At 55.7% G+C, this 57,671-nt stretch carries 53 protein-coding genes and 1 riboswitch (2 of these 54 cut by a window edge); of the genes, 12 read left to right on the top strand and 41 right to left on the bottom strand.

The window, feature by feature from the left end; all coding sequences use genetic code 11:
• Positions 1-192: the 3' end of a class I SAM-dependent methyltransferase gene (locus F1379_RS12470; RefSeq protein WP_162551141.1), read on the top strand. Its footprint begins 411 nt before the window's first position; the window shows 192 of its 603 coding nt (coding positions 412-603); its start codon lies off the left edge, out of view; its stop codon occupies positions 190-192.
• A 14-nt stretch (positions 193-206) separates the two neighbouring features.
• Here the strand turns inward: F1379_RS12470 and F1379_RS12465 are convergent, their stop codons facing one another.
• The 5 genes from F1379_RS12465 to F1379_RS12445 all read right to left on the bottom strand — a co-directional run bounded on the left by F1379_RS12465 (position 207) and on the right by F1379_RS12445 (position 5,560).
• The gene (locus F1379_RS12465) at positions 207-1,568 is read right to left on the bottom strand and encodes an extracellular solute-binding protein (protein WP_150270014.1); all 1,362 of its coding nucleotides are present in this window, start codon (positions 1,566-1,568) and stop codon (positions 207-209) included.
• A gap of 114 nt (positions 1,569-1,682) precedes the next feature.
• Complete coding sequence (locus F1379_RS12460; protein WP_150270012.1) at positions 1,683-2,483, bottom strand: response regulator transcription factor; 801 nt, start codon at positions 2,481-2,483, stop codon at positions 1,683-1,685.
• Complete coding sequence (locus tag F1379_RS12455; protein WP_150270297.1) at positions 2,467-4,245, bottom strand: sensor histidine kinase; 1,779 nt, start codon at positions 4,243-4,245, stop codon at positions 2,467-2,469. Before F1379_RS12455 ends, F1379_RS12460 begins: the two co-directional genes overlap by 17 nt.
• 255 nt (positions 4,246-4,500) lie before the next feature.
• Positions 4,501-4,779 (bottom strand): hypothetical protein, encoded by a 279-nt coding sequence (locus F1379_RS12450; protein ID WP_150270010.1) that lies wholly within the window; start codon positions 4,777-4,779, stop codon positions 4,501-4,503.
• 67 nt (positions 4,780-4,846) lie between these two features.
• Positions 4,847-5,560, bottom strand: coding sequence for an HAD family hydrolase (locus F1379_RS12445; RefSeq protein ID WP_150270008.1), 714 nt, complete (start codon positions 5,558-5,560; stop codon positions 4,847-4,849).
• A 202-nt stretch (positions 5,561-5,762) separates the two neighbouring features.
• Here F1379_RS12445 and F1379_RS12440 point away from each other — a divergent pair, with 202 nt between their 5' ends.
• Complete coding sequence (locus F1379_RS12440; protein WP_150270005.1) at positions 5,763-6,872, top strand: copper amine oxidase N-terminal domain-containing protein; 1,110 nt, start codon at positions 5,763-5,765, stop codon at positions 6,870-6,872.
• Between the two features lie 65 nt (positions 6,873-6,937).
• Here F1379_RS12440 and F1379_RS12435 read toward each other — a convergent pair whose 3' ends face one another.
• From F1379_RS12435 to F1379_RS12340, 20 genes are all read right to left on the bottom strand, one after another.
• Positions 6,938-7,381: a GNAT family N-acetyltransferase gene (locus F1379_RS12435; protein WP_150270003.1), complete on the bottom strand. Its 444-nt coding sequence runs from the start codon at positions 7,379-7,381 to the stop codon at positions 6,938-6,940.
• Between the two features lie 59 nt (positions 7,382-7,440).
• Positions 7,441-9,015 carry a histidine kinase N-terminal 7TM domain-containing diguanylate cyclase gene (locus F1379_RS12430; RefSeq protein ID WP_150270000.1) on the bottom strand — a complete coding sequence of 525 codons (1,575 nt, stop codon included), beginning with the start codon at positions 9,013-9,015 and terminating at the stop codon, positions 7,441-7,443.
• A 359-nt stretch (positions 9,016-9,374) separates the two neighbouring features.
• A complete protein-coding gene (locus tag F1379_RS12425; RefSeq protein WP_150269997.1) occupies positions 9,375-10,268 on the bottom strand; it encodes a GNAT family N-acetyltransferase in 894 nt (297 codons plus the stop codon).
• A gap of 22 nt (positions 10,269-10,290) precedes the next feature.
• Positions 10,291-10,509, bottom strand: a complete 219-nt coding sequence (locus tag F1379_RS12420; protein ID WP_150269995.1) for a hypothetical protein — start codon at positions 10,507-10,509, stop codon at positions 10,291-10,293.
• Complete coding sequence (locus F1379_RS12415; protein WP_203457088.1) at positions 10,499-11,350, bottom strand: diguanylate cyclase domain-containing protein; 852 nt, start codon at positions 11,348-11,350, stop codon at positions 10,499-10,501. The genes F1379_RS12420 and F1379_RS12415 overlap by 11 nt, the downstream gene beginning before the upstream one ends.
• The gene (locus F1379_RS12410) at positions 11,340-13,448 is read right to left on the bottom strand and encodes a cellulose biosynthesis cyclic di-GMP-binding regulatory protein BcsB (RefSeq protein WP_150269993.1); all 2,109 of its coding nucleotides are present in this window, start codon (positions 13,446-13,448) and stop codon (positions 11,340-11,342) included. The genes F1379_RS12415 and F1379_RS12410 overlap by 11 nt, the downstream gene beginning before the upstream one ends.
• A gap of 51 nt (positions 13,449-13,499) precedes the next feature.
• Complete coding sequence (locus F1379_RS12405; RefSeq protein ID WP_150269991.1) at positions 13,500-14,750, bottom strand: glycosyltransferase family 2 protein; 1,251 nt, start codon at positions 14,748-14,750, stop codon at positions 13,500-13,502.
• A gap of 26 nt (positions 14,751-14,776) precedes the next feature.
• Complete coding sequence (locus F1379_RS12400) at positions 14,777-16,312, bottom strand: hypothetical protein (RefSeq protein WP_150269988.1); 1,536 nt, start codon at positions 16,310-16,312, stop codon at positions 14,777-14,779.
• Positions 16,309-17,868 carry a glycan biosynthesis hexose transferase WsfD gene (wsfD, locus tag F1379_RS12395; RefSeq protein WP_203457087.1) on the bottom strand — a complete coding sequence of 520 codons (1,560 nt, stop codon included), beginning with the start codon at positions 17,866-17,868 and terminating at the stop codon, positions 16,309-16,311. Before wsfD ends, F1379_RS12400 begins: the two co-directional genes overlap by 4 nt.
• Before the next feature lie 21 nt (positions 17,869-17,889).
• Positions 17,890-18,867 (bottom strand): glycosyl hydrolase family 8, encoded by a 978-nt coding sequence (locus tag F1379_RS12390; protein ID WP_239004650.1) that lies wholly within the window; start codon positions 18,865-18,867, stop codon positions 17,890-17,892.
• A 456-nt stretch (positions 18,868-19,323) separates the two neighbouring features.
• The gene (locus tag F1379_RS12385) at positions 19,324-20,340 is read right to left on the bottom strand and encodes a potassium channel family protein (RefSeq protein WP_150269984.1); all 1,017 of its coding nucleotides are present in this window, start codon (positions 20,338-20,340) and stop codon (positions 19,324-19,326) included.
• 27 nt (positions 20,341-20,367) lie between these two features.
• On the bottom strand, positions 20,368-20,760 hold the full coding sequence (locus tag F1379_RS12380) for a DUF350 domain-containing protein (RefSeq protein ID WP_150269982.1): 393 nt from the start codon (positions 20,758-20,760) through the stop codon (positions 20,368-20,370).
• Positions 20,757-21,389: a hypothetical protein gene (locus F1379_RS12375; RefSeq protein WP_150270293.1), complete on the bottom strand. Its 633-nt coding sequence runs from the start codon at positions 21,387-21,389 to the stop codon at positions 20,757-20,759. Before F1379_RS12375 ends, F1379_RS12380 begins: the two co-directional genes overlap by 4 nt.
• 4 nt (positions 21,390-21,393) lie before the next feature.
• Complete coding sequence (locus F1379_RS12370) at positions 21,394-22,611, bottom strand: glutathionylspermidine synthase family protein (RefSeq protein ID WP_150269980.1); 1,218 nt, start codon at positions 22,609-22,611, stop codon at positions 21,394-21,396.
• Complete coding sequence (locus F1379_RS12365) at positions 22,608-23,312, bottom strand: hypothetical protein (protein WP_150269978.1); 705 nt, start codon at positions 23,310-23,312, stop codon at positions 22,608-22,610. Before F1379_RS12365 ends, F1379_RS12370 begins: the two co-directional genes overlap by 4 nt.
• Before the next feature lie 21 nt (positions 23,313-23,333).
• Positions 23,334-23,552: a hypothetical protein gene (locus F1379_RS12360; RefSeq protein ID WP_150269976.1), complete on the bottom strand. Its 219-nt coding sequence runs from the start codon at positions 23,550-23,552 to the stop codon at positions 23,334-23,336.
• Positions 23,553-23,758: 206 nt separating this feature from the next.
• A complete protein-coding gene (locus tag F1379_RS12355) occupies positions 23,759-24,883 on the bottom strand; it encodes a response regulator (RefSeq protein ID WP_150269974.1) in 1,125 nt (374 codons plus the stop codon).
• A gap of 21 nt (positions 24,884-24,904) precedes the next feature.
• Entirely contained in the window at positions 24,905-27,991 is a 3,087-nt protein-coding gene (locus F1379_RS12350; protein WP_150269972.1) for a hybrid sensor histidine kinase/response regulator, read from the bottom strand.
• Between the two features lie 155 nt (positions 27,992-28,146).
• Entirely contained in the window at positions 28,147-29,442 is a 1,296-nt protein-coding gene (locus F1379_RS12345; protein WP_150269970.1) for a nucleobase:cation symporter-2 family protein, read from the bottom strand.
• Positions 29,436-30,035 (bottom strand): xanthine phosphoribosyltransferase, encoded by a 600-nt coding sequence (locus F1379_RS12340; RefSeq protein WP_150269968.1) that lies wholly within the window; start codon positions 30,033-30,035, stop codon positions 29,436-29,438. The genes F1379_RS12345 and F1379_RS12340 overlap by 7 nt, the downstream gene beginning before the upstream one ends.
• Before the next feature lie 118 nt (positions 30,036-30,153).
• Positions 30,154-30,257: riboswitch (purine riboswitch) on the bottom strand.
• A gap of 153 nt (positions 30,258-30,410) precedes the next feature.
• Here F1379_RS12340 and F1379_RS12335 point away from each other — a divergent pair.
• The 3 genes from F1379_RS12335 (at position 30,411) to F1379_RS12325 (ending at position 36,086) form a co-directional block, all read left to right on the top strand.
• Positions 30,411-30,935, top strand: a complete 525-nt coding sequence (locus F1379_RS12335; protein WP_150269966.1) for a hypothetical protein — start codon at positions 30,411-30,413, stop codon at positions 30,933-30,935.
• Between the two features lie 143 nt (positions 30,936-31,078).
• A complete protein-coding gene (locus tag F1379_RS12330) occupies positions 31,079-34,858 on the top strand; it encodes a response regulator (RefSeq protein WP_150269964.1) in 3,780 nt (1,259 codons plus the stop codon).
• A gap of 52 nt (positions 34,859-34,910) precedes the next feature.
• Positions 34,911-36,086 carry an ATP-binding response regulator gene (locus F1379_RS12325; RefSeq protein WP_150269962.1) on the top strand — a complete coding sequence of 392 codons (1,176 nt, stop codon included), beginning with the start codon at positions 34,911-34,913 and terminating at the stop codon, positions 36,084-36,086.
• Positions 36,087-36,140: 54 nt separating this feature from the next.
• Here the strand turns inward: F1379_RS12325 and F1379_RS12320 are convergent, their stop codons facing one another.
• The 5 genes from F1379_RS12320 to rlmN all read right to left on the bottom strand — a co-directional run bounded on the left by F1379_RS12320 (position 36,141) and on the right by rlmN (position 40,054).
• Positions 36,141-36,821 carry an S-layer homology domain-containing protein gene (locus tag F1379_RS12320; RefSeq protein WP_150269960.1) on the bottom strand — a complete coding sequence of 227 codons (681 nt, stop codon included), beginning with the start codon at positions 36,819-36,821 and terminating at the stop codon, positions 36,141-36,143.
• Positions 36,822-36,934: 113 nt separating this feature from the next.
• The gene (locus F1379_RS12315) at positions 36,935-37,861 is read right to left on the bottom strand and encodes an AEC family transporter (protein WP_150269957.1); all 927 of its coding nucleotides are present in this window, start codon (positions 37,859-37,861) and stop codon (positions 36,935-36,937) included.
• Positions 37,862-38,025: 164 nt separating this feature from the next.
• Entirely contained in the window at positions 38,026-38,505 is a 480-nt protein-coding gene (greA, locus tag F1379_RS12310; RefSeq protein ID WP_150269955.1) for a transcription elongation factor GreA, read from the bottom strand.
• Between the two features lie 133 nt (positions 38,506-38,638).
• Positions 38,639-38,926 carry a DUF6509 family protein gene (locus tag F1379_RS12305; protein ID WP_150269953.1) on the bottom strand — a complete coding sequence of 96 codons (288 nt, stop codon included), beginning with the start codon at positions 38,924-38,926 and terminating at the stop codon, positions 38,639-38,641.
• A 30-nt stretch (positions 38,927-38,956) separates the two neighbouring features.
• A complete protein-coding gene (gene rlmN / locus F1379_RS12300) occupies positions 38,957-40,054 on the bottom strand; it encodes a dual-specificity RNA methyltransferase RlmN (protein WP_150269951.1) in 1,098 nt (365 codons plus the stop codon).
• A gap of 306 nt (positions 40,055-40,360) precedes the next feature.
• Between rlmN and F1379_RS29750 the strand changes: the two genes are divergently transcribed.
• Together F1379_RS29750 and F1379_RS12295 are read left to right on the top strand one after the other, a co-directional pair.
• The gene (locus F1379_RS29750) at positions 40,361-40,525 is read left to right on the top strand and encodes a hypothetical protein (RefSeq protein WP_162551140.1); all 165 of its coding nucleotides are present in this window, start codon (positions 40,361-40,363) and stop codon (positions 40,523-40,525) included.
• A 289-nt stretch (positions 40,526-40,814) separates the two neighbouring features.
• The gene (locus tag F1379_RS12295) at positions 40,815-41,501 is read left to right on the top strand and encodes a DsbA family protein (protein ID WP_150269949.1); all 687 of its coding nucleotides are present in this window, start codon (positions 40,815-40,817) and stop codon (positions 41,499-41,501) included.
• A 196-nt stretch (positions 41,502-41,697) separates the two neighbouring features.
• Here the strand turns inward: F1379_RS12295 and F1379_RS12290 are convergent, their stop codons facing one another.
• The 3 genes from F1379_RS12290 to F1379_RS12280 form a co-directional block, all read right to left on the bottom strand.
• Positions 41,698-42,660, bottom strand: a complete 963-nt coding sequence (locus F1379_RS12290) for an NAD-dependent epimerase/dehydratase family protein (protein WP_150269947.1) — start codon at positions 42,658-42,660, stop codon at positions 41,698-41,700.
• A 219-nt stretch (positions 42,661-42,879) separates the two neighbouring features.
• Positions 42,880-43,431, bottom strand: a complete 552-nt coding sequence (locus tag F1379_RS12285; RefSeq protein WP_150269945.1) for a TetR/AcrR family transcriptional regulator — start codon at positions 43,429-43,431, stop codon at positions 42,880-42,882.
• Between the two features lie 119 nt (positions 43,432-43,550).
• The gene (locus F1379_RS12280) at positions 43,551-44,348 is read right to left on the bottom strand and encodes a hypothetical protein (protein ID WP_203457086.1); all 798 of its coding nucleotides are present in this window, start codon (positions 44,346-44,348) and stop codon (positions 43,551-43,553) included.
• A gap of 206 nt (positions 44,349-44,554) precedes the next feature.
• Between F1379_RS12280 and F1379_RS12275 the strand changes: the two genes are divergently transcribed.
• Positions 44,555-44,857 (top strand): putative quinol monooxygenase, encoded by a 303-nt coding sequence (locus F1379_RS12275; RefSeq protein ID WP_150269943.1) that lies wholly within the window; start codon positions 44,555-44,557, stop codon positions 44,855-44,857.
• A gap of 66 nt (positions 44,858-44,923) precedes the next feature.
• On the opposite strand, the gene F1379_RS12270 is transcribed toward F1379_RS12275, so the two are convergent.
• From F1379_RS12270 to F1379_RS12260, 3 genes are all read right to left on the bottom strand, one after another.
• Complete coding sequence (locus tag F1379_RS12270) at positions 44,924-45,769, bottom strand: EcsC family protein (RefSeq protein ID WP_420850495.1); 846 nt, start codon at positions 45,767-45,769, stop codon at positions 44,924-44,926.
• A gap of 315 nt (positions 45,770-46,084) precedes the next feature.
• On the bottom strand, positions 46,085-46,366 hold the full coding sequence (locus F1379_RS12265; RefSeq protein ID WP_150269941.1) for a hypothetical protein: 282 nt from the start codon (positions 46,364-46,366) through the stop codon (positions 46,085-46,087).
• Positions 46,367-46,425: 59 nt separating this feature from the next.
• Complete coding sequence (locus tag F1379_RS12260) at positions 46,426-47,841, bottom strand: hypothetical protein (protein ID WP_150269939.1); 1,416 nt, start codon at positions 47,839-47,841, stop codon at positions 46,426-46,428.
• Positions 47,842-48,087: 246 nt separating this feature from the next.
• Between F1379_RS12260 and F1379_RS12255 the strand changes: the two genes are divergently transcribed.
• Positions 48,088-48,519, top strand: a complete 432-nt coding sequence (locus tag F1379_RS12255; protein ID WP_150269936.1) for a PH domain-containing protein — start codon at positions 48,088-48,090, stop codon at positions 48,517-48,519.
• 216 nt (positions 48,520-48,735) lie between these two features.
• On the opposite strand, the gene F1379_RS12250 is transcribed toward F1379_RS12255, so the two are convergent.
• Complete coding sequence (locus F1379_RS12250) at positions 48,736-50,727, bottom strand: FAD-dependent oxidoreductase (protein ID WP_239004649.1); 1,992 nt, start codon at positions 50,725-50,727, stop codon at positions 48,736-48,738.
• A 163-nt stretch (positions 50,728-50,890) separates the two neighbouring features.
• Positions 50,891-51,697, bottom strand: a complete 807-nt coding sequence (locus tag F1379_RS12245; RefSeq protein ID WP_150269934.1) for a MerR family transcriptional regulator — start codon at positions 51,695-51,697, stop codon at positions 50,891-50,893.
• A gap of 142 nt (positions 51,698-51,839) precedes the next feature.
• Between F1379_RS12245 and F1379_RS12240 the strand changes: the two genes are divergently transcribed.
• Positions 51,840-52,934 carry a UvrB/UvrC motif-containing protein gene (locus tag F1379_RS12240; protein WP_150269932.1) on the top strand — a complete coding sequence of 365 codons (1,095 nt, stop codon included), beginning with the start codon at positions 51,840-51,842 and terminating at the stop codon, positions 52,932-52,934.
• A 419-nt stretch (positions 52,935-53,353) separates the two neighbouring features.
• Here F1379_RS12240 and F1379_RS12235 read toward each other — a convergent pair whose 3' ends face one another.
• On the bottom strand, positions 53,354-54,214 hold the full coding sequence (locus F1379_RS12235) for an SDR family oxidoreductase (RefSeq protein WP_150269929.1): 861 nt from the start codon (positions 54,212-54,214) through the stop codon (positions 53,354-53,356).
• A gap of 241 nt (positions 54,215-54,455) precedes the next feature.
• Positions 54,456-55,040, bottom strand: coding sequence for an NAD(P)H-dependent oxidoreductase (locus F1379_RS12230; RefSeq protein ID WP_150269927.1), 585 nt, complete (start codon positions 55,038-55,040; stop codon positions 54,456-54,458).
• A 120-nt stretch (positions 55,041-55,160) separates the two neighbouring features.
• On the opposite strand from F1379_RS12230, the gene F1379_RS12225 reads away from it, so the two are divergent.
• Both F1379_RS12225 and F1379_RS12220 read left to right on the top strand, forming a co-directional pair.
• On the top strand, positions 55,161-55,592 hold the full coding sequence (locus tag F1379_RS12225; protein ID WP_150269924.1) for a MarR family winged helix-turn-helix transcriptional regulator: 432 nt from the start codon (positions 55,161-55,163) through the stop codon (positions 55,590-55,592).
• 115 nt (positions 55,593-55,707) lie between these two features.
• Entirely contained in the window at positions 55,708-56,754 is a 1,047-nt protein-coding gene (locus tag F1379_RS12220) for a C40 family peptidase (RefSeq protein ID WP_150269922.1), read from the top strand.
• Between the two features lie 77 nt (positions 56,755-56,831).
• Here the strand turns inward: F1379_RS12220 and F1379_RS12215 are convergent, their stop codons facing one another.
• Positions 56,832-57,671, bottom strand: the 3' portion of a protein-coding gene (locus F1379_RS12215; RefSeq protein WP_150269920.1) for a sensor domain-containing diguanylate cyclase. The gene runs 180 nt beyond the window's last position; 840 of the gene's 1,020 nt are visible here — the last part of the coding sequence; the start codon falls outside the window, past its right edge — the gene reads right to left on this strand; the stop codon is at positions 56,832-56,834.

Raw genomic sequence — 57,671 nt, 5'->3', positions numbered from 1 at the left:
GGCACCTTCATGATCGCCCATTCCCGGACGCGTGAGGGGCTGTCGGAGCATCACCGGCGCATTGGCCATATCCCCCGGCACACACCGATTCCGCCGGATGCGGAGCTGGCCCGGCTGGCGGCGAAATACCGGTTGATCCATGTCTTGTCCGCCGACGACGACTTCTTCTATTTCTCCTGCCAGCGCCCGTAACCGGGGAGCGCCTGTTACACGCCCTTCTCTACAGCTTCTTTAATCTTGGCCGCGAACTGCTCCGGCGTAACCGCTTTGCCGAACAGCGCCTGAATCATATCAAGATGGACCTGGGCGGCATTCGGCTTCATCTGCACATCGGCATACAGTGTAATACTGCTGGCGTTGTTCAGCTCGTTCAGAAGCTCCACGTACAGCGGTGGTAAGTCTCCGGCGGAGGTATCCACCTTGGTGGCCGGAATAACACCGGCCTTGGTTACGGAGGCTTCACCCCATTTGCCGACAAAATACTCCACGAACGCCTTGGCCTCCTCCTTCACCTTGGAGGCCTCGGCTACAAACAGCCCTACACCGGGACCGCCCACCCAGCTGTCGATATTGCCTTTTCCGCCCGCTACCGTCGGAAATTTGAAGAAGCCGACCTTGTCCTTGAACTCCTGCGGAATATCCGGATTCGTGGTGAAGTCCGGCAGCTCCCAGGTACCCGTCAGGTACATGGCCGCCTTTTCATTCGTAAACTCCAGCTTGCCCTCTTCGTTCGACAATCCGTTAAATCCGGTATTGAAGGCGTTCAGATCGACCAGCCTCTGCACTTCCGCCGCCGCCCGGATCAACCCGGATTCATCAAAAGGGGTAGCGGCGCCGGTGGCATTCCCCATCGTATAGCTGCCTGCGATCCGGTCAGCCAGGTACATATACCACAGCGAGCCGGTCCAGCGGTCTTTGTTGCCGAGGGCAATCGGCGCTACGCCGACACCGACCAGCTTCTGTACCACCTGCTGGAATTCCTCATAGGTGGTCGGAACCTCTAAATGATTCTTCGCAAAGATCTCTTTATTGTAATAAATTGGACAGATATTCAGCTCAATCGGCAGCGCATAGGTCACGCCATCCACCGCATAGGCTTCGGTGGTGCCGGGGACAAATTTATTCTTCAGCTGTTTACCGGCGAGAATATCATCCAGGGGAGCGTATAGTCCTGCTTTGACATAGGGCTCGATGAAGCCGGCTCCCCAGGTAATTCCGACATCGGGCAGGTCATTGGAAGCGGACAGCACCTTCAGCTTGTTCTTGTACTGCTCATTCTCCAGCACTCCCTGCTTGATGGTTACATTCGGATGCTCCTGCTCGTACTCGTCGACAATCTGCGCCACCAGTTTATACTGCTGGGCGGAACTGTCCGCCGGCCACAGGTGCATCAGACTGATCGTGACCTTTTCGGGGGAGGCCCCGGCCTTAATAGCGGTTGAACCACCGTTCTCTGCAGCCGTGCTGCCGCTTCCGGGGGCATGGTTACGGCTCCCGTCGCATCCGGCGAGCAGGGTCATGAACGCCGCAGTGAGCACCAGACCATGGGTCAACCTGTTCCTTGACATTGCCATAACCTCCATTAGTATCGGTTGCGCGGCCCACTGTAACCGCTATCATTCAAATTCTAGCACCGCCATAGGAGGTTTATAAGACCACAATTATTGGTTAAAACTCCACTTTTATTGGGTGTTGTCCGCGTTGCCGGTTATCTGCTGGCGATAGCGGCTGGGGCTGATGCCTTCGTGCTCCTTGAATACTCTGATGAAATACTTATCCGTACGGTAGCCAATGCTCTCCCCAATCTCGCCGATGGACAGCCGGGACTTTACCAGCAATTCCTTGGCCCGCTGGAGACGCAGCCGTGTTACGTACTCGCTAAACGGCACGCCTGTCTGCTCCTTGAACAATACGCTGAAATAGCTGGCGTTCAGATGCAGGCGCGCCGCCACTTCGGCCATGGTCAACGGCTCGCTCATATGGCCGGCCACATAGGCCAGCGCTTCCCGGACCGCCTCGCCCATCACGGGCTCGTCCGGATCAATCTCCAGCAGCTTGCGGTCCGCCAGCTTCACCATCTTCTCCCGCCGCTGCTCCTCTTCCTCATGCTTCAGCGCTTCCTCCGCCACCTGCAGCAGCTCCGCCTTGTCAAGCGGCTTCAGCAAATAATTGAATGCACCAAGCTGCAGTGCCTGCTGCACATAAGTGAATTCGGCGTACCCGGAGATGACGATTACCACCGGCTTGCGCTGGGCTCCCGCCAGGGAGCGGATCAGATCCAGACCGCTGACTACCGGCATCCGCACATCGGTAATGAGCAGATTCACCCGCTCCGTGAGCAGCCGTTCACGGGCCTCAACACCGTTCTCGGCCGTTTCCACCGTATAGCGTCCCGCTGCCCACTGCTCCAGCGTTTGCTTGATCCCCTGGCGGGTCCGCGGCTCATCGTCAACAACCAGGATCGTCTTATTGACCATACTCATCCCTGCTCCCCCCGTGATTCGGAATTTCAAAGGCTATGACGGTGCCTTGTCCCGGCTTGCTGACGATCTGCAGCCCCTCCATTTCACCTTCGACCCCGCTGTAATATAGCTTCAGCCGCCGCTGGACATTGAAGAGTCCCACACCGTTTCCCTTGACCGAGATGGACGGGCCGCCATCCAGTGTGCGGTATAAGGCGCGCAGCTTGTCCTCATCCATGCCCGGTCCGTTGTCGCTGACGCTGACCCGCGTCCATCCCGCACGTTCGGAAGGCTCGGCGGTAACGCTGACGCTGCCGTTGCCGATCCGGCTCTCCACTCCGTGCAGGATGGCATTCTCCACAATCGGCTGCACCAGCAGCTTCGGGACCGGCACAGCCGACTCCGGCGCTGCGAGCGCAAGGCTCCAGCTGAACCGCTCGCCGAGCCGCATCTCCATAATCTGCAAGTAACGCCGCACCTGCTCCATCTCTTCCTTCAGCGTCACCCATTCATCCTTATCAGAGTTGCCGATGATATACCGGAACAACCGTGACATCACGACCACCATCCCAGCCAACTCCTCTTCACCCTTCTCCTCCAGCGACCAGTTAAAGGCCTCCAGCGTGTTGAAGAGGAAATGCGGATTGATTTGTGCCTGAAGCGCTTTCAGCTCGGTACGGCTCTGCAGCACCTCCTTCTCATAGACGACACGGATCAGTTCGTTCATATTGGCAATCATCCCGTTATACGTATTATTCAGCTCCCTGATCTCCATGGTGGAGACCGCCTGGGGATGAGGACTGGGAGTCAGTACGCCCATCCGCGATTTGCGCATCGCCCGGATCAGCTGCATGATCGGCCGCGTTATCATCGTGGAGAGCAGAAACGACATGATGAGAAACAGCAAGGTGCCGATCCCGCCCGATATCAGCAGTACTGTCCGCAGCACAGAAAGGCCTGCGGTGACGTAGCTGACCGGCGTCAGCACAAGCAGCGTCCAGTTTGTCTTCTCCGACCTCTGCTTGACCTGCACATATTCCTTGCCCTGAAATTCCACAGTCTGCTCCGTGCTGCCAAGCAGCGGCAGCAGGCTCATGGCGGGGTCGTCACCGCTCCCCAGCAGCTGCCCCTTGTCATCGACCAGCAGGATGGATTCACCGCTGTCACTTTCCGCAAGCGGGTCATTCAGCTGGAAGTAGCTGCGCTGAATCCGGGCGATCAGATAGCCGCCCCGCGAGAACCAGCGGTCCATCAGGCTGACCTGGCGGATCGCCAGCAGACTCTGGTCGTCGTTCGGATCCATGCCGATCCAGACCAGCCTGCCCTTTTGCAGATTGGCCTCGCTGATATGACGGCTCTCGATCCGCGTACTCAGCATCCCATCCTTGATCGGAAACAGCAGATCGTAATCGGCCGTATACAGCTCAAGCGAGCCGACGCTCGGCAGGTAGGCCTGGTAGCTGGACACCACCTGCAGCAGCGATTGCCGCTGATTGAAGGAGACCTCCTTGCCGCCAAGCTCCTCGAGCAGCAGCTTTTGTACCGTCGGATGATTGGCGACCTGCTCCATGAGGCTGTCGATCTGGTCGATCTGCGCATCCAGTCGGCCGCTGGCCTGAACCGCCGTTTGCTGGATATGGCGTTCGGCGTTATTTTTCAGCAGAGAGGATACTCTTTCATACACAAACACTCCCGATACCAGCAGAATAATCAGCATGACCAGCAGAAAGCCGATGAATATTTGGTTGCGCAGCGTATTCAGTTCCTTAAACCGTTCATGCACCTTGGCATTCCCTCTTCCCTGACCATTCGCTGACCATGATTCCAACTTAATTCTCCAAAAGCAGCCGCACTTGTCAAGCAAATCTTGCCGCACCGCCCCACTTCAGGCGCTGTATACCGGCGGATAATCCGCTTCGTACACAGCAACAAGCCCCTGAACAAAGCTTCCTTCCGGAAGGGTTTGCTCAAGGGCCCGTTCCGCCGCCGGCGGGGCTTGTCGCTTCTGCTATCGAATGCCGGAACAGGGAGCGGAACGCTAGTCGATATACCCGGCCAATCCCTTATCCATCAAGTAATCCATTTCTGCTTCCAGGATCGTTTCGACGGTCAGCTCATCCAGCTTCACATCGCGTCTTCCGGTAATATAATCGAGCAGATCGTCCATGTCGATATCGACATCACCTTTGCTGTCCGCTTTGGCTTTATTAAGAAAATCCTGCTCATGCTTCAGCACCAGCCTGATCTGCTGCGGGTCCGCCTTACTCTCGGCGGCCAGGACCGCCAGCAGTTCCTGTTCATTGATTTGCTCGTTCATATACGTTAATTCACTCCTCTGCGTTCATGCACAGCCATTGTAGCATAAGGCAGGACAAGCTCCAAGCTTATCCGTTCCAGCCGGGAACCTGGCGCAAATCGCCGTCAAGGATCTGGTACGTGCTGCCGATGGGGACTCCTCTGGGAGAAGATGCCGTCTGAAGATAACAGGAGTCTATCCCGACTGTGTTGGCGCCGGCGATATCGGTACGCGGATCGTTGCCGATCATAATGGCCGAGCGTAAATCCGCTCCGTATGTATCCGCCAGGTAGCGGTAGAACAGCGGATCGGGCTTACTGATTCCGGCCTCCGACGAGATGGCGATCCCGTCGAACATATGAATGATGCCGAGCATGGTCAGCTCCGCTTCGATGAAGGTCTTCTGGCCGTTGGAGAGCAGAAACACCTTTTTGCCGCGCTTCTTAAGGGTCTGAAGAATTTCTGTCACGCCATCATACAGCGAGATGTGATTCATCGACAGCGTACGTACCCAGCGCACCGTTTCATGCAGCCAGGCATCCGCAGGTTGCCCGCCCAGCTCACCGGCTACGGTCCGGAACACCTCCTCCATCACGAAGTCGGGGTGCTCGCACTTCTTCGCGGCTGCAGCAAGCTGTTGGTCCCGCTCCTCCAGATACCGGGCCTTAAGCTCACTCGCGGTCACACGCATTCCCTGATAGCCAAAATGCAGCGCCAGGCGCTCCCACAATTCGGCATGTTCCTCATCCGTCTCGATATCAATCAGCGTGCCGTATAGATCAAAGATATAAGTATCATACATGTCTTTACCCTCTCTCTTCTATTACTGCCGGATGGCCTTTCGGATCTGACTTATCCATCGTAACAGACGGCGGTGTATTCTCTCAATGCGTTTGAGCTTAATTCAGGTTCTACAAAATGACTTAAAAATCACTGCAACAATATGTGACCTCCTTGCGTCAGGTAGATGAATGCATACAAATACAACACCAAAGGAGCCAATTATGAAACCAATTCTCAAAACCAGCGCAGTACTTCTGACTCTGTCCATGGCACTTACAACAGGTGCAGCATTAGCCGCCCCTGCAATTACTTCCATAAGCAAACCCCCTCAGGCTTCCACAACGGCAGCCGCAGGCGTCTTCACCATCAACGTTAACGGCTCCGCCCTGAATGAAACCGGCAATCAGCCGTCCGGCGTCAAAGAGCCTCTGATTCCGCTGCGTGCGGTTGCCGAAGCCCTGGGCTTCGAGCTGACCTGGAATAACACTACAAAGACCGTAGATGTGAGCAAAGACAATATCTTCACAACCGTGAAGAGCGGTGAAGACCGTTATGCCGTTAACAAGATGAGCACCACTCTGGGCACGGCTCCGGTGACCCAAGCGAACAAGCTGTACGTACCGGTATCCTTCATCAGCGAAGTACTCCGGCAGACCATCGCTGTAGAGGGCAATCAGGTTCTGATTTCCAGCCCTGTGGTCCATGCCCAGTCCACCGGCATTATTACTGCCATCCATAGCTCCGGTAAATATCAGTCCATCCAGATTAACGGTGTAGGAATCTCCGGAACGGTTCTGAATATCGGTGAAGACACTGCATTCCTGGCGGCCGACGGCAGCAAGATTAATCTGGAGGATCTGCACATCGGAACAACTGTCGCCGTTGAGCATGCCAACTTCCAGACCATGAGCCTGCCGCCGCAAACGCCGGCTTACATCATCACCGTACAGGATGAGAAGGTTCAGGAGGACCTGCTGGGCACGGACGGCCCCATTGGAGAAGTCAGCAAATCGGCAGACGGTTCACTGAGCTTCCACATCAAGGGCGACAAGCTGACCGATCTGTCGCAAAGCGAGATTGTGCTGCGCGTGGATAAAGACACGGTTATCATCAACGACAAAGGGGAAGCTCTGGACAGCTCTGCCCTTGTACAAGGCGCTAAGGTTACCGCCTTCTACGGACCGGTTATGACCCGGAGCCTGCCGCCGATCGGCGGGGCGGAGAAGGTAATCGTCTCCTCAATGCAAGACCTTGACCTGGACGCTGCCCAGGATTCGGCAGATAACGCTGTTCAGAATCCACAGGACACGATCAAGCCTTTCACGAATTAACAAAAAGCCCCCGGAACTCGTCTTGGCGAATTCCGGGGGCTTTGCAGGTTAAAGTCTAGAGATTCCTATCTCAATACGTACAGCTCTTCGTCATCCAGCATTTGTCCTGTACTGACAAATCCGAAACTCTCATAAACATATTTACCTTTTGTATTCAAAGGATCGGTAGACAGATAGATCTCCTCGCAGCCGAATTGCTCCTGCATATCTTCGACAATTAAGGCAAGCGCCAGCTTTCCGTAACCGTGTCCCTGAAACCTTCTGTCGATCATAAATCTGCGAATTTCATGGAAACTGCCGTTCTCCGGAATACCGTACATGGCAAAGCCGATCATATTGCCCTCATGCTCAATGGCCTTTATAGTCCAGCTTTCTTCAAAGAACGACTCGACAATCGAATAAGCATTGGAAGCAACGAATTCCTCATCGAGTGTATGCCGGTTGTCTTTATTCGTAGTCAGCAATACTACTCTCAGCCAATTCTCCCTGGTTACATCAACAAGTCTCATTCTATGGGCTCCCTCACTCACGGCATTCATTCTGGATAAATTGACTTTAGAGCCTAGAGCTACCCTTTCAGCGCCTCCCGCCACGAAGACGGACGCCCCAGCGTAACCTTGTTCTTCCCGGTCGATTTGGAGATATAAAGCGCATCGTCGGCTTCGCGGTACAATTCCTCGAAGGTGACGTCCTTGCGCTGCGTATAGGCGATGCCTATACTGACGGTCAGCCGGATGCGGTGTCCCCCGTCCAGACGGACAGTGTGGTTCCCCATCGTGATCCGGAAATGCTCGGCCTCCCGCAGCGCCGCTTCTTCTCCCTCTGCCCGGAAGAAGACGGCAAATTCCTCACCGCCCACACGGCCGGCAATGCCGCTCTCACAGTATACGTTCAGCATTTTTTGGGCAAAATCCACCAGCGCCTGGTCGCCGGCCATATGCCCGTATGTATCGTTGATAAGTTTAAAATCGTCTATGTCGAACAGCAGCAGCGCTACCCCGGCTCCGCTTTGAGACAGATGATGCTGCACCATCCGCATGAAATGCCTGCGATTGTAGAGACCCGTCAGATCATCGACCGTGGCCTGATACAATAATTCCCGTTCGTACCGCTTCTTCTCGCTTAGATCACTGAGTACGATCAGCATTCCTGCATCTTCGGCAACGCTGCGTTCCGTGGCAATCAGAGAGACGCCGTACCAGATCTCATCCGTTCCGGTGGCATCAATTTCGAACTGCCCCTCCGTCCGCCGCGCGTAATGCACCGCAATCTCCCCGTAATACTCCAGAAGACTGTATATATTTCTGCCCATCCAGCGGGTACCGTGGCCTCCGGCCAGCGTAGACAGCATGACGTCTGCGGCCTCATTCACCACAATAATGTTATCGTAATGATCGGTCAGGACAATGCCATCCTTCATATTCTCAAAGATCTTGTTCTTGACCGCAGGATCACCGGCTACCCGGGAGTCACGGAGCAATATGAAATATGCGGCAATCATCGGGGGAAGATAGGTAAACGCCGTAAAGCCCGTAATTTCAATCTTGAGAACCGGCAGCAGAAAACTGCAGACCACCGGGACAGACAGCGAGGCCAGGAGCAGCAGGGTTGGCCAAAAATAAGCCTTCGGCGAGCTTCGCAGCGAAGCGGCCAGCAGACAGACGGCATAGAGGCCGATTAACTGGTCGTACGCAATAAACAGCATGCTGAGCAGCGTCGGGTGAACAGCTACCCCGCTCACGCCGGCCACCGTGATCAGGCCGATGTCACCGCGCATCAGCTCATGGTAGCCGTCCGTAAAGATGAGCAGAACATAAACAGCGACGGGAATACAAAACAAGGCAAGCCGCCTGGCTAGCCCTTCCGAAGTTTGGGACACATACTCTCTGACCACGGCGTAAGTCAAGATCGTGCTGAGGAACAGCGGGGGCTGCTGCACATTCTTCCACCATAGCTTGGTCTGCAAAGCAGGCGCCAGAATCTCTCCGGCCGTAGATATAAACATTACGCTGACAAGCAGCATTAGAATCCATAGATAGCGTCGTCCCGTCCTGCTGCGGTTCCTGAAAGATTCGACGCTCATGTAGAGACTTAGAACACTGCCCATTAATAAATAATACGGATAACCCTGCATCCACGGCATGTCATATTTCTCCTAATTTCAGATAGCTTGGTTATTATTATAACTTACTCTATCAAACAAATGAATCACTCTTGTAAAAATTTTCAAACGCACAACGAAGACCCCGCAGGCGTCCCGCGGAGTCTTCAAAAGGTGAGAAGCGGTTTATTTAATTATGCCAATTTCCAATTGCTAGGGGGCTGTTCCCGAAAACAAGCGCCTGAATCTCGCTCTCGCTTTCTTCTTCCCTTTCAGATAGTACATGGGTTAATCAACTACCTTTCGGAATACACAGGACATGTTCTTCCAGCCGTTAATTGATACCTGCCACTTCCCACCTGCTCATTATTACCCGATCTGTCCGCGGCTTAAACAGCGAGTTACTCCGCCATCTTACGCAGCATATGCAGCAGCTCGCTGTTCTGGCGGAACCCGGCAGCCTCCAGCCATTCCCGCACCAGCCTGTCAGCGCTGGAAATATGTACGGCCCGAAGGCCCGGAGGCTTGCCGCCCGCATAATCCCGGTAGGCGAATACGGTACCCAGCATATGCGCTGTAACCTCACCGGCGGCGGCTGTCCCCTCCCGCAGCCTGCCAGGATATAACTGAATCCCGGTAAGCTCGCCGGCAGCCGAGTATTGCCGCCGGAACAGCACATAGCCGATGACAGAGCCTTCGCGCTCGGCAATCAGGCAGCGGCCGTCCGGAAGGCTGGTCCACAGCGCCTGCCAGGGCGTCGTATAATCATAGAACGGGAGGGCTGCAGCGACGGCAGCGGCTTCTTCCCGCAGCCGCAGTCCGGGTACATCCACGGGCTTGCCGACCCGAGCAGCCTCCCCGTCAAGGCTATAGATAAGCGTGCTGCCGGCTCCGCGGTATCCGTATTTCTCATACAGTGTAATGGCTTTCTCATTCTGCACAAAAGCTTCCAGGCAAGCCGTACGGACGCCGGCCCTGGCATAGCGCTCCAGATTCTCCTCCATCAGGCGGCTGCCGAGCCCCTGTCCGCGGTATTCCGGCAGCACAGCGGTGCCGCCGTTCCAGGCGCGCTTCTCTCCGGCGATGTCGCGGATGGCATTCAGTGTAAAGGCTGCCGGTTCACCGCCGCGAAGCAGTATGACCGAGTGCTCCGGCTCAATGCCTTCGCGGGCCATCCGCCCCATATACACCTGGTAATCCATCCGCATATCAGCATAATAGCCCTGAAATCCGCGGTTCCACGCCTCCAGCGCCGTGGCCAGCGCAACCTCGCTCACCGATTTACATTCAATCATTCAGCGGACTCTCCTCTCTTCTTTAGAGCGCTCTCACGGTGCCGCCGTCAATCAGCAGCGACTGCCCCTCCTTCTTCTCGTCCATGACCCGGGTATCCCGCTGCTGTCCTGACTGCACGGACATTAAGTTGAACTTATTGTAGTACAGCCAGGCATGCCGGTCCAGCCCGGACACAAACAGGCGAAGGGCATTCCATTCGCCCCTCGCCTGTCTGTTTAGCTTATTTATATTACACATCATACTCGAGCTGCTTCTTGGCCTCCACAATGAAGTGGAGCGGGCTCTCGATCGTATCCGCATTGTATTCCACAGCTCCGATCTTCAGCCCAAGGCTGACCTTGTACTTGCCGGAGAATTCCGTATCGTTGAGCTGCTGAAGCCGCACCTTTATCCGCTCGATCACCACCTTCGCCCCTTCGTTATCCGTGAAGAGCAGCAGCCCCCAGGTTGCTTCTTCCTTGTCGAGCAAATACAGCGCATCATTGGTGCGGATGCTGGACTGGCTAAGCTGGGAGACATCGTAGACCGCCTCCGACAGCTGATCCCCCGGAATCAGCCGGCGGATCTCGCTCCAGTATTTCACCTTGATGACCAGCAGCGTAAGCGGAATGCCGTAACGGACGGAAATGCCTGTGAACAGCTGCGTATCCTTCTGGAAGGAGACGCTGTTGCGCAGGTCGGTATTCTCATCCACCGCTGCGAGGCTGGACATCCGCTTCTTCAGCTGCTCATTCTCCGTCTGCAGCTCCCGGCTGGCGGTGGTAAAGAACCATAGCGCGACTGTGAGCAGCGGGGTCATGATCAGCCAGAAATAGGTATGCAGGCCAATGGTCTCACCCAGCGTTACCGTACGGTAGACTATATAGAACCCGTAGACGAAGATGAACGCCAGATTCAGCGTCAGGCCCGCTGTGACCGTGGTGAAATAGGTAACCAGGGCCAGCAGAAAGGCGATCGTCAGAATAATGATATTCTGCATGTAATCCCCCGGCATTCCGCCGATGAAGAGAATGCAGATAAATACAAGCACCAGAAAGGCAAGAAATCCGGCATCCGACATCAGCCCGCGGTTACGGTTCACGCTTATCACCACGTTTCTTCAGATGTTTGCGCAGCAGCAGCAGCAGGGCCACAAGCACCAGGGCCACGGCCAGGACAACGGCCGCCACGAACCCGAGCACTTCCGGCCGGTCCTTAATCTGGTCCAGCGCGGATTCCCCTTCTGCCGCCGCTGTAATCTTGAAGCGGTAGGCGCCGACCTTTCCGTCTTTGTCTACCGCTACGCCGTCGCCGAACACCTTCCATTTACCGGACTCGGTAGACAGCAGCTGCGCAGCGCGAAACACGTTCTCGCCCTGCACACCTGTCACAGCCAGAAAGCCCATGCCGCCGGCATAAGGCGATTCGAGCAGCTGCAGGCTGCCGATTCCGCTGCCGTATGTCTCCTCAATGCTCATTTTCTCATTGGAGAGCAGGGTGGAGCCGTCATCGCTGAACTTGAAATACAGCTTGTCGTTGTTATCGCGGATCACTTTATTGTTCGCAAAAGAACCGATGGCGATCACATTGTTGTTCTTGAGATTGTCGGCGGAGACGTCATCGGTATAATAATGCACATCTCCGGTGTTGCCGCCGGTATACCGTCCAAGCAGATTGAACAGGCCGCCGAGTGTACGATAGGTGTAGTCATCCATGTCCTGCGGCAATACGACCGCCACATGGTTATAGATCTCATCGCGCAGGAAGGGATACGGATAGTTGTTGAACAGCAGCTCCGTACGGTCCTTGGTGTTCAACTGCATCGCCGATTCCTTGCTGATGTAAGCCCATGGCATTTCTTCAGTGTTCGGCGTACATGCATTGCCCTCCATCTCCAGATCAAAGGCTACCCTGACCGAGAAATTCCCCGATACATCCAGATTCTTGGGTACGGTTAAATTCAGCGTATCCCCGTTCGCCAGCTCTTTCTGCAGCTTCTTGCTCCCGATAGGCGTGTCGTTGATGCTGACCGTTATCAGCGAGCGCTCGAAGTCGAGATTCTGCGCATAGCGGAAATCGAGACTGATCTGCCCGGAATCAGCAATGGAGCGATTAGCCGGAAGCTGTATATAATACGTCTGCTCCCGGTGGTTCGGCCCGCTGAGCCTATCGCCTGTTTCGGTGAACGCAATCGTCCTGCTGATCGGTGTCACGCCCTGCTCTATCCGGGTTGAACCGTCAACGCGCTTGAGCTCCCCGCTGAGCTGTGAGACCAGTTCCTGATTCGCCAGCAGCCGGCCTGCTTTAATCAGCAGACTCTCATCCTTGGAGGTTACCACCAGCGTCGGCGCGGTCTCCTTGTTCACCAGCTGAATCAGCGCCTGTGCGCCGAGATCGGCGGTGGTATCCAGCTTAGCCTGAAGCCCCGCCGGCAGCCGGTCGTACATCGCAACCAGGACAACAGCTTTCTTATCGGCTATGGTATCGCTCCGGTAAGGCAGCAGCGGAATGGTCTTATCGGTGAGCATGTTCGCCTTCACCATCCCCGACAGGGCATATGTGGCAGCTTCCAGCTCAGGTCCCGAAGCATTCTCGGGCACGGTCACGATGCTCTGGTTGCGCGATACCGTGTCGATCCCCGAGAAGCGTGTATTGAATTCGCTGATGCCTCCGGCAAGCGGCCGTTCCGTATACTTCACGGCAATGCTGGAGGTGTTGTACAGATGCAGCCAATTGTCCGGAGATTCGTTGACATTGCAGAGCACATGGCCGGCCGACTCCGGTTCTGTCATCGCCTGCAGGGAGCCCTGAATCTCGAGCGTGTTCACGCCTTTCTTCAGGAAGCCTACCGGCGCCGCAACGCGTACGGTCTGCTCTCCATTATTCTGCAGGGAAGGCCGGAAGGAATAGAACGGACTTCCGTTCAGCGACAGCGTCACGCTGGAGCGCTGTTCCTCGGTCAGCTGGGAGAGCTGAAAGTGCAGCTCCACCGTCACCGCCTGAACCTGCCAGTAATCCATGACCGTGAAGAATTGCTGCTGCGCCTCCGTGCCCGACAGCGCATTGGCGCTGCCGGTAAACCCGGTCTCGTAGGACAGGCTGCCGCTGCCCGAAGCTGCGGGGGCGGCCTGGACCGCAGCGGCTTGCAGCAGGACAAGCACGAGGCAGAGCGCCCAGATCATCAGGTGTTTTTTGTTCATGTTGTTCTCTCCTGTATCCTCATTTGCTTGTACCTGCCTGGCCGGCAGGCGTCAGAAGCGTTCCGTCTTGTACCATTTGGCTTCCCGCTTAAAAATAGTGTCTTTGATATAATTAAACATTCCGTTGGCCGCCACTACCATCCACAGCTGGCAGTAAGAGACATACATCAGCATGATAATCCCCAGATTGGAGAAGCTCATCTCGCCTTTCTCTGTTGTCAGTGTAATGAAGACACCGACCACGAACAGAAGAATGGCCAGCAGCCACAGGAAGCTGCTCAGTCCGGCAATGGTAGTATGCACATATCCCATGGCATGCAGCACCAGCAGCGCGTCGGATGTCAGGAGCGAGAGCAGCAGCAGGAAATAGATCGACAGATAGTAGAGAATATCGAAGCGGATCTTGGCTGCCTTCCGGTCCAGGAGGAGCGGAAGGTTCTTCACAATGACGTAGACATTGCCTTTGGCCCAGCGGGTCCGCTGCCGGAACCAGACCTTTACCGTCTGCGGCTCCTGCTCCCAGGTCACCGCCTTCGGCTGGAATTTGATCCGGTAGCCCATGCGGTAGATACGGAAGCTGATTTCTGTGTCCTCGGCCAGCGCCTTGACGTCCCAGCCGCCGACCTCCTCCACAATCGACCGCCGCATAATATAGTTGGTCCCGGGGATCGTGCACAGCTTGAACAGCTTCCATCGTCCTGCCTGAGCCATCCATTGAAACGATAACGTCTCAATATTGATGAACCGGGTCATCAGACTGGCATCACGGTTGCGGGTGCGGAATTTGCCGATGACCGCCCCCAGCCGCGGATCAGCCGTAATTTCGGCCACCAGAATCCTCAGCGCCGGCCGCTCCGGCGTATTGTCGGCATCATAGATGGCGATCAGCTCCCCCTTGCTGCGGGTAAAACCGATATTAAGCGCATTGGATTTGCCTTTGCCGCCCGTGACCGCATCCGTATTGATCACCAGCAGGTTACGTTCCGGATATTTCTGCTGAATCGCCTCCAGCAGCCCGGCGCTGTTATCTGCCGAATTATCATTAATGACTATAATCTCGTACCGGTCATGGGGATAATCCAGTGCGAGCAGCGATTCCACCGTCCGCCCGATCACTTTCCCCTCGTTGTGGGCCGGCACCATAATCGAGACGAACGGATACCCTCCCTTGATCTCGGGCAACTCTTCCGCTTCGGTCTGGATGTAATATAAATACCCCGCGATGATCAGTGCTACATTCACCAGCAGCAAGGACCAGATGCAAATGACCGCAATCACCATCAGCACGTCTGGAATCGTCATGAGGATCGCCTGCTTTCAGGGTGATATTATTTCAAATATTTCTTCAGGTATAGCCTGCGGCCGATCAGGAGAAGCCCGCCGAACAGCAGCAGTGCGGCAATAATCACCACGATAAAAAAGGTGCTCTGCACACTGAACAGCCTCGCGAAGCTGACCTTCTGATCCTCCTGGTACTGGTAATTGCCGTCGATCGCCTGCGGGGAATACCCGACGTTCAAGGCTGCACCGTTAAGGGTAATCACTCCGCCGGATGAGCTAATCGTGTTGTTCTCAGTCTCCACCCGGTGGATGCCCTGCCTGAAATCGGCAAAATCAATCCAGCTCTCCTGCAGCCGCTGCAGCATGGCTTCCAGCTCCGCCTCTGTCTGCGGCAGCTCCAGCGTCACCGCCGTATCCAGCGGCAGCTGCGGCCGCGCCTTGCCGGCATGCGGCAAGGCGGACAGCTCCTCCAAATTCATGGTATATACACTGGAGGCGAACGCCCTGGAAACATTGGTCTGTTCCATATAGAAGACCTGCTCATCCGGGAACAGCACGGCCGAATCGAAGAAGCCCATCCCTGCCGTTGCATATTCCTTGTCGTAGGTCCAGTAGTTCTCGGCGGCGATGCCGAGCGGAGCGATGTCCGCTCCGGCCAATACATCAATGAAGGTGCTCATCTTGCCGTGCAGCGTGCGGTCGCTGCTGTTGATCGGCGGCCGCACCGCCGGAGCATTGATAAGAATGCTGCCGTTATAGGACTGCACCATCCGCAGTGCCTCCGCATACCGCTCCATAGCCGGGAAATCATGATTCCCGAACACCGGCCGCACGCTGGCTACGAACGGGATGCCGCTGTCATACAGGCGTTCCGCCGTTTCCTCCAGCAGCTCCAGATCGGAGAACGGATAAATCTCCCGCAGCACGAGATAGGTATGCGGTGCAGCTGTGGCCCCGAACCAGTCCCGCAGCACATAGCTCATGCCCAGCAGACCGGCCCTACCCTGAAAGTACGGAACATACGTGTAGCTGCCTTCGCTTACGGCAAAAGGCGCCTCTACACCGCCGTCTTCAAATGACAGGCTCCCGAACGACCGCACGCCCCGGAAGGAAACGATATAGGGCATATCGGCGGCATTCAGGTCCAAGCCGTCAATCCCTCCGATGGATAAGCTGGCACGGGTTCCGGGATACACTTCCGTCTTCAGGGACATTGCCTCACGCAGCACATCCGGCGCGTGATAGCCGATATGCAGCAGCTTGCCATGAAACGCGGCCACATCCTCTGCATATTCCGGCTTTATGGAATCTATCTCACCCGTGTTCATAACAGTAATTACCCGGGAATAGGCATTCATTTGCCCCGCCTGGTATTCATCAAGCCCCAGCAGGGTGACCTCTGCACTATAAGCGGCCAGCAGCCGCTGCAGCTCTGCGATGTTGCCAGCCTTCTCCGTTCCGGCAGCGAGACTATCATACAGCAGAAGCACCCGCTCTCCCCCAGCCGCACGCGCGGACGAAGAGGGCATCAACACGGGCGACAGGATCAGCAGAGCCAGTAAGACAATGGCCAGCCGCTTCATATACTCACACCCTTGCCGGAAGCCGGTCTCTCTCCGGCAGACGGTCCCGGACGCGGCGCAATAGCTGCCGGCAGCTTGCGTTCTGCGGAGGTGAACAGACGGCCGGCTACACCGGACACCGTCAGGAGGATTATCAGGTCGAACGAGAAGGTGAACAGGAACTCATGCTTGGCAATATCGGCGTCCCCCGCACCGATAATCGAGACGAAGATTCCCGATAAGCCGACGAGCATGGCGGCAGTAATCAGCACCAGGCGCTGCATGCCCCTGGCATCGCGCTGCTTGGCGGCATGTACGAAGGAGGGCATATAGATGCCGACCGTAACAGCCATCCAGAGCAGAATGAAGCTGAATGTCTTGGGCGCCAGATTTGCCTTCAGCATGCTGTAAAGGGTGAAGAAATGGCTTTGCGCCCGGAATTCATGGCCGGCCGCCTGCTCATAATTGCCCATTGCCGCCGGCTTGATCGTATAGGCGCTTTCCGCCGCCGTATCGAGAATCTTCCCGAACTGGTCCGGATGGGCCGCATAATATTTCAGAATCGATACGAAGCCGTAGCGATTGAAGAAGTCCTGCTGCAGAATATCCGACTTCACATCCGCCGTACCGTACTGGTCGTAATACGTATTCTCTTTTAGAATGGCAAACTGCTTGTTCATCCCGAAGGACTCCAGCGCCGACTCCGGATTGTCGGACATCAGCAGCACCCCGCGGGTCATGGCGTGATACTGGTTGATGTTGACGAATTCATCGGAAATGCTCACATAGGTCGCCACACCCGCCAGCAGCATCGCAGCCGCAGAGGCTCCTGTCAGCCAGCGGAACAGCCGCTCCTTGCGGATCCAGAAGAGCGAAACAGACAGCGCGGCGACAATGACGCCCACCGGCGCATTCTGCTGCTTGGAGGTCGTCAGGATCAGCGTGCTGATCAGCAGCAGGAACAGCAGCGCATAATCGTTGTACCGTCCCCGGTACAGCAGCAGCCATGCTGCAAACACAAACATCATCATAATCATCACGATGCTCTCGCCGAAGAAGGAGCTGAAGTAGGCCGTGTACCCCGTATCACCGAAGATCAAGACGGCAATCGCCGCCACCACCATCCCCCGCCTGCGGGTCATCCGGCAAGTGAGTCCCTCCACCAGCAGATAAACAGCCGCCACATAAAGCACCAGATAAATAGCCGCCTGAAAGCGGATATCGAACACTTCACTGCTGTAAAACAGCTTGTTCAGCCCGATCGCCAGCTTGATAAAGAGCGACTGCGAGGACTGCAGCATCGTGCCGTTCTCGTTGTAATATTGAAAGATGCCGAACTGGCGGACAAAATAGCCAAAATACTGGCTGTCGTAATCCGGAGCATTAAAGTACAGCCCGTTGCTGTATATAATGCGGAAAAAGTCGCCGTTGTCGGCCATCCCGATAAACGGGGGGACGAACAGGGCCACGAAAGCAATCAGCAGTACTCCGGATGCCGCCAGAGCGGCGGGCGAAATGCGGAGACCGGCAAGCAGGATGCTCTGCCGCAGCGTTGTTTTTACCAGGTTGCCATTCATGCGGGGTCACCTTCATTCACTTCATTGTGGGGTATAGGAATAAGCCGACAGTGCCATCAGATTGTCAAAAGAATATGCCTCTCCGGTCTCCACATTTCCGAATCCGCCGTAGAGCGGGCTTGCCTCGTCGGTAATCCGGAATTCGTTCATCCGTTCAATGCTGCGGCGGTACAAGCCTTCATCACCGGCCTCCCGGCCGATCATCGCCGCCAGTGCATAAATCGCTGTAGAACGGATATCGTTTGCCGGCACCCCGTCCCGCCGGTACTGCCCGTAAAGCGTGCCCGCATCTACCCGCTCGTTAATGAAGCGGATGCTCTGCGGATTATGTCTCCCCATTTCGGTCAAATGCAGAATGCTGAGCAGCGATTCCACCGTATTTATAGTTTCGGAGCGGTATGTCCCGCTCTCGTAATCGAACCGTGTCTCATAGAACGGAAAGTCATCCGAGATATAGCCGTCTTCCAATATTCCGGTCATATTATGCAGCAGAATCCCGCGATCATCGCTAGGAATCGACAAATTTCGCAATACATCCAGATTAATATAACACAAAGTTATATAGTTGTTGGTATTATTGTAAATATTGTCATATAAGTCATACATATAGCCATTTTTCACATTCATATTATAAAATCTCTGTCCATACCGCTCCGCCGCCTGTGTGAAGCTGCTATCCTGAAAGGTCTCTCCTGCGGCTACCAGCGCCCCGATCAGCCTGAGATCATCGACCGCAGCGTTGACAGAATATTGCCTGCTGTACTTTGGACTGTAACGGTAGCTGAATCCGCCCTCCATATCGAATATCTCCTGCGCCTGCTCCCAAACCTGCACGAACCGTTCCCGCTCGCCCCTTTGCACTGCGCTTTGCATCATCAGCGATGCCGATTCACTAAGCACCTCATGCCCTGTGGCGGCTTCTCCCGACTGTGCGCTTTCTGCAAGATTGGTGTACACGCCGTAAGGACCTGTCAGCTCTTTATCAATAAAAGCCAGCAACTCCCTTTCCTCCCGGCTGTGGCTTACATGCGCCGGCTGCCGCGACGGCACAGGGCCGGCAGATGCTTCGATGTCCGGGTTCCCCGGACCGCTATTATCTATATCCTTACCATTGCCACCCTTACAGGAGACCAGCAAGAGGAGTACTAAGAGAATGCCAGCGGCTTGTATAAGCCTATTGTTCAAACGATCACCTCCCGGATGAGTATGCAGATTTCCCAGCAGCCATCCTACCATTTATAACGGTATAAAATATCACAAATTTTAGGGTAAATGTGTACAATTTGTGCATATCATCGGATTCCTCCAATATTTTTTACATCTCTCCATGGATGTAGACGCAGGCGCCTCTATTTCCCGTTTCGCGGTACTTTCTCTGGCTTGCTTGGAGGGACTAACCCTTGGAAGCCAAAAAAACCGGGCAGCGTCCCCATGAAGGGAGTGCTGCCCGGCTCGTTATATTCCTTTAATCCTCCGATAGGTTTCTTCATCGGAGACAATATACAACCTCGCGCCGTCTGGAATTGCCTGGCCCAGCTTGCGGTTGATGCCAAGATCGCCGTGGTCGGAGAGCAGGGTAGCTCCCTGCTGAAGCAGAGCCTGAAAAGCATCTCCATAGGTCTTCCATGCCGGATTGCAGGGAATTTCATAGATGTCATCGCCATGCTGGCGGCTGAGCAATTGGGTGATGACCTCAGAGTTGCCTTCCTGCAGCGCCGACCGTACGGCGAGGCGGGATACCGCATCATGCGACACCACGAATTCATTGATATGCACGTGGCGGAAATTCTGAATATTCTTCTCCTGCAGGATTTCCACGGTAGTATGCACCTGCGGAGCGATTCGTTCAATGCTGGACGCGATCAGCAGCGATTTGCCGTCCACCAGCGAAGGCTCGTCGATCCGGGTATCGCCGAAGATGATCGCCGCCCGGGCCTCCTCAATGTTGGCCTTGTGCAGAATGTCGTCCGCCGACCCGTCCCCGCTAATAAAGTGCACCTGCTCAAGCTGCTCCAGCGGATGCCGCCCGCTCTCATCAATAATGACAATCCGGCATTTCGGCTGATAGCAGAGAATTTCATCCACCGCCGCCTGCGTTTTACGGCTCCAGTTAATCAGTACAACATGATCCTTCCCCTGAAAGCTCAACGTTCCGGCTCCTCTCCTCCGCTGTACTTCTCCAAACGCTTCGACAATCTTGCCGATCACCAGACTGAGCAGGCCGATTCCGAAAATATACAGGAACATCGTAAACAGCCTTCCAGCAGCCGTGGCCGCGAAGAAATCGCCGTAGCCTACGGTGGACATCGTAGTCATCACCCAGTACAGGGCGTTGAACCATTGCCCGAAGGTGTCCGGCTCCAGCAGGAAGGCGACGGTCGCACACAGCAGAATGAACGCCAGGATGAGCAGCGCAATGGATTTGTTCTTAAACTTCATCAGCTTGCCGGTGATTCTAAGGATAAAATGCACCTGTCCCCCCGCCTCCCGCGAAAGCCGTTAAATAATCAGACTGCTTACCGCAAAGGCGGTTCCGACGAACACGAGGCAGAGCATTGTGCCTACGGCCGTGTTGCCCTTCTCCAGCTCCTGTGAAATGCGGAATCCCGGCGTAAATAGCTCAAACACCCAGTAAGCCACAATCAGGCAGACATAACCCACTGCGAACCAGAGCATCATGTGCCAGATGGAGGTGTTGGTATAGGCCGCCACACCGATGATGATCGCAGTCGCCAGGAATTTGCCGCCCAGTGCCAGCGCTACTGCCACATTCCCCTTCTTCAGCTCCTCCATATCTTTGAACGGCGTCATCAGCTGGAAGATAACCATCCCGAGTACTTGCAGCAGAATGATCGTTAATACGCTGACTACAATATTAATTACAATCGTCAATTCGCCCACCCCCTGAATTTTGCATAAGCCAAGTCATAATCGGCAAAATCATGCACTTCCTCCAGCACGACGGAGGCGGTCTTCTGTTTCTCCAGCGCCTTGTAGCGATCATTGTCGATCGGCTGCTTGATCCGGTTGCCCGAAGGCAGCTCCAGGACGGCGAAGTTCCGCGTCTTGCCCTGATACGATGTCTGGTAGACGCCCACCAGATCGACATCGGTCGTGATGGACACCTTCAGATTGGATAGATCGTCGATGGCAGCCTGATGATCCGGATAGGTCTTCAGCGTGTCCCAGGCGGACAGATTGATCTCGTTCTTCTGATCCGCCGTCGTCGTCAATTCGGCGTCCATAAACTGCAGGGTCCACACCTTGTCTCCGGTGGCATAATTGTTGTCGTTCGGCAGCAGTTCGTTGTCCGGCAGCACAGTCATGTCGCTGCCGACCAGATCGCCGACGGTGCTCTCCACCACCCGATAATCCCACGGTACGGTTGCCACACTGTCGGTTGTTTCAGCCGCCGGTGCTCCGGTATGAAACACACTGTCCTGATTGCCGCATGCGCTGAGCAGCATAACCGCTGTCAGCAGCAGTGCGAGCACTCCGGCGCGGGCTCTGCCGGCCCGCATTCGCTTATTCTTCTTCAAGCTCGCTCACTCCTAGCGCGATAAAATGGCTGGCATTGCCCGTTATCGGTCCGCCGGCCCGGCCGAGCAATCCGCAAGGCTGCCCGTTCAGGACGAACAGGCCGGTCAGGAGGTGAAGTTCGCCCTCCGGAGAGGGGATCCGGGCCAGCTCGGTTCTCTTTTGATACACGGTTGGAAACAATGTACTGCTGTCAAAGCCCTCTTCATCCTCCAGTTCAAGCGTCCCGTCCTCGCCGAACAGGCGCACAGAACCGCCTTCGCGTCCGAATACGGATTTGGATACGAAGCCGCCGGTAAATACCGGCTTGTTATACGTAGGCAAGAGATACCGGGATATGGCCTCCCGCTCCTCTTCGCTGAACAGCAGGCCCAGCTCATACATGCCCCATACCGCAGCAACCAGCCCCTTCGACTGCAGCAGGATGCTGTGCGGTCCGTTGAACAGCTGGAGCTTGCCGGTCTCGATGGCATAGGCCAGCGCATCGCCGGCGTCGTCGACAGCCATCCATTCCTTCGGATACAGCGCGAACATCCGCTCAATGATCCGTTCGTCACCGACACGGACCACCCCTTCGTCAATCCAGAGATCGAGACAGTCGACACACTGTATATCCAGACCGCTGTGCTTCACCAGCGCCTCAATCGTCCCCGAATCCTCCATATGCGAGCCATAGGCGACACAAGCCGCCGTATCCGGCCGCTCGATGCTCCAGGCTGCAGCAAGCAGTTCCTTCATCGCCGCATTGGGGCTGGCGATACCTCCCTGGGCGCACACCCATGGCGTAGCAATGGAGGCCTCGACATAGCCGGTCGGTGTGTCCGCGTTCAGCTCCAGCAGCTTAATCGTGCCGTCATCCGCCACGGCAAAATCAAACCGGGCATACCGGCTGATCAGGCCAGGCTCAGGGAGCGGACAATCATCAAGCATTTGCCACAGCACAGGGGGAATACCGAGCAGATCATACAGATCATGCCGCCGGTGCACATAGCGGACCGCCTTGTCGAGTATCAGCCACAGGCTCTTAGCCGCCTGCATCAACTCACGGTATACATCACCTCGCATTACGGCAACCGCGTCCAGCCAGTACTGCTCCTCCTCCAGATCGGCCCAGGTGAAGCCAAGCTCCCGCAGCTCCTCTACGCGGGGCGAACGCTCCAGATGCGTATTGTCGATGTAACGGAAGGCGCTTTCCGTCCCGGTCATCCGCCGAAACCGCTGCTTTTGCTCGAGCCGGAACGCGACACTGAGCCGGATTTGCTGCTGGAGCTTGAGCTGGAGCTCTTGGAGGAGCCGAGCCCGCTGGACGTGCCGCCCACACCGCCGGTCTTAGATGACGTATTTCTCCGGGTAATGGACCCGGTTGCCGAGGTTGAGGTCTTCGGCTTGGCCACCGACCCGGCAACCGGCTTATTCTGAAAGCTGCCGCTGCTGTAGGTCGGCGGTTTATAGGTATTGCGTGTGCCGCCGTAATACGTAGGCCGGTCATTGTACCAGCCTCTGGAGGAGTAGTATGAACCATTGTTGAACAGCATGTGGTAGAGCAGCAGATCATCCCAGCCGAAGCCTGAGCTGTAGCCGCCGTAGTTGTTGATGACGGTCGTTCCTCCGGAAGTCACCGCCCCGGTTCCCTCCTGCTCAACTTCTTCGGCATTCTCTTCGGGGTAGGGAATGTTCCAGTCCACATTGGGATCGAAATAAGCTTTGACCTCTTCCGTCGACCACGACACCAGCTTCGGTTCTTCACCGGAGCTTCCTCCGGTAGCGCCGGCGCCGCCGGGAATAAACATCGCGTTCGCGAGGAGTGCGATTCCCAGCGACGTGGAGAGGACGCGCAGCGGCTTCCCGTCAGGGGTGAAGAAGCGGGAGGCCGTTTCCTTCGGCTTTGCGTTTTCATCCTTTTCCATTATGAGCTCTCCTTCCTGGCCTTATCCTTCCGAGCGCATCGGGACGAGCAGCAGCTCCAGCTTGCCTTCATCGACATTCAGCCGGCCTTCCACCGCTTCGTACTCCCGTCCGCTGACCACAATATAATTCACATGCTCGAGCGCCGTAATCATATTCATGCTCCAGACCCGCTCTTCAATAATGGTTAAGTCGCCGCTCGGCAATTTCTCGAAGAGGACGACCTGCATTCCGTTATCCATTCCATCCCTTCCTTTCTGATCACTTTATCTACGCATCTGATACGCACCAGCCGGCAGAAACGTTTCATCACGGCGCCGCATTCCGGCGCTGCCCTTCCCTATTCCTAGGCCGGGCATTCTGATGGACAGCGTTACTCGGGTCCGGCAGTTATAGTGTATCTGTGCAAGCCCAACTAAATTCTATGACTTTCCAGTTCTTCCTGCAATCAAAAAAGTCCATGCACCCAGCTTTCCATCATCCGGTCCGGCCGGATGCCAAGCTCGCTCTCAAGCAGCTCCTTATATTTGTCATAATGCTTCCGAAAGCCGATGAAATCCCCGATATCCACATAGCTGCGCAGAATAAGCCGGCAGGTATCCTCAGAGTACGGGTCATAATCCTGCAAAGCGAGCAGCCGGTCCAGCGCCTGGCGCGGACGTAAGACGGCCAGCTCATATTCGGCCGAGCGCAGCGACATCTGCAGGTAACGGGTCTGCAGCTCCTTACGCCGGTGCTCGGCCCAGCCGTAATGATGCTCGCCCAAATAATCGCCGCGGTACAGTGCCAGCACCGCCTCCCGGCGCCCCCACTCTTCCTCCGTCTGAACGGCGGTGCCCTGCCAGCCTGCTTCAAACTGCTGTGTATCGAGCTGCACATTCCGCATTACCAGCCGGTACCGTTCCTGGGAGAACTCAACAACCACGTCCATGTCCCAGATTTTGAGCAGCCTGCGGATATGGTAGACCGTGGTATGCAGATTCGTCAGCGCCTTCTCCGGTTTGAAGTCCGGCCAGACCAGATCGACAATCGTGTCCTTCAGAATCCATTGACCCTGATGGTGAAGCAGCAGGGCGAACACCTCCTGAGCCTTGCTCGTTCTCCACTGCAGCTTCCGGTCCGGTTCTCTGCTGTCCTGGAATTCAAGCCGCTTGAAGCAGAGAATCGACTGCTGCCGTCCGGCTTGCACTGCTGCCGCCGGCGGTTCTTCCTGCGCACCGTTGTCCACCAGCCGCTCCAGTGTCTTTCCCAGCCGCTGCGAAGTCACCGGCTTGAGCAGGTAATCGACCGCATTGAGCTCGAAGGCCTCAACCGCATATTCGGAATACGCCGTACTGTAGACGATCCGGATACTGCGGTCCAGAACGGCGATGTGCTCCGCCGCCTCCAGCCCGTTCATTTCCGGCATGCCAATGTCCAGAAAGACAATATCCGCCTTCTCCCGCTGCAGATGCTGCAGCCCCAGCCGGGCCGAGGTATACTTGCCGGCGATCTCCAGCCGCCCATCCTTGAGCAGCAGACGCTCCAGATGCTGCAGCGCCGGCTTCTCATCATCAATCAGTATTGCTTTCATCGTTGTGGCTCACCCCTCAAGTCATGCGTTCATGGATGTATTCGTGCGCGGTATGGTATAGGAGATCGTTGTTCCGTAGCCCGGCCTGCTCTGGATCATCAGTCCGGCGCCGTACATTTTGAGCAGCCGTCTCTGAATATTCCGCAGGCCGATGCCTCCCTCGGCACGCTCTTCCGAGAGTACCTCGGCAATCCGCTCTCCGGTCATGCCGATGCCGTCGTCTGTTACCGCAACCGCCAGCTTGTCCGGCAGCAGCCGGATCGACAAGGTCACCGTACCGCCGGCCTCCTTCTGCATCACGCCATGGTTGACGGCATTCTCGACAATCGGCTGAATACTGAGCGGCGGCACCAGCTCCCGGATATCTTCAGGAACATCGAAGACAATCCGCAGCCGTTCATCGAACCGCGCCTGCTCCAGTGCCAGATAGGACTGGACCAGACCCAGCTCCTTCTGCAGCGGCACCGTCTGCCCGCGGTTCTGAAAGTCAAAGCTGCTGCGCAAATATTGGCTTAGCTCCAGCAGCAAATCAGTCGCTTTCTCGGGATCGTCGGGGCATACCGAAATGATGGCATTCAGCGCATTGTACAGGAAATGCGGCTTAATTTGGGCCTGAAGGAAGGCGATCTCCGTCTGCACCGAGACACGGATCGACTTGCGCATATCCAGCAGCGTCTGCACACGGGCCCGGAACTCGCGCAGATCCACAGGCTTGCTTAAATAATCGTTGGCTCCCGCCTCAAAGACGGCCTGGATATCCTGCGGGCGGCTGCCGGCCGTCAGCACCAGAATCGGCAGCTCAGACAGCACAAACCGCTTGCGGATTGCCTTACACAGCACCAATCCCGGCATTTCAGGCATGACCCAGCCAAGGATAACCAGATCGAGCTCCGGATAATCCTGCATTCTGGCCAGCGCCTCCGGACCGCTCGAGGCGGTGATCACCGCATGCTTCTCCAGCCGCAGTGCATTGGCAAGCACCTGACGGTTGACCGGATCATTGTCGACTACCAGAATGTAGCAGCATTCCGCCTCGGACGGAATATCGTCTGCCGCCTCGTTTCCGTCCGAGGCGGCTGTTTCCCAGCCGGTCACTTCCAGATACTCCTGATTCAGAAACGCCGGTTTTTCTTTAACAATTGGAACCGTGAAGGTAAATACCGAGCCCCGGCCCCAATCAGAGCGGGCTGAAATGGTTCCTCCGCCGAGCTCGACCAGCTTCTGGACAATGCTGAGGCCCAGACTATATTCGCGGTATGCCATTTTGCCTGCGTTACCATCCGTCTCGGGGGCGTCGAAGATATTCCGCAGCCGCTCCGGCGCTATGCCGATGCCGTTGTCTGCCAGCGTGACGGCAACATAGCCCCCCTGAACCTCGGCGGATAGCGTAATCGTCCCTCCGGGTGTGTGGTTTACTGCATTGGAGAACAAATTGAACAGAATTTGAATCAGCCGCTGCTCATCGGCTTCCAGCAGGGGAAGCTGCGCCGGCAGTTCAAGCCGGAAATCAAGTGCGGAATTGCCGGCCAGGTGGCGCGTCACCTCCAGAACGGAGGCGGCCACCGTGCGCAAATCTACATTCTGCCGCTGCGGAGACAATCCGCCGTGGTTCAAGAGGGCGAAGTCGGACATGTCGTTGATCAGTGACGACAGCCGTTTCCCGGTGGAGACGATCATTGCCAATTGTTCACTTTGCTTGGCGTTTAAGGGTCCCGCCGCTCCCTCACCCAGCGTCTGGGCCATATTGACGATCCCGAGCAGCGGTCTCCGCAGCTCCCGGGAGGTTTCTTCCATGAAGTTGTCCTTCAGTCCGTCCAGGGACACCAAGCGGCGGGAGAGCTGCTCGACTTCGCGGAAAGAAGCGGCATATCTGCGGGTCAGCACCATGGCCTGGAACAGTGCAAACAATATGATTTCATACAGCAGTACATAATAATTAACCGCGAAGCTGGTGATGCTGATCAGATAATAGAAGATCACCAGGCTGAGACTCTCGATGCTGACCATCATCAGGAACATTTCCTGTGGATTCCGGCGCGTGCCCTGGATCATATAGTAGAGCACCAGGCTGAGACTGACGCCTCCCCAGATGACCAGCAGGGTCTCCAGATAGCTGAACCAATACGCCGGAACAAACACCGCGGTCAGCAATAATAAGCCCGTCACAGTCTTGGATGCTTTCAGTACACCCGCAGACATGGGGTAATTAACAGAGTTGGCCATATAATGCAGCAGATAATAGTAGACCAGCGTCGAGGAGGCTAATTGCAGCTTGAGCACAATCTCATAAGGCAGACCCGGCAAAGCGACGGAGATCAGCTTCTCTCCATGGGTCAATATATAAATAAAGGCCGCCATGCAGAATAATCCGAGATACAGCGTGATGCCCCGGCTTGCCCGCACCCGTGAGAACAGCAGGAGGAAAAAAGACAGCAGCAAAAAGCTGAACAGGACGACGCCATCGGAAAGCAATGCCACCTCACGGCTCTTCAAGATCGCCTGCTGGTCGCCGAACTTCACCGGTGTGATGATTCCACCCGAGTTATAGCTGTAGTTGGACACCTGAACGACAATGTCCATCCTGTTCCCGTCAATAGCAGCGAATCCTGTGTACGGGATATTGTTCTGTCTGCCTTCATCCGGATTCCCGGCTGGAAGACCGCTGTTCCCGATCCTCTGTCCGTTTATGAATACTTCGCTCGCCATGCGGATGTTGCCGACACGCACTCCGTATACCTTCGCTTCACCGTATGGCACTCTTATCTGCAGATGATAGGTGCCGGAGCCTTTAGCTTCCGCCTTCCCGTCGCCGGATAGATATGCATTCCATTTGCCCGGCACTTGGATCAGACTGGGTGATGCTGGTGTTTCCCGGCCCGGCACGCTCCCGGCGAACTCCTCCGGGGCCAGCAGAACATCCGGGTAGAAAGCCCACTCCCCGTTCAGGTTGACCGTTCCGCCCTGAAAGTCCCAATCCGTCAGATCGATCATCCCTTGCCGGGCCACCGGCATATCCCTCTTCTCCGTCACAACCTCCAGCAGCGAGACGAGCGGTACGATCAGGACCAGCAGCAGGCTGGCGAGAATGCTTTGCCAATATTTCTTCATCGAGTGTGTCCCTTCCCGGATGCCTGATTATACAACCTGTACTGTCATTATTTATATAAAGCAAAATGGCTTGAATCAAAAGGAAAAACAAAAAGCCGATTCCAATTATTTCGGAATCGGCGGCCTATCTTATTATACTTTACAGTTGGCAGATTTTACTTTGGTTCCTGAACGGCGGCGGGTAACTGGACCTCTTTCGTCCTGGACAGGAAAATATTCAGGATAATCGCCGTCATTGAGCCGGATACGATACCGTTCTGCAGCAGCATTCTGGCGAACTCCGGCAACTGGGCGAACATTGATGGCAGCACCGCCGAGCCGAGGCCCACGGCAATGCTGCAGGCGGCGATCAACAGGTTCCCGTCCTTGCGCAGATCCACCTCGGAGAGGATGGACATGCCCGATGCGGCAACCGAGCCGAACATGACAATCATCGCTCCCCCAAGTACGGCGTTCGGAACCACGGTGGTCAGAGCAGCCAGCTTCGGCAGCAGCCCCAGCACGACCATAATGCCGCCGGCCGCAAAGATGACGTTACGGGTCTTGACGCGGGTCAGGGACAGCAGGCCGACATTCTGCGAGAACGCCGTATACGGGAAGGCGTTGAACAGCCCGCCGAGCATGATGGCCAGCCCTTCCGAGCGCAGGCCGTTGACAATCTGCTTCTGCTCGACCTTCTGGTCCGTTGCCTTGCCTACGGCGAAGTATACGCCGGTCGATTCAACCATGGAGACGATATTGACGATAATCATCGTGAAGATTGCAGTAATATTAAACTCCGGCCAGCCGAAGTAGAACGGCTGTGCAATGCTGACCCAGGAGGCAGTGCCAACGGAGTCGAAGCTTACAATTCCCATTGTATAAGCAATGACCGTACCGACCACCAGGCCCACCAGAACGGAGATGGAGCGCAGGAAGCCCTTGGCCAGACGGTTCACGGCCAGAATGACCAGCAGCGTAATCAGCGCCAGCAGCAGATTGCGCGGTTGTCCGAAATCACTGCTGCCCTCGCCGCCGGCCACATTGTTCATGGCTACCGGAATCAGCGAAAGGCCGATAATTGTAACTACCGAGCCGGTCACCACTGTCGGGAAGAACTTGAGCAGCTTCCCGTACAGCGGAGCGGCCAGGACAACGAACAAGCCCGAGATGATAATCGCGCCATAAGCGGTGGCCAGATTGGACCCGGAGGCAATGGCGATAATCGGGCTGACTGCCGTAAAGGTGCAGCCGAGCACAACCGGCAGCCCGCTGCCGAAATACTTGCTGCCCATCACCTGCAGCAGTGTGGCCAGACCGCAGGTGAACAGGTCCGCTGCAATGAGGTAGGCCATCTGCGTGCCGCTCAGGTTCAGCGCTCCGCCGACAATCAGCGGTACAATAACAGCTCCGGCATACATGGCCAGCACATGCTGCAGGCCCAAAGCGAATACTTTCTGTTTGCTTAACATTCCGCACGCTCCTCGATCAATTCTGGAATAAAGTGAACCTCTCCGGGAGCCATCGCGGCGATCCGGGCCAGGGAATGCACGCGGATTCCCCGCTGCTCCAGCAGGCCCCGTCCCTCCTGGAAGCTCTTTTCAATAACACAGCCGACACCCACCAGCTCCGCTCCCGCAGCCTCCACGATATCCGTGAGTCCGACAAGCGCGGCACCGGTGGCCAGAAAATCATCGACGATCAGTACCTTGTCCTCCGGACCCAGATATTTCTGCGAAATACTGATCCGGTAATCCTCCTGACGGGTGAAGGAGTGCACCGGCGCCGAATATACCTCCTCGGACTGGGTGACTGCCTTCTTCTTCTTGGCATATACAAACGGAACCCCGAAAGCAATCCCTGCAGCCATTGCAAACTGGATGCCGCTCGCTTCCACGGTCAGAATCTTGGTCACCCGCTCCTGCCCGAAAATGTCCTTAAACTCCCGGCCGATCTGAAGCGCCAACGCGGTATCCACCTGATGATTCAGGAAGGAATCTACCTTGAGCACGGTTTCCGACAAGATTTGACCTTCTTCTCTGATGCGATCCTCCAATACCTTCACTACACGGAACCCTCTTTCTTCTGTTCATTCATGCCAAACACAAAAAAGGACAGATTCACTTGAGCGTTTCTCTTCAAGTGAATCTGTCCTTCCGGGTTCTTGTGCACGCCAAAAAACCCTGAATGCTATATTCACTCATAGTCGGACAATTGCAGTGGTCGTCCGGTAGAAACTTATGGGCCATATCCCCAAGATTATATGAGCTGTGTTCCTATTTGGCTTAAATACCTGTATATCTTACACGCTCTGTCCGATCCTTACAAGCACAAATTTTTAGCAGGAATGAAATTTTCATGAAGCTTTCATAGTTATGTATTTACGCAGGACTGCCCGCTCCCGCTGGGCAAGTAACCCACTCAGAGAGGATCGATCGAGATGGTTAAACGGAAGGACCAGATTGTCGTTATCATCCAGAAAGGCAAGCGGCGCATCGTTACCCGCACACCTCTTGCCGGCGTAGACCGGCTGGTATTTGTCATCAACAACCAATACACCAATGCAGCCAATACAACGCAGATCGCCAGCGGCGCCGGCCGGAGCAGTGCGGGCGGCAGCAATGCAGCCATCGCCTCGCCCTACACCCGCCAGCAGCAGAGCGTCGGCGCCGGCGGCAAATGGCGCCGCGGGGGCAGGCAGCCGTTCCCGCTGCTGCACACCGTCCCGAAGGAAGTTGTTGTTGTCATCAACAACCAGACTGTCAAGCTGCGGGCGGGCAGCCAAAGCTCATCCGCCACCCAGGTGGGAAGCGGCGGCGGAACCTACAGCACCAGCGGCACGAACTCTACGATCAACAGTCCTTTTTCCAGGCAGCAGCAGGCTGTGGGCGGAGGTGCCGGCGGCCATGCCTTGAACCGTGATACCCGGAAGCGCCGCCATGCCGCACGCCGGTCCCGCAAGTAAACAGGCTTTTCTGGAAATGTGTACAAGGGCGCCGCAAATCCGCTAAGAAATTGCGACTTTCGGCGCTATTTTTTTTGTCTTTCCTACGCTTTACAAGCTATAATTAATTTATTTGAAGAATTCTATATAAAAGGCGGGCGAATATGAATATCAATCATCAGGTCAGGTTGGCAGCATTTGCCTTCATCTTATTATTCGGCGGCACCGTTATCATAGCATTAACCAGTTCAGAGGGATGGAGCCGGCTGCTCATTTCCGGGTTCGGCGCACTGGGCATCGTGCTCGGCGGCGTCCTTATGATGGGCGTCGGACGGAACATCGCCCGGGGAGTAGAGCGCATTGCCCGGATCACCAGCGGCATCGCCCATGGAACTACAGATGTCAACACCTCCTTTGCCGACAGGGAAGACGAGTTCGGACAGGTGGCGCGCTCCTTTCACAGTCTTGCCGTTGATCTCCACCATCAGAGAGAAGAGGAACGGACGCTGCGGCTGAAAGCAGAAGAACAGGCCTGGATTAATGATCAGGTCTCGGATATCGCCCTGGTTCTGCAAGGCTCCGTACAGCTGGCGACAGCGTCCCGGATCTTTATCGGCAAGCTGGCCGGCACCGTGGGGGCAAGCTATGGTTCTTTATATTTGAAGCGCGATGACCAGCTCTGGTTCACGGCTGGTTATGCTTTTGACGCTGCGGCCGGACTGGACAAGCCCATTCCGCTCGGCAGCGGACTCGTCGGCCAATGTGCACTGGACCAGGAAATTAAGGAGCTGCGGGATCTTCCAGCCGATTATATCCGTGTCCATTCCGGACTCGGACAGTCTGCACCTGCCCTTCTGTATCTGGTCCCGATCCTATACGAGCAGGAAGTCGTTGCCGTTATTGAATTGGCCGGCCTGAGTGAATTTTCGCTCCGGGACCGCCAGCTTATTGAACGTACTGCCCATAACATGGGAATCATCATTAACACACTGAGCGATGTGGCCCGGATTGAGGAACTGCTCCACGAATCCCAGCTGCAGAAGGAAGAGCTTGAAGCACAGACCGAGGAACTGCAGGCGCAGACCGAGGAACTGTCCGCCCAAACGCAAGAGCTGGCTGCCCAGACGGAAGAACTTGCTTCCCAGCGGGAAGAACTCCGCGTACAGGCAGAGAGCCTGCTTGAGTCTAACGAAACGCTGAAGCGGGAAATGGAGCTGACTGCCGAGCAGAAGAGCCAGATTGAAGCGCAAACGGCCGAATTGGCCGCGCAGGCCGAGCACCTCGCCGATGCCAACCTCCATCTGCAAGAGGAGATAGAACTGACCGCACGCCAGAAGGACGAGATTGCTACACAGGCGGAGGATCTGCTGAACCAGAAGGAGGAGCTGGAGGCTCAGACGCATATGCTCCAAAGCCAAACCGTTCAGCTTCAGGAGCAGAAGGAAGAGCTCGAAGCGCAGACGCAGGAGCTGCGGGCGCAAACTGAGGAGCTGTGGGCTTCGCAGGAGAATCTGCGGCAGCAGGTCGAGATTACCGACCGCCAGAAGTCAGAGATCGCTGCACAGGCGGAAGAGCTTGCCGGCTCCAACCGCAATCTCCAGCACGAAATCGAAATGACTGCGCGCCAGAAGGAGGAAATTGCCACTCAGGCGGCGCAGCTGCTGAACCAGAAGGAGGAGCTCGAAGCGCAGACGGTTCAGCTCCAGAAGCAGACGCTCCAGCTGCAAGAGCAGAAGGAGGAGCTGGAGGTGCAGACCGAGGAGCTGCGCGCCCAGACAGAGGAACTTTCGGCTTCCCAGGAAAGCTTGCAGAAGCAGGTTGAGCTTACGGAAGCGCAGAAGGAAGAGATCAAGGCCCAGGCAGAGGAAATCTTCCTGGCTGCCCAATATAAATCGGAATTTCTGGCCAATGTATCCCATGAGCTGCGCACTCCGCTGAACAGTCTGCTGATCCTCTCCCAGATTCTTGCGGAGAATAAGGAAGGCAATCTCGGCGCCAAGCAGCTGGAATATGTGCATACGATATTCTCCGCAGGCAAGGATCTCCTGCAGCTGATCGATGAAATTCTCGATCTGGCGAAGATGGAGGCCGGCAAGATGAACGTCGTCCTGGAGCCGGTTGTCCTGCAGCATCTAAGCACTCAGGTGTACCGCCATTTCGAGCAGCAGGCCAAGAAGAAGCATATCCGCTTTGACGTCCATTGCGACAGCCGGCTGCCCGATGCATTGGTCTCTGACGGCCACCGGATACAGCAGATTATGAACAACCTGTTGTCGAATGCCCTGAAGTTCACCCCAGAGCACGGCTCGGTCTCGCTGTCCATCCGTACAGAGGGCGAAGAGATTGTCTTCTCCGTCAGCGATACGGGTATCGGCATTCCTGCCTCCAAGCTGGAGAGCATCTTCGAAGCCTTCCAGCAGGCCGATGGCACCACCAGCCGCAAATATGGCGGCACAGGACTGGGCCTTACCATCTGCCGCGAGCTGGCCAGCATGCTGGGCGGCCGAATCGAAGTCGATTCATCCGAAGGCAAGGGCAGCACCTTCTCCCTCTTCCTGCCGGCAAAGCCTGCGGAAGGAGATATACAAGCGCTGGTTGCCGCAGCAGCCGAAACGCATTACAAGGAAGCCGAGAATGACCGTGCTCCGCAGAACAATGTCGCCGAAGAAGGCGGTTTCCGCGAGTCGTTCATTCCCGATATCTCCATTTCCAATCCGAAGCTGCTGCAGCATAAGGAGATGGATGATGACCGGGAGAACCTGCAGAACGGGGATACGGTGCTCCTGATCATTGAAGAAGATGCGGAATTTGCGTCCATCCTGCTGAAGCTTGCCCGCAGCAGAGGCTTCAAGGCCATTGTTGCCTTCCAGGGTGACCAGGGTCTGGCGCTGGCGTATGCCTACAAGCCGGACGCAATCCTGCTGGACCTGCATCTGCCCGTCCTGGATGGCAGATCCATCATCAGCCGGCTCAAGAGCCGGCCGGAGCTGAGGCATATTCCGGTGCATGTCATTTCCACCGCAGAGGAGAATCAGCAGAGCCTCGTGATGGGCGCGCTCTCCTTCTGGAAGAAGCCGAACGATCAGGCCGAGCTGGAGGCTGCCTTCCTGCAGATCGAAACGTATATCCGCCGGCCGGTCAAGAGCCTGCTCATCGTCGAAGACAACAAGACGCTGCGCTCCAGTCTCGTGGAATTCATCGCGCATCCCGATGTGCGCATCGTCGCCGTCGGCACCGGCCGTGAAGCGATGGAACAGCTGGCCAGCCATCATTTTGACTGCATGGTGCTGGACCTTGGCCTATCCGATATCACCGGCTTCGACCTGCTGGAGCAGATCAAGACGAACCGCAAGCTGCAGACGCTGCCGGTCATCATCTACACCGGCAAGGACCTCAGCAAGATCGATGAGCAGCGGCTGCGCCATTACGCGGAGAGCATCGTGCTGAAGAATGTGCGGTCCATGGAGCGGCTCTACGATGAGACGGCGCTCTATCTGCACCGCAAGCATGCCGATCTCCCGCCGGACAAGCAGCTGCTGATCGAGAAGCTGCATAATCCGGAGGCCGCCTTCGCCGGCAAGCGCATCCTGCTGGTGGATGACGATATGCGTAATATCTTTGCCTTGTCGAGCGTGCTTGAAGGATATAATATGGATATTGCCTTCGCCCAGAACGGCCGGGAAGCTCTGGATTATTTGCAGGAGCATCCTGACGTCGAGCTGGTCTTCATGGACATTATGATGCCGGAAATGGACGGCTACGAAACAATGCAGCATATCCGCTCCATGCCGGAATACGACCATATGGTTATTATCGCGTTGACTGCCCGCGCTCTGGAGGAGGACCGGACCAAATGCCTGGAGGCCGGTGCCTCCGACTACATCTCCAAGCCGATCAATACCACCCAGCTGGTTACGGTGCTCAAAGCTTGGCTAATACAGTAATAGCCACATCATTTGCTACCTTGCATTGACATTTCGGATCGCGGGAGGAATTATGGAACACCCTGTTTATATTTTGGTTGTGGATGACCGGCCGGACGAAATCCTCTCTATCCAGGCACTGCTGACGGACACGCCCTACCGTCTCGTTGGAGCGAACTCGGGCATGGAAGCTCTGAAGTGCCTGCTGGAGCAGGAATTCGCCCTGATTATTATGGATGTGCTGATGCCGGACATGAACGGCTTCGAGACCGCCAAGCGGATCAAGATGCGGAAGAAGTCCAAGGATATTCCAATCATCTTCCTGACCTCGCTGACCTCCGAACTGGAGCATTACATGATGGCTTATTCGTCGGGAGCCATTGACTTCATGACCAAGCCATTCCATCCCCTGATTCTGAAGAGCAAGATCGAAGGCTTCGTGCGTCTTTATCAGGCGCGCAAAGCGCTTGTGCGTAAGACGCAGGAGCTGGAGAACGCCAATACGGTATTGACCGAGCTGAAAGAAACGGCTGAGGTGGCCCTGCAAATCAAGAGCGGCTTCCTGGCCATGATGAGCCACGAAATCCGCACTCCGCTGAATGGAATTATTGCCATGTCCGACATGCTGCGCACCTCGGCGCAGTCGCAGGAAGACCGCGAGATGGCCGAGATTATCCATACCAGCGGACACGCGCTCGTATCGGTCATTAATCATATTCTGGATTTCACGAAAATTGAAACCGGCAAAATGGAGCTGGACAAAGAGCTGTTCAACCTTCATTCCTGCGTGAAAGAGACCGTTGATCTATTCCGGGCACTGGCCCTCGAACGGCAGCTGCAGCTGAACACGGAAATCGATCCGGATATCCCACCGCTGCTGCTCGGCGACGGCAACCGGCTGCGGCAGGTACTGAACAACCTGATCGGCAACGCCGTCAAATTCACAAACGACGGCCAAGTGACCGTCTCTGTCAAGCTGAAGGCGCGGGAAGAAGCAGCCCTTTGGCTCGAATTTGTTATTGAAGACACCGGTATCGGCATTCCTGCTGACAAGATGAAATACCTGTTCCAGCCCTTCACTCAAATCGACGCGACCATCAGCCGCAGATTCGGAGGCACCGGACTCGGGCTCTCTATCTGCAAAATGCTGGTGGAGCTGATGGGCGGCACCATTTACGCCAAACCGGACAGGTCCCGGGGAGCGGCATTCGTATTCACCGTTAAAGTGCAGGAAGGAATGGCCGACTAACCGTTCTCAGTAAAAAAGGCAAGCCACGAGTCCGTGGCTTGCCTTTTATTATCTTTACTCAACCTCTTCCATGGCAGGAGCCGGATGAGCGGCGATGTACTCCACGGCGTTATAGAGCATCTCTGCCGCCTCTCCGCGGGTGATCGGGTCACCCGGGTGAAATTGCCCGCTGTGGTCCAGCCCGGTGATGCCGAGCACCAGCGCGCGCTGGATCGAGCCGTCATACCCGGAGGTAATCTCCCCGCCGTCGGCAATATCCACCGGGATGATTTTAATCATAGGCAGATTGCTGTGCAGTTCCATCGTCAGGATCAGGCGGTGCGTAAATTCCTCGCGTGTCCATGCCTTGCCCGGGTCCAGCTCGCGCGGCAGATCCATTCCGTTATTAGCTGCAATGATTAGCGCTTGCGCATACCAGGCTTTGTCATTTGCCTTGCTGAAGTAGTCCGTAGCCAGCGGTTCTTTGATAAAACGGATGGTATCCAGATTCAAATCGAGCCCGTTCACCAGCAGCTGAACGCCCTGCGCAGCAGTCAGCGGTACATCCGGCATAAACACTCCGCCGCCTACGCCCTGCAGTATGCCTTTTTGCTGAAGCTCCACGATATGCGCCTTGGCCGGGCTGCCGTCCAGATCGGAGAAATCGGCCCCTGCCGCATAGCTGTGCCCGCTACTGCCCACGGCCAGCACCGCGGTTGCCGCAATGAGAATACGGCCCCATGTATTGTTCGCCATTTCTGGTCACCTCTTCTTGGAATTTGGAGGGAAGTCCCTCCTTTTTCATCCAGACGGACAGCGCAGGAAAAAGTTGCAGCCCCCGCTTCCAGGTAGAGCCAAAATCTTCTTCATTAACCGCCAACTACGGCAATGAGCACCGGCAACATTACAAAAGAAGCCAGTGTCGTCCAAACAATGCACCGTGATACCAGCGAAGGCGAGCTGCCGAAGCGTTCGGCCAGCACCACCGAATTGACGGCAACCGGCATGGAGGCCAGGATGAGCAGCACCGAGAACAAGGTCCCTGTAATATTCAACAGCAGCAGAAGCAGCGCGGCAATCATCGGCGCCAGCAGCAGCCGGACGGATAACCCCGTCCAAAAGGCCAGCTGTACATTGCGGGCAGTCTGCGCCGCATTTACCTTGACCATCTGGGCGCCCAGAACGGCCAGGACCACAGGCGAGTAAGCGCCCGCCGCCAGGGAGACGCCCTGCGCCAGCTCCTGTGGCATATGCAGCTGAAACGCCCGCAGCAGAAGCGCCAGGATAGCCGCATAGATTGCCGGCAGCGAGAACACGGACTTCACCGCAGCCTTTACGGAGAATTGCGATCTGGCGGCGAAGTACACGCCGATGGTGTTGACGATGACCATCTGGGCGATGACATAGACGGAGGCCTTGTCCAGCCCCAGTTGGCCAAAGGCCAGCAGCACAAGCGGCAGCCCGTAATTCACGCTGTTGGTGAACGTGGAGATCAGCGTCAGCCCTGCGGCTTCGGGCGGGGGCAGCCGCAGGATTCGGCCAAGAGCGAGGGACAATGCCCATAGCACAAGCAAGTTGAGCAGAGAAAAGGCCAGCGTCTTATACACATCATCGAAGGAAATCTCCGCCGTAGCCAGTGTATCGAGAATGATGGCCGGGCTCAGAAAATATAAATACAGCGTCAGCAGCGGACCGGTATCCAGGCGCTTGAACTTGCCCAGCAGCACCCCGGCCAGCACGGGAATGGACAGCGGTACAATGACTCCGATCATGGTCGACCATACAGTCTGAATCACAGTTCAGGACTCCTCTATTGGTATGTTGCTTCTTACTATAACGTCCTCCGGCGGCTTCGTCTAAGATACGGAAACAATATGTTCCATAGACACGGCCTATAGCGCAGCACAAAAATCCCCGCGCTCCTGCGGAGCAGGAACCGGGGATTGCGAAAGGAACAGCCCTACAGCTTAATCTGCAGTAGCTCATATTTAATGATGCCCACCGGAGCATCCACGCTGATGATGTCCCCTACTTTTTTGCCGAGCAGCTCTTTGCCCAGGGGGCTTTCATAGGAGATCTTGTTGTCCGCCACGTTGGCCTCCGCCGGGCTGACCACCCGGTACTCGATTTGTTCAGCGAACTCCAGATCGTTCAGGACAACCAGGGCACCGATACTGACTGCGCTCAGATCCAGGCTGCTCTCGTCCACTACCCGGGCTTTGGTCAGCATCTTCTCCAGCGTCATAATCCGGGTCTCCATGAAGGACTGGTCCTCCTTGGCCGAGTGGTATTCGCTGTTCTCCTTCAGGTCGCCGTAGCTGATCGCCAGCTTGAGCCGGGCCGCCAGCTCTTTGCGCCCCTCCGATTTCAGCTGTCTCAGCTCATCCTCCAGCTGCTGCAAGCCTTCTTTGGTCACAATCACTTCTTCATTGTTGGACATGTTTACAACTCCTAATTCTTCCTGCGTTTTATTCTATTCTACCCCAAATCCGGTAAACATGCGAAAGGGAACTTTCCGGTACTGTCCTGTATTTCAAAAAAGCCCCGGGCTGGCCCGGGGCTTCCTGCGCTTCCTATTCCGGCAGATGCTCTTTACAGAACTGCGCCAGCTCTGCTTCTTCATCTTCTTCCAGATCGAAGTCCAGCAGCTTGCCTGTGGTCGTCTCCAGCAGATCGTAGGTGACCAGGCTGAACGCTTCATTGTCCACCTTGACCACCGCCCGCACGGATACACCGTTCTCTTGATACAACTCGTCGTCCTCCGGCACATTCAGATTGATGACGAATTCGTAGCGCTTGCCGCTGATAATCCCGAACGGATCGCGGATATATTCCGCGGTATACTCCGTAAATGTGAGCATTCCGATTCCTTCTTTCTTCAAATATGGCGTTTAGCCAACCGCCTTGCCGCTCTCCTGCTTGGCGGAGCCCCGCTCCTTCTGGATCTGCTTGCTGCGCAGCTGTCCGCAGGCGGCGTCGATGTCCGAGCCCTGCTCCAGCCGTGTGCTGACGCTTACGCCCTGTTTCTTGAGCGTATCAAAGAAGCCCCGCACCGTCTCCCGCTCCGGACGCTGGTACTGCCCGTGCTCATCCACCGGATTATACGGGATCAGATTCACATTGGCCAGCTGCCGCCGGTCGCCGATCAGCTCGGCCAGCTCCAGGGCATGCTCCTCACGGTCGTTGATGTCCTTCAGCAGAATATATTCCAGTGTAATTCTGCGGTTCGTCTTCTCCAAATAGTAATCAATCGCCGGCAGCAGCTTCTCCAGCGGGATCGCCCGGTTAATCTTCATAATCTGTGTCCGCAGCTCATTATTCGGTGCGTGCAGGGAGATTGCCAGGTTTACACCTACCCCAGCATCGGCAAATTCACGGATCTTGTCGGCCAGCCCGCTCGTTGAGACGGTAATGCCTTTGCCGGCAATGGCCAGCCCCTTGTGATCCTTGACGATAGCCAGGAAATCCAGCAGATTCGCAAAGTTATCAAATGGTTCGCCAATGCCCATCACCACGATATGGCTGACCCGGTTCCCCGGCTCTGTCAGATCGAGATGCTGCTGCACCTTCATAATCTGTTCGACAATTTCTCCGCTTCCCAGATCGCGGCTCTTCTTCAGCAGCCCGCTGGCGCAGAAGCTGCACCCGATATTGCAGCCGACCTGAGTTGTTACGCAGACGGAAAGGCCGTATTTCTGCCGCATGAGCACCGTCTCAATCAGGTTGCCGTCCTGCAGACGGAACAGAAATTTCACAGTACCGTCAACCGATTCCTGCTTCACATGCTCGTCCATTGTATAAAAGCCGAAGTGCTCCGCCATCAGCTGGGCGCATTCCTTGTTGACATCGCTCATCTCTGCGAAATCGGTGATGCGTTTGCGGTATACCCAGTCCCACACCTGCTTGGCGCGGGATTTCTTGTGCCCGCGCTCCAGCAGCCAGGCAGTCAACTGCTCCAGCGTTAATCCATAGATGGATGCTTTATTCATTCCTTGCCCTCTTTCCTTCACACAATTCAGATTCAGATCTATTTAACCCTGACGGAATAAGTTCGACAACATCTTGACATCACCCTATTGTCTCAAATTTTGTTTATTAAAACAAGGGAAATCCCTGGTGCAGCCGGGGAAAGCGCGGCTTTTATGCAGTGATTTTTTGGAATAAGAATGTTTTTGATTGCCGGTGTCAAACAAGGGTGCCAGCTCCGACGGGACATTCCAGTATATACTGGACTTATATTATATTCGGTAAAAAGATCCCGAGCCTGCAATTCTGCATACAGAAAGCGGTGTACTATGAGAAGCAAACTATTTGGAAGCCTCATCCTGATTCTTTTCGCCTTACGTATTGTAGACATCTTCTACGAGCTGATCCGCTATCACCGCGTTGACTATATCTCCATCGTCGTAGTTCTCTTGTTTGCGGTGGTTCTGTTTATGGTGGGGAAGAAATCTTTATAAGAGGGGATTGCGCGATTGGCAACACATCCACCTCATGCCACTTTAAGTCAAGCAGGACCGGCGGGAAAAATAACAGATGTATCCATTTGTAGCTGCCGTCTGCTGGCAGTTTGCCAAGCCGCACCCACACTAAGAAGGTGGATTAAAACAGTTGACTTCGGGTTTACGGGAGGGAGTTTGACGAATAAAAAAATTGGCTGTTTTGCTATTTTTAAGAGATTTTTCTCACATACAACCTTCTCCCGCCTGGCATAGTATAAAATCCGACTACGAACATTTGAGGTGCCTGATGAAGAAGAAACATGGTTTTTGGCTGGCAGGGGTAGTTGCAATATGTGTAATTCTGCTTGCAGTATTTACAGCATTCATGTCAGAAAGTAATGAGTCTGAATTGGAAAAGCTGCCTGCTTTAATGGACGCAACAGGGAAAATCGAACTTACAGTTGGTGATTTCCAGCTTTCCACCCAACCGTCCATCGGTGATCCGAATGCCCCCATAAAAGTCATAGAATTCGCAGACTTTAAGTGTCCCGCCTGCCGTAACTGGGATGTTTCAAATGCTGCTAAGTTCAAAAGCGACTATGTAGATACAGGAATGGTGCAGTTTTATTTCATTAACTTTCCTTTTCTCGGACCCGACTCTATTGAAGCCGCTGTTGCCGCAGAAATTATCTACAACCAGAATCCCGACAGCTTCTGGGAGTTTAAAGAGAAGCTGTTTCAGAACCAAGGGGAAGAAAAAACCATCTGGGCCACGGAGAAATTTCTGCTCAAGTTTGTGAAGGATAATATTCAAGGAATTGATTATGAACTGTTCAAGAAAGATCTACAGGAACACAAATACCTGTTCGATGTGAAAAAAGATTTCAAAATATCTGCTGCAAACGGAATCTATGGAACACCAAGCTTTGTTGTAAATGGAGAAAAGGTTGACGCTGCAAAACTAACAGAGAAAATTCAATCTCTTCTTAAATAAAAATCAGTACAGAGCAGCACCGAAGGTGCTGCTTGTTCGTTTTTTCTGAAGATCGCTCCATAGAGCTGGCGGATTACGGTTAGGGGCGAAAGCTGGAATCTCTTCAGCTTCCCTACTCGTTCTGTCCAGATTCTCACAGTTCTCCGTAGTATCATACTGGATTTGGATCGCTATGAATCCATTGCATCCTTGAAGGTTACCGCTCCTTTTCCTGCAAGGCACGAATGGTCTCAGCAATTCCCTGCGCGAAGGGGGTGGCCGGAATCGGCCCGATCAGCCGCTCGTATTTACTTCCGCTTAGCCGGAGCGGTTCCTCGGTCAGGTACAGCATCTCAACAATCTCCTTCATCACAGGCACGAACAAGCCAAGCAGCCGTAAGCCAGCCGCTCCGACCGGAATTACCGGCCGCGACTTCCCGCTTGCCGCCCGGGCCAGCCGGACAATCTCTTTGCCGGAGATGACACCCGGGCCGGGAATGTTCCAGTTCTGCCCGTAAGCCTCTTCCCTGCAGGCCAGCTCGACAATCATCCGGGCAGCATCGGGCAAATAGACATATTCTCGCGGAATCGTCATATTACCGATGAACATCCCCGGTTTCCCTGCAGCAATCGCTGCCAGTGTCGAACCCAGATAGGATGCTTCATTCGCCGTCGGACCATAATAATCGGGAAGGCGGACAATCATGCCGGATGTGCGGCTCCAGCGTGGGCTGAAGAACATATGCTCAAAAGCGAGCTTCGTCTGGCCCTTGCGAGTGTGAGGCCGCTTTGGATAGTCTTCGTCAATCGGCTGCTCGCCCGTTCTGCGGCCATAGGGATAAATCCCGTCGACCGCCACCACCCGGGCGGCCAGCCGGTTCGCCGCTTCCATCACCGCTTCCCCCATTGGCAACAGCTTGGTAGTCATCTCGTGATAAGGGACCGAAGCACTGTGAATAATAACGTCAGCCCCTTGTGAGGCGGTATAGATGTCATCCGCTTTAAATACATCTCCTGTACGCAGCTCAAGCCCTGGGGGGTTGCCAAGCTGTTGCGAAAGACGCTCCAGCTTGCCCATTGAACGTCCAAAGGCGACGGTCTCAATACCCCTTTTCAATAGCTCCGTAATAATCACTGTTCCAGTTCCTCCCGTTGCTCCCAACACAAGCGCTTTTTCCATCTCAAAATACCTCCCATGATAATTTAGTTATAGTGATTAGTCACTAACAAATAATGAAGAATGTGCGTTCGTTGTTGAACATGCCCATTAAATTCTTAAATTTTTTAATATCTGAGCCATATGCTATTCTTGATGCTATTTTTGCAGAATATAATTAGTTATTGATTAATCACTATTAATTAGTCGGATGTCCGGGATCGTTTCCCTGGACAAAGATATTCACGCATGTTTCGGTTTCAAATCCGGCATACCTAAAGCCATCGCAATATTGCACAGCATGCCGTTGGCCATGAAGGTGCTTACTTCCACCTCCGGGTTGCGAATTCCCGCATCCACAAACTTGCTCTTCACTAAATCTGTTACGGCAAGCATGCCATTCTGCATCGTCTGAAGAATCGGCTGGTCGCGGATGCCAAGAGCCTGCACCTGCAGCAAAATCTCATTGGGGTGAGTCTCCATCAGCTGCTCGTAGGAACGTATGGTTTCGGCGAGCAGTTGATCTGCGGGAGCCACGATAGCCTTAAACGTCCGGATAATCCGCTCAAAGGCCCGCTCCAGCGCCGCCACGAACAATTCCTCTTTGTTCCGGAACAGCTTGAAAATATAGGGCTGCGAAATACCTACCTTCTCAGCCACCTGCGCCGTAGTTGCACGATAATAACCATGCTCGGCAAACACGATTACCGCCGCCTCCAGAATCTGCTCCCGCCGGTTCGCGGCGGTCGCTTCGTCCGACTTGGAGCGGACCGTAGCCGTCTGCTTGTTGTTCATTGTCGACTCTCCTGTCTCTGGGAATAGGTTATTGATCAATCACTCTCTTGATTGCAGTATATGCTTAAAATTATAAACAATCAACCCCGGGCCGAAAAAAATTGTACTCCGGAGCAAGTCTACACCTGCTCCAGAAAATAGCTGTTGGCGGCATCCGTATATGTGGTGGGTGTCCATACCTCCCGCTGCGGCAGCATCTTCCGGCCGATGCACATCAGCATATAGGGCCGCAGCGGCAAACAGTCTTTAACCTTTAGCACATGCAATCCGTCCCGGACCGCAAGACCATCCGATATAAGCCGGTGGGAGTCAAAATACAGCCTGACCCCGGGAGTGTACGGCCGGGACGGGTCTGTACACACAAAGCCCAGCTGCCGGGAATTCACAACAATCTCCCCGCAGCCTTCAAGGACATCCAGCATGATGTAATCAGAATAATCAGCCGGCTCCAGCAGTGCTTTCAGGCCAATCTCGTGCACAGCGCACTGTCTTCTCCTCAGTTCAGCCGGCGACAGCAAAGCCCCGGTACGCTTAATGGCTGTCCATGACTCCAGAGTTGTGCTATGTACCAGATAGCGCGGATCATGCTCCCGGATGCCGCAGAGGCTCCCGCCGGATAATGACGGATGGAACTGGGCCATAGCCTGTTCCTGCTGCGCAGCCGGCGCTCGGACAATAACCGTCCGACCGTGCGCATTCTCATAGTCGGCGAAGTCCCGCAAGCGCGTTCCATGAATGTCTATCTGTGGATTGACGCTGAGCACATACACCCTGCTGCCCGGCCACACATTGGAATAATACGGCTGCTCTTCACCGTAGACAAATGCCGACCAATTTGGCCCGTAAGTTCCGTCCGGGCTGAACGGATTAGCAGCTACAGGCGTCCAGTCCCTATCTGCCCACAAAATATTATTCACAGCTTTTCGCCCCCTGTATCCGTTTACTGCATTATACGGGTTGAGCCACTGCTATGCGTTATGTTAGATCACACGCTCATACGCTCAGGCCGAGCCGACACGCGCTTAACTTATCCCGGGAGTTTTCTCGCGATCACCAACAGGTTGGATTTTCTTGGATGGCCTTCGTTATGCTATTCTTGATTTACAAAGGAGAGGTGATTCCAATGACCAAATTCTCAATGATTGCACGGTTTACGGCCAAACCGGGGGAGCGTGATACGCTGGCTGCCATTCTGCTGGAGGCTGCTGCAAATGCGGGCGGCACCGAGGATTGCCAGCAGTATATCATCCACTATCCTGCAGATCAGCCGGATGTTATTGTGGTAACTGAAATCTGGAGCAATGCGGAGGCACATGCCGCCTCCCTTGCCCTAGACGAGACCCGGGCAACGATCCAACGTGCCATGCCATTGATTGCCGGTGTCGAATCCACACGATTGACCCCTATAGGCGGCAAAGGCGCCTGAGTCCGTAGCGGTGAAGCAGGAGGCGTAATAACTCGCCTACAATCTAGACTCCGGGCATTCTCTTCGTTACTCCGGAGTACCGGCGGTCTCCGCCAGCCGCTCGATGATCCGCCGCTTCCGGTAGAGCATCTGCGCGGCTTCTGCCACATCCTCCAGCGCCTTGCGGTTGATGAACGCCCCGAAGAACATGCCGGCCACGGGAACGGCCTGAAACAGCTTCTTCCAGCCCCAGTTATCGCGGTACAAGGTAACGACCTCCCGCCAGCCCTGAAGCTTAGAGACCGCGGCATTCGTGCCTGCCGCGATATCGCCGCTTCCGCCGGCCTGCAGCTGCAGCTCCCGCAGGATGGTCCGCTTGCCGACGACGTCGGAGGAGGCGAACTGCATCACCTTAACGGTGAAGATCCGCTCGGCCTTATCGGCGGGATCATACCCATAGCAAAGGCCGATTTCCTGGATGGCCTTGAGCGAGAGCCCCAGTACCGCCGGGATATCGGCTAGCAGGGTGAACACCCCGCCGAATCCGGTCGTCGCCCCTTGCACGGTGGCCACATTGCGGCTGCTGCCGCTCAAGGAGCGGGCGGCGCTGTCCATAACGGCCAGCGGATACGGGCCTTGGCCGCTGCCGCCCGCCGCACGGCCGGCCTTCTCCAGCAAGCTGCCCACCTTCCGTCCGGCCACCAGATACTTGCCGCCGTTCTGGATATAGGCGCCAAGCTCATCCAGCAGTGCGCCGATCCTGGCATGCACAAACTTCGGGGTAAGCTTATCGAACAGCTTAAACGGCAGCCGGGTAATCCGGTCCCAAATCATCAGCTGATTCTGCTCCTTCTCCCACTTCTCGATTTCGGCCAATGCGGCGCGCAGCTGCTCCGGCGTCTCCAGATATACCTGCCTTTCTCCGCTGTCCATCATCTCATCGCCTCCTTGGATGCTTATGCTTCTCTTAACATAATAACCCGCTGCGTGCCCAATTGATGCAGAAAGCCCTGCCGCCGGACAATAACCACTCACCGATGCCCCAGAAGGAGGAGCTAATGGGGTGCGGGGTGCGGGGTGCGGGGTGCGGGGTGCGGGGTGCAGGGTGCGGGGTGTGGGGTGCGGAGTGCGGGGGACTGGGGACGGGGCAGGTGCTGAGTCCAAGTCACCCGGCAGGGGCCCAGTAGACACTCGTATACTGCAAAAAAGCATTCCCGGCGCACCGGAAATGCCTTCATGCTGACGCTGCTATTCTTCAAATTCGCCGGCCTGCTCCCGGAGCGCACTCAGCCGCTCCTTCTCTTCGTTCAGCCGCGCTTCAACCAGATCGACCCCCTGGCCGCCGATAGAGCCTTCGGGCGCATGACCGTACGCCTCGATGGCATGATCCAGGCTGCTCTCCGCCTGGGCGAGCGTTTGCTCGCTAGGATGGCTCAGCGCTTGGCTGATCGCATTATGCAGCTTGGTTATGGAATCATGCGCCTGGTCCACCGTACTGTTGGTACGCTGGCTTGATTCATAATGCCTCATACATTGTTCCTCTCCTTCCATCACGCGTTCCCCTATAGGATGGATAGGAGGAGAAGGAATTATACGAGAAATATAGCCAATATGGTCGTCGCAGCCAGCCCGATCAGCACCGGCTTCAGATTCCGGCGGGCCAGCTCAAAGGGGCTGACGCCGCAGATCGCCGCCGCAGGAATCAGGGCCCACGGGATCAGTGTGCCGCCGCCCACCCAGATTGCCGCCACCTGTCCGAGGGCGGTCAGGGTCGCCGCGCCGGACTGAATCGCTGCCGCGAACAGTTGGGCGATTGAGCCGGCCAGCGAGATGCCGGAGAAGCCCGAGCCGTCAAGGCCGGTAATGACGCCGATTACAGTCATCGTTACGGCACCCACCGCACCGTTCAGCGGCACATGGTCGGCGAGGGCGACGCCCAGATCGTTGACTATGCCGTGCGAGGCCTCCGGCAGCACCTGGCCGAACAGCTCAGTGAACGCCGCATCGCCCAGATAGAAGAATGCGGCGATCGGAATCACCGGACCGAACACCTTGAAGCCAAACACAAACCCCTCAATCAGATAGGAAGTAACCTGCTCCAGCCCGCGGTTGCGGTGGGCAATCAAAGTAATGGAGATCAGAATCAGCACAGCGGTTCCGCCGACGAGCGCCGTGGCGTCGCCGCCCTGCAGGCCAAGCGCGAACATGGCTGCCACATCCAGCACAAACAACAGCAGAATTGCAACGGCCAGCTTGCGCCTTAATCCGGGTGCCAGCTTCACCGGAGCCGGGACCCCTATACCCTTCTCCCGCAGCGGCTCTGCGCCCCCCGCCGCAGATACCAGCCCGTCTCTCCAGGTCCCGTTCTTCATATCCCGGCGCATCATCCAGAAGGCCGTGACCGTGGTGACCGCGCCCATGACGATGACCAGCGGTACACTCGCCTCCATAACGCTGGAGACGGGCAGGCCGGCAGCATCGGCGGTCAGCTTCGGGGCGCCCTGAATGATATAATCACCGGACAGCGCAATCCCGTGGCCGAACAGATTCATCGCCATCGCCGCGCCGAGCGCAGGCAGCCCTACCCGGAGCGCCACCGGCAGCAGTACGGCGCCGATCAGCGCCACCGCAGGCGAAGGCCAGAAGAACATCGAGGTCACCAGCATAATCACGCCGATGCCCCAATACGCCAGCGCCGGGGTCCGCAGAAAGCGGGTCAATGGGGCCACCATCGTCTCGTTGATCCCTGTGATGATCAGCACCCGGCTCATTGCCACGATAATGGAGATGATCATAATGGTGCCAAGCAGCTCTCTCGTAGCGTAAATAAAGGAATTAAAAATGCCCGACACCGACCCGCTGAGCGTGCTGGTAGCCAGCAGTCCAAGCGTAAAGATTCCGGCCACACAGATCATCGTGGTGTCGCGCCTCCGGATTAACAGCGCCATAATAAATACGATAAATATCAGATATACATAATGGATCGCGGTTAACTGGATGCTCATCGCCGGTACGCCCCCTTTCATCCATAGCAAGCCATTGCCAGATGGTGCTATATGCTATGCTGGAAGGTAGGCGGTTGTTCACCCGCAGAGCTTCTGTCTGACAATTTTCGCTACATCCCGGGGCAGAACTGCTCTGCCGGAATTCGCTCGGCCAGCCGGGTACAGAACTGTAACGCGAAATTGTTCATATGCCGAATCCCTCATTTGTGATATTTTGTAAATAAAAACAAATCGAGGAGGCTGGTCATGATCATTCGTATCCGCCGGAGCCCTATATTTGTAATCATTCTTGCGGTAGCCGCAGCAGTCGTTGCCTTATCGGTAATGAACCTGGAAATGAATATGCTGCTGCCGCTGGGTGCAGGATTCGTTCTGCTGTTCGGGCTGATTGCGTTCTATCTCCTGCGCTGCTATTTCATCTTCGGGGAAGATTCTTTCGTCTATGTTATCGGCTTTCAGAAGAAGCATATCCCTTACAGCACGATCACCCAGGTCGGACTCTCCGATGACCTGTCCTCAGCCCCTGCCTGGACAACGACCCGGATTGAGATTCGGTCTGCTGCAGGCCGCGTCCTGCTGTCCCTACCCGCCCGCGAAGATACCCCTGCGTTCATCAACAGAATTCAGGAGCATTGCAAGGGAGCCCGGATTGAGCTGGAGAAGCTGTCCTCTTTGTAATACGTGCAGCCCTCTTCTCCTTCCAAAATGCTCTCGCATCAATGCCCTTACCGGTCACGCTGCACTACAGGGCAAAACCAAAAGCCGATAGACGGCCCTTCCCGAGGGTACCGGTCTATCGGCTTTGTTCTGTTCATTCCGCCTGGCTTGTTAGCCGGCAGCGATTATATTACCTGCGCATGAAGGCTGTAGTCACGCCCGCAATGCGCCGGGTCCTTATTGCCCCAGTGCCCCGGCTGCGGCAGCCTCGCCGCCCAGCCGCCCGGAGGTGAAGGAGTAGCCGATGCCGACACCGTTGCCGACATAAGTATCGTTGAAGAGTACACCCTCCGATTCCAGACCTACTGCATACAGGCCCTGTACCGGCACGCGCTTGTCGTTCAGCACCTGGAATTTGGTGTTGACGAGGAGACCGCCGACGGAGCCCAGATTGTTGATCTCGGCAATGACCGCGTAGTACGGTCCGCTTTCGCCCATAGGCAGCAAATATTCCTTAGCTTTGCCGAATTCGGTGTCTACACCGGTCTTCGCCGCAGCTTCATAGCTCTTGAACGCTTCGGCGAACACGGCGGCATCCATACCGGCATTGGCCGCGAGCTCCTCGATGGTGTTGCCTTTATAGCCGTCGCCATTGGCCACCATGGATTCAAATACCTTGTCCGCATCTGTCCAAGGATTGTCCAGCTTGAACTTGTCGGCGAACGTTGCGTAGAATTCCGGAGGCATGCCCGGCAGGCTTGGCGCTTTTACACCCTTCATTCCCTGAGCCTTCAACGCATCGATCTGTGACTTCGAGACGATGACCAGGTGGTAGGCGCCGTTGAACGCGCTGGTATTGGCTGCGGCCACCGCAGTCAGCGTCGCCGCTTCGTCGCGGAATCTGGCGCCGGAAGGACCGACGTTCATAAAGGTAGGCAGGTAGGTCAGCATCACCGGATAGCTGGCCTGGAACGGCTCATACTGCCCCTTCAGCTTCTCGGTCGCTCTGGCCAGCGTCTGGTGCAGCATCTGGCCGCCGAAATTATCGGGAACCTTCGCGCCCGCATCCCAGGCCATCTGCAGGCCTTCGCCGATATTCTGGCCCAGGCCGCCGTTGACGCCCTCGAAGCCGAAGGCCTCCTTGACCATTTCCTTGTTGGCGGCGTAGCCGCCTGTCGCCATGATTACGCTCTTCCCGGTAATCTCCAGCGTCGTTCCGTCGGCCTTCTCGGCCACTACGCCGGACACTTCACCGCCAGCGCCCGTAAGGAGCTTCTTGGCGGTTGTCTCTGTAATTACTTGTCCACCGTTCTTCTCTACCGATTCTGCCAGCATGGCGCGGAGCAGGTCCTGACGCGTCTCATACGCCGGCAGCACATGCAGCTGTTCGCCGCCGAAATTCATAAACGTCGTCTGGTAGCCTTTGCCTGTCAGCCAGTCATACGTTTCTCCGGATTTGGCAACGTATTGGCGGATCGCCGCCGCGTCCACACGCCAGTGGTTGTTGACGATCCAGTTGGCAATCTCATCTTCCACGTTGACCTTAAGTCCGCCGGCAACTGCAGCCGAAGAGTTATAGAATTTACCGGCCCAGGACAGATTGCTGGCCCCGCCGATAGTCGCGGTCTTCTCAATCAGGATGACCTTTGCGCCTTTGTCCGCCGCTGATACCGCTGCCGACACGCCGGAAGCGCCTGCGCCTACAACCACGACATCGGCTGTAAGCTGCTCGGTCTTGCCTTCGCCGGCTTTGACCACCGCTCTGGATTTGAAGACCTCCACATCGCCGCCTGCCTGCTTCAGCGCATCTTCGACTGCCGCCAGAAGAGCATTGCTGGTCTCCGAGGCGCCGCTGACCGCATCAACCGCCAGCGTCTGGCCGGCAATGATCTGTTCTTTGACTGTATTAATCGCTTCTACTCCGATGCCCGCCGTTTCGTTCTGGCTGAGCACCTGAATATCTGTAATGGTCATCGTATCGTCGAGCGTCACTTCAACTTCGATTTTGCCATCCTTGCCATCGGCTTCCGCCTTGTAGGTTCCGGCCTTGAACGAAGCCGGAATCTCACCGGTTTCACTGGTATCCGCCTGCTGCGTCGCTTCAGGCGCGGCTGACGGCTGCTCCGAGGCTGCCGGTTCATTGTCGTTGCCGCTGCAGCCGATGACCGACAGGATCATCACCAGGCACAGCGAGACCAGCAGCAGTTTGCCGAGTTTTGGTTTAAGCACTTTCTTTTCCCCCTAATGAATAGTTTCTGTGTGCACAGCTTCTGCGGTCCGTTGCTTCTCTCCCAGGACCCTTCCAGTTACGAACCGAGTGTAAACCTTGGTGCCGCACCAAGGTCAATGAACGTTATGTGAAAATTTTCTCATACTATAAGAAGGAACCGGCTCAGATCGGAATGTTGATCTCCAAAAAGGTCCGGTTCTGTTCGCAGCTCCGCTCTGTAAACAGAATTTTGCCATAGATGTCTCCGGTAACGGTGTAGCGGTGCTCCCGGGCATAATCCAGCATAAACTGGAACGACTCCTGCCCGATGTACTCCTCGTAACTGATCTCGATCACCGCTGATATACAGGTACACGGCTTCATGTATTCAGCGCTGCCGCTGACCTCGATTCCAAGCTTCTGCCGGTCCTCCTCCAGGAGGGCCAATCCCCAGGTATAGTCCAGCTCCCCGCTGCCGCCGAGTTCTCTGCTGTCTGCAATCCGGAAGGAGTAGAACGTAAAGGGCAGCAGCTCCATCCACTCCTGAACCGCTGGTCGCAGATTGTCCTGTTGCAGCAGCTGGTTCTTGTTCGTCTGCGGGATGCGGTACATCCCGGGTGCCTGGCGGATGCGGCAGCGGTATAAGTAATCTCCGATATCCATCAGCTCTCGGTGGATTTCACTCACCTTCTGCAGCAGCAGTGTACTACGCCGGATTTCCTCCTCCAGCTGCTCTCTGGCAGCGGCAATGGACTCGACCACCCGCTCGGACGGCGCGTCGGTAACCAGCTCGGCGACATCCTGCAGCGGAATCTGCATACTGCGGTACCATCTGCTGGAGAGCAGATTTCTGGCGTCCAGATCGTCAAAATAGCGGTAATTGTTGTGGCAGCCCTTGACCGGGCGGACGATATCATGCTTCTCATACAGCCGCAGCGTATCGGCGGTAATGCCGAGAATAGATGCGAATTCTCCGATGGAATACTTCATGCAAACCCCCAGCTTTGTCGAAATTTCGCTTTTATCTCTTAATATAGTGGGTTTGTACGGTTAGGGTTTGTGGATTTTGTCACATCGTTTATACTTAAATGTACTAGAATGCAAAGCGAAACCGTAGAGGAGCTGTGCGGCAATGAACCTGTCAGACAAGGTGGCGAGCCTTCCGCTGACCCCCGGTGTATACCTGATGAAGGATGGCTTGGGCCAAATCATCTATGTCGGCAAGGCCAAGCAGCTGAAGCGGCGGGTCCAGTCTTATTTTTATCAATCCAAGGGCCATTCGCCCAAGGTCAAGCAGCTCGTCACGCATATCCGCGACTTGGATTACATCCTGACGGATACAGAATTTGAAGCGTTTATGCTGGAGTGCCGGATGATCAAGGAAATCAAACCTATGTACAATCGAAAAATGAAGAACCCGCTCGCCTACACCTACATTACGGTCCAGCAGGAGAAGACCCGCCGCCAGCTGGCGGTGAGCTATGATTCCGAAGCCTCGGCTGCTGTTCGGCAGTTCGGACCTTATACGAGCAGAGGCACTGTAGAGCGGGCGGTTCAAGGGATGAAGGAAAGCCAGCGCATTCTGTGCGGCAGCCCGGGCATTAAGGGTTCCTACTGTCTGAATCATTCCCTGGGCATATGTATGGGCATGTGCGGTAATCCTGAGGTATGGCCGAAGTATGAGGAAGTTATTGATAAAATCATTGCGCTCCTGGAGGGCACCGATACGGAGATTGTGGAGGAGCTTGAACGGCGGATGAACGGGGCGGCGGAACGCTACGACTTCGAAGGCGCGGCCAAATACCGCGATTATGTGTCAGCGGTGCACGCGCTGCTGCAGAAGGAGCGGGTCATCGGCTTTGCGGAGGCGAACCGGAATATAGCTGTAATCGAGCGGATGGATGAGGAGATCATCAAGCTGATTCTGATCAGAGGCGGACAATTGCTTGCCCAGGAGAAGCTGGAGACCACCGGACTGGAACTGCAGGATATCCGTCAGCGGGTGCTGGGGTTGATAGAGACCCACTTCTCGCCCGCAGCGGACGGACCGACCAAGGTTACCCGCCATGAGATCGACGAAGCGCAGATTATTTACAGCTACCTGAAGGAACGGCCGGGTCAATATCTGGTGATTCCGGCCGGGCATCTGGCCCCGCAGCAGGGCGTTCTCCTGTCCGGCGCGGTAGACAGCTGGCTGGCTCCGGTATTGGCCGCCGAGCTGGAGTAGTGCCCTTCTATTCTCTGACGGCTGCTTAATTGCAGTTTGTACAACTATTTCGTTGCTTGGGCTATACTTTCCGGGCTTAGTTGCACTTTGTACACTTATAAGCAGGCAAACCGGCGGCCCGGCAGTGAATCGGTTCATTTAGCTGCACCAAATACAACTATAGCAGGATTGCGGCAGTATAGCCGATGTTTAGTTGTACTGTTTACACTTATTCCCCTATTGTCTTACGACGACCCTCGTTTTATCTGGATGAAGCAGGCCCACGCGGCCACTCCAGCTTATCGGCAAAACGCCTTACCTCCGCTTCGAATAGAAAAAGGAACATACACCGTACTAACCCGGTGTATGTTCCTCGATATTCGTTCCCCACATTAAGAGCTTAAATGCTTAAAAGCTGTACTCCTCTTCCCTGCTGCCAATTATTTGCCTGCAAGGATCTCCTTCACTCCTTCAATCAGCGGCGTCAGCGGACGCTGCAGCAGCTTGGCGAGATCGCCGCTCGGCTGATCGAGCGCTCCTTCGCGGATGGCAGTCTGGATCGCCACGACGATCGGCAATGCCGCCTCCGGCACACCCACGCCGGCCATAATTTCCGAATAGGCCTTATCGTCCACCTGCTGCACCTTCACCTCTTGGCCCAGCGCTTCACTGACTACAGCCGCCAGCCCGTCTTGCGTCAGCGGCTCTCCGGACAACTCATACACCGTGTTGTCATGTCCCTCACCCGCAAGCACAGCTGCCGCCGCTTCTGCATAATCGCGGCGGGTGGCCCAGCCTACCTTGCCGTCTCCAGCCGAGGTCACCCAAGGGGCGCCTGCCGCAGCGGCCTGGATGGAGCCTGCTTCATTCTCCAGGTACCAGTTGTTGCGCAGGAAGGAGTACGGAATGCCCGATTCGCGGATGAAGCCTTCGGTCGCCTTATGGACCGGCGCCAGGAACAGGGTGCTGTTGTCGGCATCGCCGACACTCGTGTAGGCGATGAAGCCCACGCCGGCGCGCACGGCCGCATCGACTGCCGCTTTATGCTGGCGGATACGGGTATCGTTGTCGCCGTCGGCCGAGACGATCAGCAGCCGGTCAATGCCGGCAAAGGCCGCTGCCAGACTCTCCGGATGATCGAAATCGCCGTGGCGGACCTCAACCCCCTGTGCCTGTAAATGTGCCGCTTTCGCGGGAGTGCGCACACTAACAACAATATTCTCCGCCGGTACTGTCTTCAGCAGAGTCTCCGCTACAATAGAGCCAAAATGTCCGGTCGCGCCTGTCAAGCCAATTCTCATGTTCTGATTCCTCCATGTGATTGATAGGTATTTAAACTGCCGCTAATAATCATGCTGTAGATGCTATAATGGAGGTTTTCGCTCCTGTAACCATTGTAGTTACAATTGCTGTGATTGTCAATTGCCCCCGACGGAATGAATTAGCCTCATGAATTTGTCTGATGAATTGTCTGATAGATTTGTCTGATAGATTTGTCTGATGGATTAGCCTGACGCTTTAGCTGGCCCATGAACCACACGATTAGCCCACTGTCTTGAAATAACGGTACACCCGTGCCAGCTTGCGGTCATGCCCGCCCTTCGGACTCTCCATACCGCCGAATTCGAAGAATTTCACGCTGCGGATGCCGACATAATTGAACAGCGCCCGCTTCATCAGCACCTTATGGGCATTATTCAGCCACAACAACGGGTAATGGGCCGGTCCCTTCATCGAGGAGATGCATACGACCGATTTGCCTTGGAGCAGCCCTTCGGGAATCAAACCGCCCTTGTCGCGGTAAGCGAAGTTCGAGGCAAACATGCGGTCAATGTAACCCATGAGCATTGCCGGCGGCCGCCCCCACCAGATCGGATAGACCAGCACAATCCGCTCGGCCCAGAGCAGCTGCTCCCGGTACTTGCTCAGCTCCGGGTCGATGTGCATATCCCGGCGGCGCTTCTGCTCCCCGAATTCCAGCAGCGGATTGAACTGCTCTGCATACAAATCCAGCACCTGAATCTCCCGGCAGCCCGGATTCTCGCGGCAGCCGCGGATAACCTCCTGCAAAAAGGCGTAGCTTAAGCTCTGATGATTGGGATGAGTATAGATAATCAACGTGTTCATGAGGCCCTCCTTTAGTTGTCTTTTGATAACAAAAACAATAGCATCCCGAAATTTAGTTGTCAAATGATAATTGTTATTAGATAATATTATTGCTATGTTGTCTTCTGGAGGTGACTATAAGTGGACAATCATCCGTTATTCAAAAAATTCGTGGCCTTCACCGCCGCCGTCCATCAGATTACGAACGATATTACCAAGGATGTAAAGCCGGAAACGCTCACACCGGTTCAATATAAAATCCTCGAATATATTGCGGTCAGCCAGCCGGTGACGCTCAGCGAAATCAGTGACTGCATGCATATGTCGATGCCCAATACAAGCCGCGAGCTGCGGAAGCTGACAGAGAAGGAGCTGCTGGTCAAGGTGACGGACCCGGCCGACCGGCGCAAGCAGGGCATCACGCTGTCTCCCGAAGGCCAGGCCATGATCGACGAAGTCTTTCGGGGCGCCGCGCAGCGGGTCGGCGAACGGATCGAGCACCTGACAGCGGAGCAGCAACAAGAGATCGAGCGAGCGCTCGACCTGCTGCAGGAGAAGATATTCTACGTGTAACAGGTACTGTTGAGCGCCCTGATTGAAGTGCGCCCCAATAATTACCACAGAACCTTTTATGCCCATTATCGTCCAAGTGGTGTAGTAACCATTCTATCCACAAGGTGATGAACTCATGACGAAGACGAACAAGCTGCTGCTGCCGCTCCTGGCGTTACCTCTGGTTTATTTCAATCCGGCTCCGGCAGAAGCGGCGACAGTGACTGCCGGAAAGCCGGCGGCGGTATCCATCATTCTGGACGGCAAGCCGTATCAGCCGGAGGCGGAGCCGCTCAATATCAACGGCACAGTGCTCGTCCCGCTGCGCGGGCTGTTTACGAAGCTGGGAGCGGAGCTCTCCTGGGATAATGCCTCCAAGACGGTTACAGCGGTCAAAGGGGACAGCTCGCTGACCTACCAAATCGGCAGCAACGCTGCGCGGCTGAACAGCCAGACGCTGAGCGTGCCCGTCCCCGGCCGGCTTGAGGAAGGTCAGAGCCTCATCCCGCTGCGGCTCGTCAGCGAAACGCTGGGCGGCACTGTGAGCTGGATGCCGGCTACCGGCACGGTGCAGATCTCCTCGACGGCCGGATATGAAACATCCATCCGCTGGGGAGTTAATCTGCGCAGCACCCCCGATGCCGCCGGAGAAGCGGTAAGCGGTGAACTGCTTCCGGGCGGAAGCAAGGTGCATGTCCTTAGCGAGGCAGGGACCCTCTGGCTGAAAGTGCGGACGGAAGACGGCAAGATCGGATACATCTCAGCCAAGCCGAAGTATACCGACTACACAAGTGATTCCCTGCTGCTTAAGCAAGGCGAAGCGCTGATTACTTACGGTCTCAAGTTTAAGGGAACCCCCTATGAATTCGGGGCCTCGCCGGACCAGACCGCTACCTTTGACTGCTCCTCTTTTGTGAAGCGCCTCTATTCCGATGTCTTGTCGGTGGATCTGCCCCGCGTCTCCTACAATCAGGCTGAAGAAGGAGTTAAGGTCGGAGTGAACGAGCTGCGCACGGGAGACCTGCTGTTCTTCAGCGCCCGCGGTCTGGACATCGGACATGTGGCCATCTATGCCGGGAATAATCAGATTCTTCACACCTATTCCAAGGAACAAGGCGTACATATGGAAGCTTTCGACGGGAAATGGAAGGAACGGTTTGTTACGGCGCGCAGAATTTTATGATGCGCTCATGCAAGCAACCCCCGCCCCGGAAAGGAACGGCCTGCAAAGGCCGCATCCCTCCGGTTGCGGGGGTTGCTTTATTTTAAATGATATATTGGGACATGTTCAGAGGGGGCCCGATGCATACCGTCCAAATGATGCGTCACGCGGTTGCGGCCATTCTCCTTAGAGACATAGAGGGCCTCGTCTGCCTTCCTCAGCAGGGACTCGCTGGAATCCTGCCCGGTAAAGGTGGCGATGCCTATGCTTATCGTGATCCTCACCGGCTCCCATACCGCCCCGGCGACATTCAGCCGCAGATTCTCCGCCACGAGCTTAGCCTCTGCAGCATTCAGGCCGGGCAGAAGCAGCACAAATTCCTCTCCGCCATATCTGGCAACCGTGTCCTGTTCGCGGCAATGGTAGGTCAGAAGGCCGCCGAGCAGCTCCAGTACCTGATCGCCGGCAAGATGCCCGAAGGTATCGTTCACCCGTTTGAAGTGGTCGATGTCGACAATAAGCAGCGAGAACGGCTCCGCCGCTGCGGCGCAGGTTGTCAGCATCGCGTCCAGATGCTCCTGCAGATAACGGCGGTTCCTTAGTCCGGTCAGCTTGTCCGTTGTGGACAGATCGAGCAGAACCGCGTTCAGCTCGAGAAGCTCCGTCTGTTTCTGGCCGATTTCGGCGTGCAGCTGCTGCAGGCGTGCAAGCACCTGCTCCTGCTCCAGGTAGGCCTCCTCGAGCCGGGTCTTCGCCCCCCGCAGCTCCTGCTCATAATCGAGCCGCTTGCTCATTTGGACCATTACACAGTCGATGGTCTCGTCACCTGCGCGCTCGCTGCGTCTGCCGTTCAGAATGAACGGGATCGACTGCCCAGCCCGGTTTTTAATGCTGATAAACAGCTCCTCCACATGTCCGCTTAAGTTGATATGAGGATA

The organism is Paenibacillus tepidiphilus (genome assembly GCF_008635795.1).
In the GTDB taxonomy this organism is placed as follows: domain Bacteria; phylum Bacillota; class Bacilli; order Paenibacillales; family Paenibacillaceae; genus Paenibacillus_AQ; species Paenibacillus_AQ tepidiphilus.
The sequence above is the reverse complement of the archived record's forward strand: the minus strand, read 5'-3'. Positions and strand labels throughout refer to the sequence as shown.

Excerpts from the sequence above, each read along its gene's own strand:
- F1379_RS12465 (WP_150270014.1), bottom strand. The coding sequence starts at position 1,568 with ATGTCAAGGAACAGGTTGACCCATGGTCTGGTGCTCACTGCGGCGTTC.
- F1379_RS12460 (WP_150270012.1), bottom strand. The coding sequence starts at position 2,483 with ATGAGTATGGTCAATAAGACGATCCTGGTTGTTGACGATGAGCCGCGG.
- F1379_RS12450 (WP_150270010.1), bottom strand. The coding sequence starts at position 4,779 with ATGAACGAGCAAATCAATGAACAGGAACTGCTGGCGGTCCTGGCCGCC.
- F1379_RS12445 (WP_150270008.1), bottom strand. The coding sequence starts at position 5,560 with ATGTATGATACTTATATCTTTGATCTATACGGCACGCTGATTGATATC.
- F1379_RS12440 (WP_150270005.1), top strand. The coding sequence starts at position 5,763 with ATGAAACCAATTCTCAAAACCAGCGCAGTACTTCTGACTCTGTCCATG.
- F1379_RS12435 (WP_150270003.1), bottom strand. The coding sequence starts at position 7,381 with ATGAGACTTGTTGATGTAACCAGGGAGAATTGGCTGAGAGTAGTATTG.
- F1379_RS12430 (WP_150270000.1), bottom strand. The coding sequence starts at position 9,015 with ATGCCGTGGATGCAGGGTTATCCGTATTATTTATTAATGGGCAGTGTT.
- F1379_RS12425 (WP_150269997.1), bottom strand. The coding sequence starts at position 10,268 with ATGATTGAATGTAAATCGGTGAGCGAGGTTGCGCTGGCCACGGCGCTG.
- F1379_RS12420 (WP_150269995.1), bottom strand. The coding sequence starts at position 10,509 with ATGATGTGTAATATAAATAAGCTAAACAGACAGGCGAGGGGCGAATGG.
- F1379_RS12410 (WP_150269993.1), bottom strand. The coding sequence starts at position 13,448 with ATGAACAAAAAACACCTGATGATCTGGGCGCTCTGCCTCGTGCTTGTC.
- F1379_RS12405 (WP_150269991.1), bottom strand. The coding sequence starts at position 14,750 with ATGACGATTCCAGACGTGCTGATGGTGATTGCGGTCATTTGCATCTGG.
- F1379_RS12400 (WP_150269988.1), bottom strand. The coding sequence starts at position 16,312 with ATGAAGCGGCTGGCCATTGTCTTACTGGCTCTGCTGATCCTGTCGCCC.
- wsfD (WP_203457087.1), bottom strand. The coding sequence starts at position 17,868 with ATGAATGGCAACCTGGTAAAAACAACGCTGCGGCAGAGCATCCTGCTT.
- F1379_RS12375 (WP_150270293.1), bottom strand. The coding sequence starts at position 21,389 with ATGCGGGCCGGCAGAGCCCGCGCCGGAGTGCTCGCACTGCTGCTGACA.
- F1379_RS12370 (WP_150269980.1), bottom strand. The coding sequence starts at position 22,611 with ATGACCGGGACGGAAAGCGCCTTCCGTTACATCGACAATACGCATCTG.
- F1379_RS12365 (WP_150269978.1), bottom strand. The coding sequence starts at position 23,312 with ATGGAAAAGGATGAAAACGCAAAGCCGAAGGAAACGGCCTCCCGCTTC.
- F1379_RS12360 (WP_150269976.1), bottom strand. The coding sequence starts at position 23,552 with ATGGATAACGGAATGCAGGTCGTCCTCTTCGAGAAATTGCCGAGCGGC.
- F1379_RS12355 (WP_150269974.1), bottom strand. The coding sequence starts at position 24,883 with ATGAAAGCAATACTGATTGATGATGAGAAGCCGGCGCTGCAGCATCTG.
- F1379_RS12350 (WP_150269972.1), bottom strand. The coding sequence starts at position 27,991 with ATGAAGAAATATTGGCAAAGCATTCTCGCCAGCCTGCTGCTGGTCCTG.
- F1379_RS12345 (WP_150269970.1), bottom strand. The coding sequence starts at position 29,442 with ATGTTAAGCAAACAGAAAGTATTCGCTTTGGGCCTGCAGCATGTGCTG.
- F1379_RS12335 (WP_150269966.1), top strand. The coding sequence starts at position 30,411 with ATGGTTAAACGGAAGGACCAGATTGTCGTTATCATCCAGAAAGGCAAG.
- F1379_RS12330 (WP_150269964.1), top strand. The coding sequence starts at position 31,079 with ATGAATATCAATCATCAGGTCAGGTTGGCAGCATTTGCCTTCATCTTA.
- F1379_RS12325 (WP_150269962.1), top strand. The coding sequence starts at position 34,911 with ATGGAACACCCTGTTTATATTTTGGTTGTGGATGACCGGCCGGACGAA.
- F1379_RS12320 (WP_150269960.1), bottom strand. The coding sequence starts at position 36,821 with ATGGCGAACAATACATGGGGCCGTATTCTCATTGCGGCAACCGCGGTG.
- greA (WP_150269955.1), bottom strand. The coding sequence starts at position 38,505 with ATGTCCAACAATGAAGAAGTGATTGTGACCAAAGAAGGCTTGCAGCAG.
- F1379_RS12305 (WP_150269953.1), bottom strand. The coding sequence starts at position 38,926 with ATGCTCACATTTACGGAGTATACCGCGGAATATATCCGCGATCCGTTC.
- rlmN (WP_150269951.1), bottom strand. The coding sequence starts at position 40,054 with ATGAATAAAGCATCCATCTATGGATTAACGCTGGAGCAGTTGACTGCC.
- F1379_RS29750 (WP_162551140.1), top strand. The coding sequence starts at position 40,361 with ATGAGAAGCAAACTATTTGGAAGCCTCATCCTGATTCTTTTCGCCTTA.
- F1379_RS12295 (WP_150269949.1), top strand. The coding sequence starts at position 40,815 with ATGAAGAAGAAACATGGTTTTTGGCTGGCAGGGGTAGTTGCAATATGT.
- F1379_RS12290 (WP_150269947.1), bottom strand. The coding sequence starts at position 42,660 with ATGGAAAAAGCGCTTGTGTTGGGAGCAACGGGAGGAACTGGAACAGTG.
- F1379_RS12285 (WP_150269945.1), bottom strand. The coding sequence starts at position 43,431 with ATGAACAACAAGCAGACGGCTACGGTCCGCTCCAAGTCGGACGAAGCG.
- F1379_RS12275 (WP_150269943.1), top strand. The coding sequence starts at position 44,555 with ATGACCAAATTCTCAATGATTGCACGGTTTACGGCCAAACCGGGGGAG.
- F1379_RS12270 (WP_420850495.1), bottom strand. The coding sequence starts at position 45,769 with ATGGACAGCGGAGAAAGGCAGGTATATCTGGAGACGCCGGAGCAGCTG.
- F1379_RS12265 (WP_150269941.1), bottom strand. The coding sequence starts at position 46,366 with ATGAGGCATTATGAATCAAGCCAGCGTACCAACAGTACGGTGGACCAG.
- F1379_RS12260 (WP_150269939.1), bottom strand. The coding sequence starts at position 47,841 with ATGAGCATCCAGTTAACCGCGATCCATTATGTATATCTGATATTTATC.
- F1379_RS12255 (WP_150269936.1), top strand. The coding sequence starts at position 48,088 with ATGATCATTCGTATCCGCCGGAGCCCTATATTTGTAATCATTCTTGCG.
- F1379_RS12245 (WP_150269934.1), bottom strand. The coding sequence starts at position 51,697 with ATGAAGTATTCCATCGGAGAATTCGCATCTATTCTCGGCATTACCGCC.
- F1379_RS12240 (WP_150269932.1), top strand. The coding sequence starts at position 51,840 with ATGAACCTGTCAGACAAGGTGGCGAGCCTTCCGCTGACCCCCGGTGTA.
- F1379_RS12235 (WP_150269929.1), bottom strand. The coding sequence starts at position 54,214 with ATGAGAATTGGCTTGACAGGCGCGACCGGACATTTTGGCTCTATTGTA.
- F1379_RS12230 (WP_150269927.1), bottom strand. The coding sequence starts at position 55,040 with ATGAACACGTTGATTATCTATACTCATCCCAATCATCAGAGCTTAAGC.
- F1379_RS12220 (WP_150269922.1), top strand. The coding sequence starts at position 55,708 with ATGACGAAGACGAACAAGCTGCTGCTGCCGCTCCTGGCGTTACCTCTG.